This window comes from Cumulibacter manganitolerans, from assembly GCF_009602465.1.
Lineage (GTDB): Bacteria > Actinomycetota > Actinomycetes > Mycobacteriales > Antricoccaceae > Cumulibacter > Cumulibacter manganitolerans.
In genome coordinates, this window is the sequence record NZ_WBKP01000005.1 from 55458 (window position 1) to 109963 (window position 54506).

At 71.3% G+C, this 54506-nt stretch carries 55 protein-coding genes, 4 tRNA genes and 1 other RNA gene (1 of these 60 only partly in view); 20 read left to right on the forward strand and 40 right to left on the reverse strand.

The annotated features are described in order from the left end of the window. Positions 1 to 238: 238 nt before the first annotated feature. Together F8A92_RS03065 and F8A92_RS03070 are read right to left on the reverse strand one after the other, a co-directional pair. Positions 239 to 1201 (reverse strand): hypothetical protein, encoded by a 963-nt coding sequence (locus tag F8A92_RS03065; RefSeq protein ID WP_153503229.1) that lies wholly within the window; start codon positions 1199 to 1201, stop codon positions 239 to 241. Positions 1202 to 1323: 122 nt separating this feature from the next. Beyond that, on the reverse strand, positions 1324 to 2964 hold the full coding sequence (locus F8A92_RS03070) for a helicase HerA-like domain-containing protein (RefSeq protein ID WP_153503231.1): 1641 nt from the start codon (positions 2962 to 2964) through the stop codon (positions 1324 to 1326). A 141-nt stretch (positions 2965 to 3105) separates the two neighbouring features. On the opposite strand from F8A92_RS03070, the gene orn reads away from it, so the two are divergent. The 3 genes from orn (at position 3106) to F8A92_RS03085 (ending at position 4492) form a co-directional block, all read left to right on the forward strand. Then, positions 3106 to 3738 (forward strand): oligoribonuclease, encoded by a 633-nt coding sequence (orn, locus tag F8A92_RS03075; protein ID WP_153503233.1) that lies wholly within the window; start codon positions 3106 to 3108, stop codon positions 3736 to 3738. A 79-nt stretch (positions 3739 to 3817) separates the two neighbouring features. Then, a tRNA-His gene (locus F8A92_RS03080) sits at positions 3818 to 3890 on the forward strand. Between the two features lie 80 nt (positions 3891 to 3970). Next, on the forward strand, positions 3971 to 4492 hold the full coding sequence (locus F8A92_RS03085; RefSeq protein ID WP_153503235.1) for an O-acetyl-ADP-ribose deacetylase: 522 nt from the start codon (positions 3971 to 3973) through the stop codon (positions 4490 to 4492). Between the two features lie 16 nt (positions 4493 to 4508). On the opposite strand, the gene F8A92_RS03090 is transcribed toward F8A92_RS03085, so the two are convergent. From F8A92_RS03090 to F8A92_RS03100, 3 genes are all read right to left on the reverse strand, one after another. Continuing rightward, positions 4509 to 5732, reverse strand: coding sequence for a L,D-transpeptidase (locus F8A92_RS03090; RefSeq protein ID WP_228389151.1), 1224 nt, complete (start codon positions 5730 to 5732; stop codon positions 4509 to 4511). A gap of 206 nt (positions 5733 to 5938) precedes the next feature. Beyond that, positions 5939 to 6553 carry a hypothetical protein gene (locus tag F8A92_RS03095; protein ID WP_228389152.1) on the reverse strand — a complete coding sequence of 205 codons (615 nt, stop codon included), beginning with the start codon at positions 6551 to 6553 and terminating at the stop codon, positions 5939 to 5941. 204 nt (positions 6554 to 6757) lie between these two features. Beyond that, positions 6758 to 6830: transfer RNA gene (locus F8A92_RS03100), tRNA-Lys, on the reverse strand. A 163-nt stretch (positions 6831 to 6993) separates the two neighbouring features. Here F8A92_RS03100 and F8A92_RS03105 point away from each other — a divergent pair. Beyond that, the gene (locus F8A92_RS03105) at positions 6994 to 8526 is read left to right on the forward strand and encodes a carboxyl transferase domain-containing protein (protein ID WP_153503237.1); all 1533 of its coding nucleotides are present in this window, start codon (positions 6994 to 6996) and stop codon (positions 8524 to 8526) included. Between the two features lie 10 nt (positions 8527 to 8536). Here F8A92_RS03105 and F8A92_RS03110 read toward each other — a convergent pair whose 3' ends face one another. The 3 genes from F8A92_RS03110 to F8A92_RS03120 all read right to left on the reverse strand — a co-directional run bounded on the left by F8A92_RS03110 (position 8537) and on the right by F8A92_RS03120 (position 10554). Continuing rightward, a complete protein-coding gene (locus tag F8A92_RS03110; RefSeq protein WP_153503239.1) occupies positions 8537 to 8830 on the reverse strand; it encodes a metal-sensitive transcriptional regulator in 294 nt (97 codons plus the stop codon). A 103-nt stretch (positions 8831 to 8933) separates the two neighbouring features. After that, positions 8934 to 9221 (reverse strand): DUF3618 domain-containing protein, encoded by a 288-nt coding sequence (locus tag F8A92_RS03115; RefSeq protein WP_153503241.1) that lies wholly within the window; start codon positions 9219 to 9221, stop codon positions 8934 to 8936. Between the two features lie 91 nt (positions 9222 to 9312). Further along, positions 9313 to 10554, reverse strand: coding sequence for a Dyp-type peroxidase (locus F8A92_RS03120; protein WP_153503243.1), 1242 nt, complete (start codon positions 10552 to 10554; stop codon positions 9313 to 9315). 146 nt (positions 10555 to 10700) lie between these two features. Here F8A92_RS03120 and bcp point away from each other — a divergent pair, with 146 nt between their 5' ends. Next, positions 10701 to 11177: a thioredoxin-dependent thiol peroxidase gene (gene bcp, locus F8A92_RS03125; RefSeq protein WP_153503245.1), complete on the forward strand. Its 477-nt coding sequence runs from the start codon at positions 10701 to 10703 to the stop codon at positions 11175 to 11177. 56 nt (positions 11178 to 11233) lie between these two features. Here bcp and F8A92_RS03130 read toward each other — a convergent pair. The 3 genes from F8A92_RS03130 to F8A92_RS03140 form a co-directional block, all read right to left on the reverse strand. After that, positions 11234 to 11307: transfer RNA gene (locus F8A92_RS03130), tRNA-Leu, on the reverse strand. Between the two features lie 39 nt (positions 11308 to 11346). Beyond that, on the reverse strand, positions 11347 to 11988 hold the full coding sequence (locus tag F8A92_RS03135; protein ID WP_153503247.1) for a hypothetical protein: 642 nt from the start codon (positions 11986 to 11988) through the stop codon (positions 11347 to 11349). A gap of 58 nt (positions 11989 to 12046) precedes the next feature. Continuing rightward, a complete protein-coding gene (locus tag F8A92_RS03140; RefSeq protein ID WP_153503249.1) occupies positions 12047 to 13462 on the reverse strand; it encodes an MFS transporter in 1416 nt (471 codons plus the stop codon). 125 nt (positions 13463 to 13587) lie between these two features. Here F8A92_RS03140 and F8A92_RS03145 point away from each other — a divergent pair, with 125 nt between their 5' ends. Next, positions 13588 to 13983: a DUF1622 domain-containing protein gene (locus F8A92_RS03145; protein WP_153503251.1), complete on the forward strand. Its 396-nt coding sequence runs from the start codon at positions 13588 to 13590 to the stop codon at positions 13981 to 13983. Between the two features lie 34 nt (positions 13984 to 14017). On the opposite strand, the gene rdgB is transcribed toward F8A92_RS03145, so the two are convergent. The 5 genes from rdgB to F8A92_RS03170 are packed head-to-tail and all read right to left on the reverse strand — an operon-like array spanning position 14018 to position 18228. Next, positions 14018 to 14611: an RdgB/HAM1 family non-canonical purine NTP pyrophosphatase gene (gene rdgB, locus F8A92_RS03150; protein ID WP_153503253.1), complete on the reverse strand. Its 594-nt coding sequence runs from the start codon at positions 14609 to 14611 to the stop codon at positions 14018 to 14020. Further along, the gene (rph, locus tag F8A92_RS03155; RefSeq protein WP_153503255.1) at positions 14608 to 15342 is read right to left on the reverse strand and encodes a ribonuclease PH; all 735 of its coding nucleotides are present in this window, start codon (positions 15340 to 15342) and stop codon (positions 14608 to 14610) included. The genes rdgB and rph overlap by 4 nt, the downstream gene beginning before the upstream one ends. Next, on the reverse strand, positions 15339 to 16763 hold the full coding sequence (locus F8A92_RS03160; RefSeq protein ID WP_228389153.1) for an MFS transporter: 1425 nt from the start codon (positions 16761 to 16763) through the stop codon (positions 15339 to 15341). Before F8A92_RS03160 ends, rph begins: the two co-directional genes overlap by 4 nt. Further along, a complete protein-coding gene (gene murI, locus F8A92_RS03165; RefSeq protein ID WP_153503257.1) occupies positions 16756 to 17565 on the reverse strand; it encodes a glutamate racemase in 810 nt (269 codons plus the stop codon). The genes F8A92_RS03160 and murI overlap by 8 nt, the downstream gene beginning before the upstream one ends. A 3-nt stretch (positions 17566 to 17568) precedes the next feature. Then, complete coding sequence (locus tag F8A92_RS03170) at positions 17569 to 18228, reverse strand: rhomboid family intramembrane serine protease (protein WP_153503260.1); 660 nt, start codon at positions 18226 to 18228, stop codon at positions 17569 to 17571. 51 nt (positions 18229 to 18279) lie between these two features. Here F8A92_RS03170 and F8A92_RS03175 point away from each other — a divergent pair, with 51 nt between their 5' ends. Then, positions 18280 to 18612, forward strand: coding sequence for a hypothetical protein (locus tag F8A92_RS03175; protein ID WP_153503262.1), 333 nt, complete (start codon positions 18280 to 18282; stop codon positions 18610 to 18612). On the opposite strand, the gene F8A92_RS03180 is transcribed toward F8A92_RS03175, so the two are convergent. Both F8A92_RS03180 and clpS read right to left on the reverse strand, forming a co-directional pair. Continuing rightward, positions 18609 to 19193, reverse strand: a complete 585-nt coding sequence (locus tag F8A92_RS03180; RefSeq protein ID WP_153503263.1) for a DUF2017 family protein — start codon at positions 19191 to 19193, stop codon at positions 18609 to 18611. The genes F8A92_RS03175 and F8A92_RS03180 overlap by 4 nt on opposite strands. 3 nt (positions 19194 to 19196) lie before the next feature. Continuing rightward, positions 19197 to 19505, reverse strand: a complete 309-nt coding sequence (clpS, locus tag F8A92_RS03185; RefSeq protein WP_194291336.1) for an ATP-dependent Clp protease adapter ClpS — start codon at positions 19503 to 19505, stop codon at positions 19197 to 19199. 96 nt (positions 19506 to 19601) lie between these two features. Between clpS and F8A92_RS03190 the strand changes: the two genes are divergently transcribed. Both F8A92_RS03190 and F8A92_RS03195 read left to right on the forward strand, forming a co-directional pair. Continuing rightward, positions 19602 to 20915, forward strand: a complete 1314-nt coding sequence (locus tag F8A92_RS03190) for a nicotinate phosphoribosyltransferase (protein WP_153503265.1) — start codon at positions 19602 to 19604, stop codon at positions 20913 to 20915. Further along, positions 20912 to 21496, forward strand: coding sequence for an isochorismatase family protein (locus F8A92_RS03195; protein ID WP_153503268.1), 585 nt, complete (start codon positions 20912 to 20914; stop codon positions 21494 to 21496). The genes F8A92_RS03190 and F8A92_RS03195 overlap by 4 nt, the downstream gene beginning before the upstream one ends. 40 nt (positions 21497 to 21536) lie before the next feature. Here the strand turns inward: F8A92_RS03195 and serB are convergent, their stop codons facing one another. The 4 genes from serB to F8A92_RS03215 form a co-directional block, all read right to left on the reverse strand. Then, positions 21537 to 22439 (reverse strand): phosphoserine phosphatase SerB, encoded by a 903-nt coding sequence (gene serB / locus F8A92_RS03200; RefSeq protein WP_194291337.1) that lies wholly within the window; start codon positions 22437 to 22439, stop codon positions 21537 to 21539. 61 nt (positions 22440 to 22500) lie between these two features. Next, positions 22501 to 24264 (reverse strand): aa3-type cytochrome oxidase subunit I, encoded by a 1764-nt coding sequence (gene ctaD, locus F8A92_RS03205; protein WP_153503270.1) that lies wholly within the window; start codon positions 24262 to 24264, stop codon positions 22501 to 22503. A 172-nt stretch (positions 24265 to 24436) separates the two neighbouring features. Continuing rightward, on the reverse strand, positions 24437 to 25369 hold the full coding sequence (locus tag F8A92_RS03210) for an aminoglycoside phosphotransferase family protein (RefSeq protein WP_153503272.1): 933 nt from the start codon (positions 25367 to 25369) through the stop codon (positions 24437 to 24439). A gap of 44 nt (positions 25370 to 25413) precedes the next feature. After that, complete coding sequence (locus tag F8A92_RS03215) at positions 25414 to 26838, reverse strand: gamma-glutamyltransferase (RefSeq protein ID WP_153503274.1); 1425 nt, start codon at positions 26836 to 26838, stop codon at positions 25414 to 25416. Positions 26839 to 26945: 107 nt separating this feature from the next. Between F8A92_RS03215 and F8A92_RS03220 the strand changes: the two genes are divergently transcribed. After that, complete coding sequence (locus F8A92_RS03220) at positions 26946 to 30386, forward strand: TM0106 family RecB-like putative nuclease (protein ID WP_153503276.1); 3441 nt, start codon at positions 26946 to 26948, stop codon at positions 30384 to 30386. Between the two features lie 16 nt (positions 30387 to 30402). Here F8A92_RS03220 and F8A92_RS03225 read toward each other — a convergent pair whose 3' ends face one another. Both F8A92_RS03225 and F8A92_RS03230 read right to left on the reverse strand, forming a co-directional pair. Continuing rightward, positions 30403 to 30834, reverse strand: coding sequence for a hemerythrin domain-containing protein (locus F8A92_RS03225; protein WP_153503278.1), 432 nt, complete (start codon positions 30832 to 30834; stop codon positions 30403 to 30405). Then, positions 30827 to 31279, reverse strand: coding sequence for a MarR family winged helix-turn-helix transcriptional regulator (locus F8A92_RS03230; RefSeq protein ID WP_323368422.1), 453 nt, complete (start codon positions 31277 to 31279; stop codon positions 30827 to 30829). The genes F8A92_RS03225 and F8A92_RS03230 overlap by 8 nt, the downstream gene beginning before the upstream one ends. A gap of 76 nt (positions 31280 to 31355) precedes the next feature. Between F8A92_RS03230 and F8A92_RS03235 the strand changes: the two genes are divergently transcribed. Beyond that, positions 31356 to 32000 (forward strand): maleylpyruvate isomerase family mycothiol-dependent enzyme, encoded by a 645-nt coding sequence (locus F8A92_RS03235; protein WP_153503280.1) that lies wholly within the window; start codon positions 31356 to 31358, stop codon positions 31998 to 32000. A 51-nt stretch (positions 32001 to 32051) separates the two neighbouring features. Here the strand turns inward: F8A92_RS03235 and F8A92_RS03240 are convergent, their stop codons facing one another. Both F8A92_RS03240 and F8A92_RS03245 read right to left on the reverse strand, forming a co-directional pair. Further along, a complete protein-coding gene (locus F8A92_RS03240) occupies positions 32052 to 33014 on the reverse strand; it encodes an MBL fold metallo-hydrolase (RefSeq protein WP_153503282.1) in 963 nt (320 codons plus the stop codon). Positions 33015 to 33039: 25 nt separating this feature from the next. Then, entirely contained in the window at positions 33040 to 34503 is a 1464-nt protein-coding gene (locus F8A92_RS03245) for an NAD-dependent succinate-semialdehyde dehydrogenase (protein WP_228389154.1), read from the reverse strand. Between the two features lie 110 nt (positions 34504 to 34613). Here F8A92_RS03245 and F8A92_RS03250 point away from each other — a divergent pair, with 110 nt between their 5' ends. Genes F8A92_RS03250 through F8A92_RS03265 form a run of 4 tightly spaced genes read left to right on the forward strand, consistent with a single transcriptional unit; the run spans position 34614 to position 38439 of the window. Next, complete coding sequence (locus F8A92_RS03250; protein WP_153503284.1) at positions 34614 to 36269, forward strand: flavin-containing monooxygenase; 1656 nt, start codon at positions 34614 to 34616, stop codon at positions 36267 to 36269. Positions 36270 to 36293: 24 nt separating this feature from the next. Next, a complete protein-coding gene (locus tag F8A92_RS03255) occupies positions 36294 to 37526 on the forward strand; it encodes an MFS transporter (RefSeq protein ID WP_153503286.1) in 1233 nt (410 codons plus the stop codon). A gap of 44 nt (positions 37527 to 37570) precedes the next feature. Beyond that, on the forward strand, positions 37571 to 38080 hold the full coding sequence (locus F8A92_RS03260; protein WP_153503288.1) for a pyridoxamine 5'-phosphate oxidase family protein: 510 nt from the start codon (positions 37571 to 37573) through the stop codon (positions 38078 to 38080). Between the two features lie 5 nt (positions 38081 to 38085). Continuing rightward, positions 38086 to 38439 (forward strand): VOC family protein, encoded by a 354-nt coding sequence (locus F8A92_RS03265; protein WP_153503290.1) that lies wholly within the window; start codon positions 38086 to 38088, stop codon positions 38437 to 38439. 91 nt (positions 38440 to 38530) lie between these two features. On the opposite strand, the gene F8A92_RS03270 is transcribed toward F8A92_RS03265, so the two are convergent. From F8A92_RS03270 to F8A92_RS03280, 3 genes are read right to left on the reverse strand one after another with little or no spacing between them, the layout of a single operon-like run. Then, positions 38531 to 40789, reverse strand: a complete 2259-nt coding sequence (locus tag F8A92_RS03270; protein ID WP_153503292.1) for a heavy metal translocating P-type ATPase — start codon at positions 40787 to 40789, stop codon at positions 38531 to 38533. Positions 40790 to 40832: 43 nt separating this feature from the next. After that, entirely contained in the window at positions 40833 to 41756 is a 924-nt protein-coding gene (locus F8A92_RS03275; RefSeq protein ID WP_153503294.1) for a heavy-metal-associated domain-containing protein, read from the reverse strand. Beyond that, complete coding sequence (locus F8A92_RS03280; RefSeq protein ID WP_153503296.1) at positions 41756 to 41965, reverse strand: heavy-metal-associated domain-containing protein; 210 nt, start codon at positions 41963 to 41965, stop codon at positions 41756 to 41758. Before F8A92_RS03280 ends, F8A92_RS03275 begins: the two co-directional genes overlap by 1 nt. 120 nt (positions 41966 to 42085) lie before the next feature. Between F8A92_RS03280 and phaZ the strand changes: the two genes are divergently transcribed. From phaZ to F8A92_RS03290, 3 genes are all read left to right on the forward strand, one after another. Next, positions 42086 to 42889, forward strand: coding sequence for a poly(3-hydroxyalkanoate) depolymerase (gene phaZ / locus F8A92_RS03285; RefSeq protein WP_153503298.1), 804 nt, complete (start codon positions 42086 to 42088; stop codon positions 42887 to 42889). Between the two features lie 137 nt (positions 42890 to 43026). Further along, positions 43027 to 43194, forward strand: a complete 168-nt coding sequence (locus F8A92_RS18535) for a hypothetical protein (RefSeq protein WP_194291339.1) — start codon at positions 43027 to 43029, stop codon at positions 43192 to 43194. A 104-nt stretch (positions 43195 to 43298) separates the two neighbouring features. After that, positions 43299 to 43703 (forward strand): hypothetical protein, encoded by a 405-nt coding sequence (locus tag F8A92_RS03290; protein ID WP_153503300.1) that lies wholly within the window; start codon positions 43299 to 43301, stop codon positions 43701 to 43703. Positions 43704 to 43792: 89 nt separating this feature from the next. Here the strand turns inward: F8A92_RS03290 and F8A92_RS03295 are convergent. The 6 genes from F8A92_RS03295 to F8A92_RS03320 all read right to left on the reverse strand — a co-directional run bounded on the left by F8A92_RS03295 (position 43793) and on the right by F8A92_RS03320 (position 48654). After that, positions 43793 to 43868: transfer RNA gene (locus F8A92_RS03295), tRNA-Ala, on the reverse strand. 18 nt (positions 43869 to 43886) lie between these two features. Further along, complete coding sequence (locus F8A92_RS03300) at positions 43887 to 45110, reverse strand: hypothetical protein (protein WP_153503301.1); 1224 nt, start codon at positions 45108 to 45110, stop codon at positions 43887 to 43889. Further along, complete coding sequence (locus F8A92_RS03305) at positions 45107 to 45736, reverse strand: SCO family protein (protein ID WP_153503303.1); 630 nt, start codon at positions 45734 to 45736, stop codon at positions 45107 to 45109. Before F8A92_RS03305 ends, F8A92_RS03300 begins: the two co-directional genes overlap by 4 nt. Before the next feature lie 35 nt (positions 45737 to 45771). Continuing rightward, entirely contained in the window at positions 45772 to 46317 is a 546-nt protein-coding gene (locus F8A92_RS03310) for a copper chaperone PCu(A)C (RefSeq protein WP_153503305.1), read from the reverse strand. Then, the gene (locus F8A92_RS03315; protein WP_194291340.1) at positions 46307 to 47977 is read right to left on the reverse strand and encodes a copper resistance CopC/CopD family protein; all 1671 of its coding nucleotides are present in this window, start codon (positions 47975 to 47977) and stop codon (positions 46307 to 46309) included. The genes F8A92_RS03310 and F8A92_RS03315 overlap by 11 nt, the downstream gene beginning before the upstream one ends. Continuing rightward, positions 47974 to 48654: a hypothetical protein gene (locus F8A92_RS03320; RefSeq protein WP_153503308.1), complete on the reverse strand. Its 681-nt coding sequence runs from the start codon at positions 48652 to 48654 to the stop codon at positions 47974 to 47976. The genes F8A92_RS03315 and F8A92_RS03320 overlap by 4 nt, the downstream gene beginning before the upstream one ends. A 74-nt stretch (positions 48655 to 48728) precedes the next feature. Between F8A92_RS03320 and F8A92_RS03325 the strand changes: the two genes are divergently transcribed. Both F8A92_RS03325 and F8A92_RS03330 read left to right on the forward strand, forming a co-directional pair. After that, positions 48729 to 49280 (forward strand): sigma-70 family RNA polymerase sigma factor, encoded by a 552-nt coding sequence (locus F8A92_RS03325; RefSeq protein ID WP_153503310.1) that lies wholly within the window; start codon positions 48729 to 48731, stop codon positions 49278 to 49280. Between the two features lie 215 nt (positions 49281 to 49495). Next, the gene (locus F8A92_RS03330; protein ID WP_153503312.1) at positions 49496 to 50146 is read left to right on the forward strand and encodes a hypothetical protein; all 651 of its coding nucleotides are present in this window, start codon (positions 49496 to 49498) and stop codon (positions 50144 to 50146) included. Between the two features lie 54 nt (positions 50147 to 50200). Here F8A92_RS03330 and F8A92_RS03335 read toward each other — a convergent pair whose 3' ends face one another. From F8A92_RS03335 to pdhA, 5 genes are all read right to left on the reverse strand, one after another. After that, complete coding sequence (locus F8A92_RS03335; protein WP_153503314.1) at positions 50201 to 50599, reverse strand: MmcQ/YjbR family DNA-binding protein; 399 nt, start codon at positions 50597 to 50599, stop codon at positions 50201 to 50203. 114 nt (positions 50600 to 50713) lie between these two features. Beyond that, positions 50714 to 51084, reverse strand: a transfer-messenger RNA (tmRNA) gene (gene ssrA / locus F8A92_RS03340). A gap of 116 nt (positions 51085 to 51200) precedes the next feature. Further along, positions 51201 to 52457, reverse strand: a complete 1257-nt coding sequence (locus F8A92_RS03345; protein ID WP_153503316.1) for a dihydrolipoamide acetyltransferase family protein — start codon at positions 52455 to 52457, stop codon at positions 51201 to 51203. Then, positions 52457 to 53455: an alpha-ketoacid dehydrogenase subunit beta gene (locus F8A92_RS03350; protein WP_153503318.1), complete on the reverse strand. Its 999-nt coding sequence runs from the start codon at positions 53453 to 53455 to the stop codon at positions 52457 to 52459. The genes F8A92_RS03345 and F8A92_RS03350 overlap by 1 nt, the downstream gene beginning before the upstream one ends. Next, positions 53452 to 54506, reverse strand: partial view of a pyruvate dehydrogenase (acetyl-transferring) E1 component subunit alpha gene (gene pdhA, locus F8A92_RS03355; protein WP_153503320.1) — the 3' portion only. Its footprint extends 25 nt past the window's final position; the window shows 1055 of its 1080 coding nt (coding positions 26–1080); the start codon falls outside the window, past its right edge; the stop codon is at positions 53452 to 53454. Before pdhA ends, F8A92_RS03350 begins: the two co-directional genes overlap by 4 nt.

Here is a 54506-nt window from a genome sequence, read left to right on the forward strand (position 1 = left end):
CCCACGGTCGTCGAGCGAGGGCGAGGAACGAGCCCGACGTCGAGACGCCGCAAGCCGACAGCCGACAGCCGACAGCCGGCCGCACCATGCCGCCGCGCCCGGCAGCTCACCACGTCTCGACGTCGCTACGCCTACCGGCTCCGCTCGCTCGACGACCGTGCAGCACCGCCGCACCACTCGGGACCGTGATAGCCCTCGGTCAGGCGGGGCCGCTACTTGCCGTTCGGAACACCGTCGCCTACTTGCCGTTCGGCAGACCGCCGACCATCTCGCGCAGCGCCTGCCGCTGCAGCGCCGTACGCCGCGCCGCGGGGCTCAGCCCCGGGCTCGGCTGTGCCGGCTCGACCAGCGCGCTCGGATCGGGCAGCACGACCGCGGCGACCTGGATCTTCAGGTGGGTAGCCGTGCTCACCGACACCCAGAGGGCGTCGACGGCGTCCAGCGGCACCGTGGCGGACGCCGTCGCGGCGAACGCGATCGGCTGCCCGTTGGCGGTCGCCTCCTTGGGCAGCACGGTGTAGGAGCAGACGGTGACGTCACCGGGCAGGTCGGCGCTCGCGTGCACCGACACGGCGCCGCTGTAGTCGGCGGCGCCGACGGTGAACCCGCAGCAGGCCGCGGCCGGTTGCGCGAACTTCTCGCTGTTGATCAGCGGCCGCAGGCTCACCGGCACCCGGGTGCCGGGCGCGACGCGCCCACTGTCGTCGAAGGATCCCACCGGGAACGCCGCGCGCTGGTCGGCGCTCATCGCGGCGCTGTCGAAGACGGTCGCCGAGGCCGGCGGGATGGGGACGAGCAGGTTCGACATGGCGGAGGTGTGCACCTGGACCGGGATCGCCTGGCCCAGCCCGAGGTCTGCGCCCAGCAGCAGGGCACCACCGGCCGCGCCGATGGCGCCCGCCGGCAGATTGCGGACGTCGGGCAACTGGGGGCGGTCGGCGCTGGGAACGGGGCCGCCGAGCTGCAGCTGCGGGGAGATCAGGTCGACCTCGCCACCGGCCGGACCCGACTTGGATCGCGTGTTCTCGATGCGCAGGCTCGGCGCGCTTCCGTCGCTCTGCAGCGCGGTCTGCGCGTCACCGGCGGTGTTCTTCGCGCCGGTGCGCATCGTGTCGCCGGCCTTCGCCTCCGCGGTCCCGCTCAGCGCCGGCAGCGCCACGGCCCCCGCACCCAGGCCGACGGCGGTCGCGAGACGCCGCACGGCTCGACGGCGGTCTATCGGCTGATCGTCGACAGGCTCGTCACGGGGGGCAGTCACGACCGTGCTCTCCAATGCTGGTCCGCGGTCCAAACGGCCAGTCTAGGACCGCCCCAGCCGGGTCGCTACCGGCGACGGCGAGCCGTGCCGAAGATGTTACGTGCCACGGCCGCCGCCGCGGTCCGCATGAACTGCTTGACGGCACCGTTGTCGAGGAACTGCTCGAGCGCGGTCTTCTCGGGCTTCGTCGAGCGCCGGCGCGCCGGCGGCGAGGCTCCCTCGTCCGCGCGGCGCGGGCGCTCCTGGTCGCCGCGGCGCGGGGCTTCCTCGGCCGCTCCTTGGGTGCGCGTGGCCAGCCGCTCGTACGCCGAGTCCCGGTCCACCTCCGCGCCGTACTCGGCCATCAGCGGCGAGGCGGCCACCAGCTGCGCGAAAAGGTCGGGCGCGCACGGCGACATCGATGAGCGGGGCGCGGGAAGGCGGGTCCACGCCACCGGGGTGGGTGCGCCCCGCTCGCTCATCACGGTCACCACTGCCTCCCCGATGCCGAGCTGGGTGAGCGCCTGCTCGAGGTCGTAGTCGGCGGTCCGGGGGTAGGTCTTCACGGTCTTGGCCAGGGCCGCGGCGTCGTCGGGCGTGAAGGCCCGCAGGGCGTGCTGCACGCGGTTGCCGAGCTGCGCCAGCACGTCGTCCGGCACGTCGGTGGGCTGCTGGGTCACGAAGAACACGCCGACACCCTTGCTGCGGATGAGCCGTACCGTCTGGGTGACCTGCTGCAGGAACGCCTTGGAGGCGCCGGTGAACAGCAGGTGCGCCTCGTCGAAGAAGAAGACGAGCTTGGGCTTGTCGGCGTCCCCGATCTCGGGCAGGTCGTGGTAGAGGTCGGCCAGCAACCACATCAGGAACGTCGAGAACAGCTCGGGGCGGTCCTGCACCTTCACGAGCTCGACGAGGTTGACGACGCCCTGCGTGCCGCGGGTCTGCAGCAGGTCGTGCGTGTCGAACTCGGGCTCGCCGAAGAACGCGCCCGCGCCACTGGTCTCCAGCGCGGAGATCTCGCGCAGGATCACCCCGGCGGTGGCCTTGGACACGCCGCCGATCCCCTCGAGCTGGCTCTTTCCCTCGGCGCTGGTCAGATAGGCGATCACCGATCGCAGGTCCTTCAGGTCCAGCAGCGGCAGCCCGTTGGCATCGGCCCAGGCGAACATCAGCTGCAGCGAGGACTCCTGCGTGTCGTTGAGCCCCAGCACCTTCGACAGCAGCAGCGGCCCGAAGCTGGTCACCGTGGCGCGCAGCGGCGTCCCCTGCGTCTTGTCGCCGCCCAGGGAGAAGAACTCGACCGGGTAGCCGGTGGACGTCCACTGGTCGCGCACTTGTGCGCTGCGCGCCGCGATCTTGTCGTTGACCGTGCCGGGCTGCGCCATGCCCGACAGGTCGGACTTGATGTCGGCGGCGAACACCGGGACGCCGGCGTCGCTGAGCTGCTCGGCGATCAGCTGCAGGGTGCGGGTCTTGCCGGTGCCGGTCGCGCCGGCGATCAGCCCATGCCGGTTCATCATGGACAGCGGGATGCGCACCTGCGCGTCGCCGTACACCTCGCCGTCGAGGACGACCGCGCCGAGCCGCAACGCCGCCCCGTCGGTCGCGTAGCCGGCGGCGATCGTGCCGGCCTCGGCCGCCTTCGGTCCGGCGGCCGGCTGCTGACCCGGTGCGGGCTGCGGGTCCGGTGCGGCGCTCTTCTCGGACGGCGGAACTGGCTCGCTCATGCGGATCCCCTCGGCTCAAGGACGGCACCGCCGTACGGCGCCGCGCCAACGCCTGCCACCCTATCGGCCCCCTGGCGTGCGCGGCCCGTGCTCGGCGTCCCTCCCGGGGCGGGCCGGAGCGCTCCCCCTAGGCTGAGCAGCATGACCGACTCCACCAATCCCGACCTGCTGGTGTGGATCGATTGCGAGATGACCGGCCTCCGGCTGGACACCGACGCCCTCATCGAGGTCGCCGCGATCGTCACCGACGGCGAGCTGAACGTGCTCGATGAGGGCATCGACATCGTCATCCACGCGCCCGAGGAGAAGCTCGCGGACATGGTCCCGGTGGTCGTCGCGATGCACGAGGCGAGCGGCCTCACCGACGAGGTACGCCGGTCGGCCGTCACGCTCGAGCAGGCCGAGCAGCAGGTCCTCGACTACCTCGGGCGGCACATCACGACGCCGGGCACCGTGCCGCTCTGCGGCAACTCGATCGCGGTCGATCGCGGGTTCATCGCGCGGGACATGCCGCGCGTCGATGCGCTGCTGCACTACCGGATGATCGATGTCTCGTCGATCAAGGAGCTCACCCGCCGGTGGTACCCGCGGGTCTACTTCAACAAGCCGGACAAGGGCCTCGCCCACCGCGCGCTCGCCGACATCCTCGAGTCGGTCACCGAGCTGCGGTACTACCGCGCCGCGGTGTTCGTCCCCGAGCCGGGACCGGGCAGCGACGACGCGAAGGCCATCGCGGCGTCGGTCGAGCACGCCGCCATCCCGCCGCGGGACTGAGTCAGGCGCCGACACCGACCCGCGGTCGCGGACACCGACGCGGTCCGTTATGCTTGGTCGTCGCCGTTGGCGGCGGATGGTGGGTATAGCTCAGCTGGTAGAGCGCTGCGTTGTGGTCGCAGATGTCGCGGGTTCGAGTCCCGTTACTCACCCAGATGCATCGCCCCGGACCGTTCGGTCCGGGGCGATGCTCTTTTCGAGGAGATCGCCTTCACGGGCCTAGCCTGGACACATGACCGCACGCATCGACGCCGTCCGCGGCGACATCACCCAGTCCGACTGCGACGCGATCGTCAACGCCGCCAATTCCGGTCTGATGGGCGGGGGCGGGGTCGACGGCGCCATTCACCGCGCGGCCGGCCCCGAGCTGCTGCAGCATTGCCGGGACCTGAAGGCGCACTATCCCTGCGGCTTCCCGGTCGGGGCGGCCGCCGCGATTCCGGGATGTGCCCTGAAGGCACGCTGGGTCATCCAGACCGTCGGCCCGAACCGGCATCGCGGGGAGACCGACCCGGCCGACCTCGCGGCCTGCTTCGCCAACTCGTTGGACGAGGCGGTCCGCGTCGGCGCCCGCAGCGTCGCCTTCCCGGCGATCAGCGCGGGGGTCTTTGGGTGGGACGGCGACGAGGTCGCCCGGATCGCGGTGGACGCGGTGCGGCGTTCGCCCGTCCTCGGCCGGCTCGACCTCGTGCAGTTCGTGCTGTTCTCCGACGAGCTGCTGGCGAAGTTCCAGCGGGCGCTCTCGACCCGGTAGCAGCCGCCTCACGCGGCTACTTGAGCGCGCTGCCCTGCTGCCAGGTCGCCCAGTCGATGGTCCAGTCGTAGATGTCGCCGTCCGCCTGGGTCAGCGGCACCGGCGTTCCGGTGATCTCGACCGGGTCGCCGATCTGCGACCACTGCAGGAACCACTTCGCGTCGTCCGGGCTCGCGTTCAGGCACCCGTGGCTGACGTTGCGTACCCCCTGGTCGGCGAGCGACCACGGCGCGGCATGCACGAACTCCCCGTTGTTCGAGATGCGGGTGGCCCACGCGACCTCGGTCTGATAGCCGCCGGCGTCGAGGGCGAGGCCGTAGGTCGTCGAGTCCATCGTCATCTTCTGCTGCTTGTCGATGACGACGTGGATGCCGCTGTGCGTGTAGCGGCCGACCTCCTCCTTGCCTGCCGCGACGGGGATCGACTTGACCAGCTGCCCGTTCTCGAAGCAGTACAGCTGGTGCTCCGCGGTGTTGCAGCGGGAGACGTGCGCCGCGCCGACCTTGAACTTGATCGAGCGGTCGGTCTTGCCCCAAGCACCCTTTCCGGCGTCCACGCCGAAGATCTTGACGTCGACCTGCACCGTGCTGCCCGCCTGCCAGTAGCCCTGCGGACGCCAGTGCACCTCCTTGTCGCCGAACCAGCACCACGAGCCGGTCTGCGCCGGCGTGGCGGTGACCTTCAGGTGCTCCTCGATCGCCTTGCGATCGCTGACCGCGTGGTCGAAGTACACCCGGATGGGCATCGCCACGCCGACGGTGGTGCCGTCCAGGGGTCCGATGCCGGGGTAGATCCGTGCCGTGGGCGCGACCGTGCTGAACTTCGAGGTCACCTGCGTGGCCGAGTTGTCCGCGTTCGTGGCGGTCGCGAGCACCGTGTACTTGGCGTCGTAGGCCAGCGGCTCGCTCGCCGTCCACGTCGCGGTCGCCGGGTCGATCTTGCCCTCGATCTTCGCGCCGTCCGCGGTGGAGACGGTGACGACGTCCAGCGTGCCGCCGGCCGCCGTCACGGTCAGCGGCACGGTCGGCGGCTGGTCCGCCGCGCCGTCGGGAACCGACACCGAGATGGTGGCGTCGGGCAGCTTGGGCTTGGTGGGCGTGGGCGAGGTCGACGCGCTCGGCCTGCCGGAGCCGCCGGCCGCGCCGGTGGTGCAGGCCGCCAGCGCGACGGCCGATCCCAGGCCCAATCCGGCGAGCAGCGATCTACGGGTCATCGGGCGCGCGGTCCACGGCGTGCTCATCTGGTGCTTTCGACTCGCTCTCGATACGGCTTCACGGTGCCACTCCACTGTCGCACCGAGAGCGTCAAGGTGCGGTACGCCGGGCCGTGGGGCGCACACATCGAGGCTCAGCCGTAACAACGGCGAAAGCGGGCTTCGGCGGCCGAAGCGGGGAATGTTTCCCGCTCTGACCGCCGAAGCCCGCTTCCGGGTGATCCGGCGAGCGCCTACCGCAGGATTCCGTCGCCCACCTTGTGGCCCCACCACTTGCCGAGGCCCCAGGTGTCGCCGGCCAGCGTCAGCGCGAGGACGATGAGGCCGGCCGCCTCGATCCAGTGCGAGTCGACGAGCGGGTTCGTGAAGCCTTCACCGGCGCGCCCGATCGGGAACTCGGCCAGGTACATCATCGCCAGCAGGACGGTGCCCGAGATCGCCGCGATCTTCATGCCCACGCCGAGCAGGACGGCGACACCGATGCCGAGCAGGCCGGCCATGAACAGCCAGTCGGCGATCGAGCCGGCAAAGCCGCCGAAGAAGCCGCCGAAGGGGCCGTTGACGACGGTCGGGTTCTTGGTCAGGAAGCCGGTCGTCGGCGACCCGCCGTCCAGCCAGCCGGCGCCCGACGGCGTCGCGTAGCCGAGCCCGAACAGCTTGTCGATGAAGGGCCACAGGAACGTGGCGCCGAGGATGAGTCGCAGGGCCGCCAAGCCCTTGCGCGCGGCGGGGCTGCGGACGACGTCCACCTGGTAGGTGACGGGTGCGGCGGCGGTGACGATGGGGTGATCGGTGTGTGTGACCGTTGGCGAACCGCTGTTACGTGCGGCGTGCCGAATGCCAGCCATGGTGACCCCTCCTTGGGGGCGGTGGCCGGCACCGGTTGCGCCGGCCCTCACCTCGATATTCCCACCACAACTAACACCCACCAAACAATTCGGCCATCTCATTATGTGAGATACGAGACAGTGAGGTGGACGCGAAAGCGGGGTCCGTCGGCCGCGGCGGGAAAACTTCCCCGCTCTAACCGTCGAACCCCGCTTATCGTGCGGTGCGCCGCCAGGGACTCGAACCCCGAACCCGCTGATTAAGAGTCAGCTGCTCTGCCAGTTGAGCTAGCGGCGCGCGCTCATTCTCATGAGCAACAGCGACAAACGATACCAGGCACCCCATACCTGCGAAAGCGCGGGTGGCGGCCGAGGAGTGTGACGCCTGTTGCATCGTGCGGCGTGCGCGCCCGCCGCCGGGGGCGGTGCTCGGCCGCGTCGGCATGAGACAGGATGGAGGCATGACCGCGCCGGAACAGAGCCTGCCCCGTCCCCCTCGCCTGAGCGCCCGCGAGCTCATCGAGCTCACGCTGGACGACGGGTCGTTCGTCTCCTGGGACGTCCCGCTGCGCTATCCGCAGGACGCCGCGCCGGGGGCGTCGGAGGAGTACGTCGAGCAGCTCATCGCGGCCGCCGCCAAGGCCGGCACCGACGAGTCGGTCATCACCGGCGAGGGGCTGCTGTCGGGACGCCGGATCGCGATCATCGCCAGCGAATTCCGGTTCCTGGCCGGCTCGATCGGCAAGAACGCCGCCGACCGGATCGTCGCCGCGGTAAACCGGGCAACCGCGCAGGGCCTGCCGCTGGTCGCCGCGCCCAGCTCGGGCGGCACCCGGATGCAGGAGGGCACCCCGGCGTTCCTGCAGATGATCGACATCTCGAAGGCGGTCACGGCGCACAAGGCCGCCGGGCTGTCCTACCTCGTGTACCTGCGCAACCCCACGACCGGCGGAGTCATGGCGTCGTGGGGATCGCTGGGCCAGGTCACCGCGGCTGAGCCGAAGGCGATGCTGGGCTTCCTCGGGCCGCGGGTGTTCGAGGCCATCTACGACAAGAAGTTCCCGGACGGCGTGCAGGTCGCCGAGAACCTCTACAAGCGCGGCATCATCGACGCGGTGGCGACACCGGAGCAGATCGGCCGGCTGCTCGACAAGGTCCTGCGCATCACCTCGCCGGCCGACGGCCCGGTGGAGGTGCCGCGCCCCGAGCTCACCACCCAGGACGCCGCGGACCTGCCCGACACCGACGTCTGGGCCAGCGTGCTCGCCTCGCGGCGCCTGGAGCGGCCGGGAGTGCGCGACCTGCTGCGCATCGCGGCCGCGGACGTCGTGCCCCTCAACGGCACGGGGCAGGGCGAGCGCGACCCCGGCCTGCTGCTCGCGCTCGCCCGGTTCGGCTCGTACGCGTGCATCGTCCTCGGCCAGGACCGGCGGATGCAGACCCAAAACCACCAGCTCGGCCCCGAGGGCCTGCGCGTCGCGCGACGTGGGATGAACCTGGCGACCGAGCTCGGGCTGCCGCTGGTCACCGTCATCGACACTCCCGGCGCGGCCCTGTCGGCCGAGGCCGAGAACGGTGGCCTGGCCGGGGAGATCGCCCGGTGCCTCGCGGACCTGTCGACGGTGCGGACGCCGACCGTCGCGATCATGCTCGGGCAGGGCACCGGCGGGGCGGCGCTTGCGCTGCTGCCCAGCGATCGGGTCATCGCCGCCCAGAACTCGTGGCTGTCGCCGCTGCCGCCGGAGGGGGCGAGCGCGATCATCCATCGAACGGTCGACCGCGCCGACGAGATGGCCCGCTCGCAGCGGATCTCCTGCAAGCAGATGCTCGCCGCCGGCGCGATCCACACCGTCGTGCTGGAGAACCCGGACGCCGCCGACGAGCCGGTCGCGTTCTGCAACCGGCTCTCGCAAGCCCTGCAGGCGGAGCTGTCGAGCCTGACGCGACGTCCGCTGCAGGCGCTGCTCACCGCCCGCGGTGTGCCCTGGGCCTAGTCGAACGGCCCTACGACTTGACCAGTCGCGCGATGGCCGCGCTCGCCTCGGCGATCTTGTCGTCCGCCGTGGCTCCGCCCTCGGCGACGGCATGCCGCACGCAGTGGCCGAGGTGCTCGTCGAGCAGGTTCAGCGCGACAGACTGGAGCGCCTTCGTGGCGGCCGACACCTGGGTGAGGACGTCGATGCAGTAGGTGTCCTCTTCGACCATGCGGGCGATCCCACGCACCTGCCCCTCGATGCGGCGCAGCCGCTTGAGCACGGCGTCCTTGTCGTCGCTGTAGCCGGGTGTCGTGTGCTCCATGCGCTCGATGGTACCCGGGAGGGGTATGCCGGGCCAGCCCTCGCCGCAGACACGACGACCGCGCATCGGCGGGGCCGGTGCGCGGTCGTGGATGGCGGCGGGGCTACTCGTCGAGCAGGTTGTAGCGGTACAGCAGCTCGAGGTTGCGCTCACGCTTGTTCTTCTTGGCCAGGGAGATGCGACGTCCCACCAGGTAGACGACGAGCGCGCCGGCGCCGGCGATGACGGCCTTGCCCTTGGGGCTCTCGAAGAAGTTCTGGACCTGCGACTTGCCGTTGTCGATGAGCCGCTTCGGGTGCGCGCGCTCGACGATCTGGTCGAGGGTGCCTGCTAGTGCGTCGCGGGTGCGATCGATGTCGCGCTGGATCTCGGCGGGCGTGCGCTCGGCCACGGGGTTCTCCTCCGACTCGTGAACAGGTCTGCCGCGATGCTATCGCTCACGGCCTCGCGATGTGCGCTCAACGAGCACCGCGCGCAGCGCCTCAGCCGGACTCGATCATCGACTGGCCGACGTAGCCGCCCTGGGCGGGGCCGGGGAACGCGAAGAAGAAGCCGCCGCCGTTGGTGATCACGAACTGCTCGAGCGGCTCGCCCTTCAGCCGGGCCTGCGCCTCGAGGAAGGCCGACATGGTCCGCTGGTAGCTCAGGAACAACAGGCCCTGATCGAGCGTGCCGCTCGCGTCGATGCCGCGGCTGTAGCTCATCGAGCGGCGTAGCATGAGCCGGGCCTTGCCGTCGCGCGGGTTGGCCAGGCGGATGTGGGAGGTGAGCGGCACCTTCGCCCCGGCGGGGTCCTTCGGGTAGACGGGGACGTCGGTCTCCTTGGTCCCGTCCAGCGGTGCCCCGGACACCTTCGCGCGCCCGAACACCTTCTCCTGGTGATCGAGCGTCTCGGCGTCCCACGCCTCGACCTGCATGCGCAGGGTGCGCGCGACGAGGTAGCTGCCGCCGGCGCACCACGTCGGCTCGCCGTCATCGGCTCCGGCGCTCCAGACGACGTCCGCCATGAGGTCGTCGACGGTCGGGTCGGGGTTGGCGGTGCCGTCCTTGAACCCCATGAGGTTGCGGGTCGACGTACGGTCGGGCGCCTTGGTGGTGTCCGGCCGGAGGAACACGTCGAGCAGCCAGCGGATCCGCGCGCCGGAGCCGGTGGCCCGCACGAGGCGGCGGACGGCGTGCGTCACGACGTCCCGGTGCGGGCCCTGCAGGATCAGCAGCAGGTCGCCGTGGGTGCGTTGCGGGTCGAGCTCGTCACGGGCGAGGCCGTCCGGCATCGTGACGAGGCCGGCCGGTTTGACCGAGGCGAGGCCGAACCTGTCGTCGAACAGCGACGCCCCGGCGGCCACGGTTCCGCTGACGAGGAGGTCCTCGTGGCCGGTGAGAATCCCGTTGTCCTCGGGCGTGGCCAGCTTGTCGGACGGCGTCGGCGACGTCGTCGCGGTCAGGTCGCGGATGGTGCCGGAGATCGTCTGCAGGACGCCGGTGAGGCCGTCGCGGCCGGACGCCGTGACGTCCAGCGCGACGGCGGCCGCGTACTCGGCCGGCCCCGGAAGGATGCCCATCTGGTGGGCGCCGAAGAAGCTCTGAGGCTGCTGGCCCGCGCCGTTCCCCGCGGCTGCCGGCCGGTCGTCGCGGTCGCAGCCGGCCAGGGCGACGCCGGCGGCCGCGGTCCCGGTTGCTGCCGCGGCCAGGAACCCGCGCCTGCTCAGACTCACCCGTGCCACTACCTCTCCTCGGCTCCGAGAAGGATAGTCCGCGATGACCGCGCCCTGGTTCCCGAACGCACGGACCTCGGCGCCAACGAGGACGCCGGTCGGACGGCGGCCGCGGTTAGCATCGACGCGATGGCATCCCCGCACGAGGAGGAACGATGAGCGAGAAGGTCATTCTCGAAGCCGGCGACACCGCTCCCGGGTTCACCCTGGCCGACGACACGGGCCAGCAGGTGTCCTTGTCGGATTTCACCGGCTCACAGGTCATCCTGTACTTCTACCCCGCCGCGATGACGCCCGGCTGCACGAAGCAGGCCTGCGACTTCACGTCGTCCTACGACGAGCTCAAGGGGGCCGGGTTCCGGGTCATCGGCATCTCACCGGACAAGCCGGAGAAGCTGGCCAAGTTCCGCGAGAAGGAGCAGCTGACCATCACGTTGCTCAGCGATCCGGACAAGGCGGTCGCGACCGCGTACGGCGCGTTCGGCGAGAAGAAGATGTACGGCAAGACGACGGAGGGCATCATCCGCTCGACGTTCGTCATCGATGCCTACGGCAAGATCGCCCAGGCGCAGTACAACGTCAAGGCGACCGGGCACGTCGAACGGCTGGTCAAGAGCCTCGAGCTCGCCTAGCAACCGCCCGGCCGATCGCTCGCCGTGGACGGCCGCCCCTCTGCCGGAGCGCCTCGTAGGGCCGGAGAGACTCGAACTCTCACTGGCACGGACCTAAACCGTGTGCCTCTGCCAATTGGGCTACGGCCCCACCGCCGCACCGACGCGGCTGGTCAATCGTACGCGGCGGCTAGTACTTCCTCGCCAGGACGCCGATCGAACCGATCAGCACGGGAATGAACGACAGCCCGAAGACCCAGACGCCCAGCGCCATCTCATGGGTCGCGCCGAGCGCGAGGTATCCGACGATGGTGCCCAGAGTGGCCAGGATGCCCAGGATCGCGCTGATCAGCGCGAGGACGCCGAGCCCGCGACCCGGGTCGCGAGCCGTCAGCGTCCCGATGGCGGCGACGAGCGATCCGACGCAGGCGACGAGCGCGACGACGAACGCGACGAGCATGAGCGCGCCGTAGAACCGGCCGTTGTCCATGTTGATCGTCATCTGGTCCAGACCGTTCCACGGATCGCCGTCCGCGAAGCCGTAGCCGCCGCCCGGCGTATCGACCGGCACGAGCTCGTAGTTCCAGGGCAGGAAGACGCCCACCACGCACGCGATCGTCCCCAGGAGCATGAGCACCGGACCCGCCGGCCGCGTGCGGCGACGGGCCGCTGCTGCTGGGCTCCACCCGGGTGGCCGGCCGCCCGGCCCCCACGGGGCAGGCTGCTGGGCCGGCCCCCACGGAGCCGGCTGGTTGGTGGGATTCCACGTCGGCGGCCGCGGCGCGGAGGTCGGGGGGCCGGCGAGATCGGGGCTCTGGTGCGGATCGGTCATGGGTCGCCTTTCGGTACGGATCACGAACTGCTCGACCGAGCCCGGCGTCCGACCCGGCCTAGGCGGGCCCCGACAGGGGCGATCGCCTGCGGTCCAGGGAGCGATCGAGGGCAACGGCCACCGCTACGACCACGCCGACGCCCGTCAGGATCCATCCGACCAGATGCAATCCGGCATCGGTCGGCCGGGCGCCGAACGCAAGAGCGATGATCCCCGAGCCGATGATGGCGCCGAGGTACTGGGCCGTGCGCGACAGGCCCGAAGCCATGCCGATCTGGTCGGCCGGCGCCTGCACGTAGATGGCCATCTGGTTGGCCAGCATCGACAGGCCCGCGGACGGCGCGTGGGCCAGGCACATCAACGCGAAGAGCCAGACCGCCGAACGCGAGTCCACGCCGACCATGAGCAACGAACCGGCGATCATGCCCGCCGCCCCGATGACCAGCGGGGTGCGGACGGCCGTGAACCGCGAGCCGATCGTCGACAGGAACGCCCCGACACCGAAGATCAGCAGCATGAGCAGCCCGACCTGTATCGGCGACAGGCCGCGTGCCTCCTCGAACCACTGCGACAGGCCGAACATGGCGCCGTACAGCACCACGAAGCTGGCGACGATCCGCCCGTAGGTGATCAGCAGGGCGCGGTTCCCGGCGAGCATCCGGACGTCGACGAACGGATGCTCGCGGCGGCGTTCGTAGTACACGAGGGCGATGATGACCACCACGGCGACGCCGAGGATCCACCACCGCGGGCTGCGCAGCTGCATCAGGAAGAACAGCAGCGCGACGATCGTCACCCCGAACAACGCGATGCCGCCGGCGTCGAGGTCGGCGCGCTCCCCCGGCGCACGCGGGTCGTCCGGCGGGGCGAAACGAAGCACCAGCACGAGGCACAGCAGCGCGAGCGGAAGGTTGACGATGAAGATCCACTGCCAGCCGACGGTCTGCACCAGCAGCCCGGCGAGCAGCGGGCCGATCGTCAGAGTGGTCAGCGACGCGGTGGAGAGCCAGCCGAGCACCCGGTTCGGCGGGGGCAGCCCGAGCGAGTCGGCGCGGCGGCGGACCATCGCCATGGCCGCCGGGTAGACCGCGCCCGTGCCGGAGCCGATGAGCGCGCGCAGGGCGACCAGCCCCCACAGGGTGTGCACGAAGATCCCCGCGACACCCGCCACCGCAACGATGACGCTGCCGGTGACGAACACCTTCCGGGGTCCGATCCGATCGGCGATCCGGCCGGCCACAGGCTGGCTGATCGCGCTCGTCAGGTACAGCACCGAGATCAGCCATACGGTCTGGTCCGCGCCCGCATGCAGCCGCTCTCCGATGGTGGCGAGCGCGGTGGCGACCATCGTCGAGTTGATCGGGTTCAACGCCGCACCGATGCACAGCGGCGCGACGAAGCGCCAGCCGAAGGCGGTCCGCTCCCCGGCCCGCTCCTCGACGGCGCCGGGCCGGCTCGATCGCTGCGACTGCATCGTCCCAGTTGATCAGACGCTCCGTTAGCTGTGCAAAGCACCTGCCCGACGCGACGATTCGAGAAGCCTGCCGCTGGGTACCGGACCGGTGGGCATCGGACGGCCCACCGACCGAAGGAGGATGTATGACGTTCCAGGAAGCCATGGAGGTCGTCGGCAAGACCGTCGACGCGGCGGGTGTGGTCGCGATCGTGCTCGGCGTGCTCGCCGCCACCCTCATCGCGGCGGCGGCCTTGCTGCGCCGGTCGGACACGGACGTCTATCACCGTTACCGGAGGCTGCTGGGCCGCTCGATCCTGCTCGGCCTGGAGCTGCTCGTCGCGGCCGACATCATCCGCACCGTGGCCGTCACTCCGACCTTCCGCTCGGTGGGCGTCCTGGCCGTGATCGTCATCATCCGGACGTTCCTGAGCTTCTCGCTGGAACTGGAGATCACCGGGCGGTGGCCCTGGCAGAAGGAGCCGGACGATCGGGACGGGGCCGCGGTCAGCCGCTCGACCACCGGCGCGTCTGCCGCCTGACGCCCGGTGCCGAGGCGGCGCGGGCGACGGTCGGCTACAGGTACGGCGCGATGCGCCGGGCGAGCTCCCGCATCGCCTGGCCGCGGTGGCTGATCGCGTCCTTCTCCGCCGGCGGCAGCTCGGCCGCCGTGACGCTCTTCCCGTCCGGCTGGAACAGCGGGTCGTACCCGAACCCGCCGGAGCCGGACGGCTCGCGACGCAGCCGGCCGGTCATCTCGCCGTGCGCGACGACCTCGCGTCCGTCGGTGCCGACGTACGCCGCCGCGCACGTGAAGTGCGCGGTGAGCCGCTCGTCGGGAACGTCCTGCAGCTGGGCCAGCAGCAGGGCGTTGTTCGCCGCGTCGTCGCCGTGCCGGCCGCACCACCGGGCCGAGAAGATGCCGGGCATGCCGTTCAGCGCGTCCACGCAGATGCCGGAGTCGTCGGCGATCGCCGCGATCCCGGTGTGCCGCACCGCTTCACGCGCCTTCAGCAGCGCGTTGTCCGCGAACGTCGCACCGTCCTCGGGGACCTCGTCGTACGCCGGGACGTCGTCCAGGCCGACGACCTCGACGTCCGCGCCCGCCATGATGCGCCGTAGCTCGGCGAGCTTCTTGGCGTTGCGGGAGGCCAGCAGGATCCGGCTCATGCGTCGAGGGCGGCGCGCTGCATGCGGGTGAGGTCGGCGCAGCCGGCCAGGGCCAGATCGAGCAGCGCGTCGAGCTCGGCGCGGGAGAACGGGGCGCCCTCGGCCGTGCCCTGCACCTCCACCAGCGCGCCGTCCCCGGTCGCGACGACGTTCATGTCGGTCTCGGCGCGCACGTCCTCCTCGTAGTGCAGGTCCAGCCGCGGCTCGCCGTCGATGATGCCGACCGAGACGGCCGCGACCGATCCGGTCAGGGCATCGGCCTTCGCCAGGGAACCGCGGCCGCGCAACCACTCGATCGCGTCGGCGAGCGCCACGTACGCGCCGGTGATCGCCGCGGTCCGGGTCCCGCCGTCCGCCTGCAGGACGTCGCAGTCGATGTCGATGGTGTTCTCGCCCAGCGCCGCGAGGTCGACACAGGCCCGCAGCGAGCGACCGATCAGCCGCGAGATCTCGTGCGTGCGGCCACCGATGCGCCCCTTGACCGACTCCCGCGCGGAGCGGTCGTGGGTCGCGCGCGGCAGCATCGCGTACTCGGCCGTCACCCAGCCGAGCCCGGAGCCCTTGCGCCACCGGGGCACGCCCTCGGTCACGCTCGCCGCGACCAGCACCCGGGTGCGGCCGAACTCGACCAGCACGGAGCCCTCGGCGTGGTCGAGCCAGTTCCGGGTCATCCGGACCTCGCGGAGCTGCTGCGCGGTGCGGCCGTCGCTGCGTACCTGGGTGTCTGTCATATCTGCCAATCCGGGTCGGGGTCGTCTGCCTGGGGGCTCGAGGGTACCGGGGTCTGCCGCCGGCCCCGCTCGCGCTCCCGCGCCTGCCGGGCGCGGTACCGGGCCCAGTCGCGGCGGATCGCCGAGCGCAGCGGCGGCACGATGACGTCCTCCTGGGCGAGCAGGCGGCGGGTGCGGTGCCGGTTGCGCAGGATCATCACGATGCCGAGTGCCCACATCACGTACTGGAAGGCGAACGCCCACTTGAACGCGGTGAGCGAGTAGCTCCCGCGGGCGGTGGACAACGCGTCGAGCACCAGGCCCATCGCGAACATCGTCGTCAGGGCGGCGGCGAACCCGCCGACGTTCACGATGCCGGTGGCGGTGCCGAGCCTGCTCGACGGGTTGAACGTCCGCGCGAAGTCGAACCCGACCATCGATCCCGGTCCCCCGAGCGAGATCAGCACCATGAGGACCGCGAGCACCCAGGGCGGGGCGGTACCCGGCCACGCGATCACGACGGTCCAGCCGGCGGCCGCGGCGACCGCGCAGGCCAGCACGATGGTCGACCGGCGCAGCGGGTGCCGGGCCACGAACCGCCCCATGAGCGGTGCGGCGAGGATCGCCACGAGCACGCTGATCGTGAGCATCGCGGAGGCCGTTCCGTGGCTGTAGCCGAGCCCGACCGTCATGAACGGGAAGCCCCACAGCATCGCGAACGTGGTCACGCTGAACGGGGTGACGAAGTGGCTCCAGAAGCCGAGCCGGGTGCCCGGGTGCCGCCAGGCGCTGGCGATCTGCCGCCCGACGTCGCTGGGACGCATCTCCTGCAGCTTGTGCGGCGCGCTCGGGCCCCCGCGGAAGAACGCGAAGGCGAGCACCCAGGCGAGGACGGCGGTCGCCGCGACGACGAGGAACGACGTCGTCCACGACGTGCTGCCGACGAGCAACGCGAACGGGATGGCGGAGATCAGCTGGCCGACCTGGCCCAGCAGGCCGGTGAGCTGGGTGATGTGCGGGACCATCCGGGGCGGGAAGACGTCGGCGACCTTGCGAAGCACGCAGGCGAAGATGAACGCGTCGCCGCCGCCGATGAGAATGCGCGCTATCAGCGCCGGGCTGACGGAGGTCGCCACCGACAGCAGCGCCTGGCCCACGGCCATCGTCAGGGTTCCGATGACGACCAGCCGCCGCGGTCCGTACCGGTCGACGAGGACGCCGACGGGGATCTGCATGCCGGCGTACACCAGCAGCTGCACGACCGCGAACATCGAGATGTCGGACGCCGAGGCGTGGAAGCGCTCGGCCGCGGGGATCGCGGCGACACCGAAGGAGGTGCGGTTGAAGACGGCCACGATGTAGGCGAACACGCCGGCGGCGTACAGCGTCCAGATCGCGCGCGTCGGGCGACCCACGGGCTCGGCGTGGCTCCGGCTAGGCACGCGCCGCTCCGACGCTGTCGATGAGCGGCCCGAGGAACCGCCGCGCGAGCTCCAGGAACTGGTCGGGATCGCCGGTGGCGAGGAAGCGCCGGTCGCCCTCGCCGTCCCGGTCGGCGTACAGGTCCTGGGCGAGCAGCACCCGGTACAGGTCCTTCGCGGTCTCCTCGGCCGAGTTGACCAGCGTCACCTGCTCCCCCATCACCACGCTGAGCGCGCCGGTGAGCATCGGGTAGTGCGTGCAGCCGAGCACCAGGGTGTCGATGCCGTCGTCCTGCAGGGGCTGCAGGTAGGCCTGGGCGAGACCCATGATCTGCCGGCCCTTGGTGATGCCGCGCTCGACGAAATCGACGAACCGCGGGCAGGCCGCGCTGCTCAGCCGCACCTGCGGCGCGGCGGCGAACGCGTCGTCGTAGGCCCGGCTCGCGATGGTCGCCGCGGTGCCGATGACGCCGATCCGCTGGTTCCGGGTTGCGGCGAGCGCGCGGCGGACGGCCGGCTGGATCACCTCCACCACGGGGACGTCGTACCGCTCGCGGGCATCGCGCAGGCTCGCGGCACTGGCGGTGTTGCACGCGATGACGAGCGCCTTCACGCCGTCGGCGACAAGGCGGTCGAGACACTCCAGGGCGTACTCGCGAATCTGCGCGATCGGGCGCGAGCCGTAGGGCACGTGCGCGGTGTCGCCGAGGTAGGTGATGGACTCCGAGGGCAGCTGATCGATGATCGCCCGGGCCACCGTGAGGCCGCCGGCGCCGGAGTCGAACACCCCGATCGGCGCGTTGCGGTCAGCGGGGGTGGGCACGAATTACAGGGTAGGGCGTGACCCAGCCAACGAGACCTCCGCGTCGGCCGGCTTCCTGCGCGCGCCCCGCGACAGCAGCCACGCCATGAGCAGACCCGCGAGGGCGCCGCCGAGGTGGCCCTGCCAGGAGATGCCGGCGCGACCGGGCAGCACGCCGAACAGGACGCTCCCGTACAACGCCAGGACGACGACGCTGATCACGATCTGCCGCGCGTTGCGGGTGAAGATGCCGCGGGCGAGCAGGTACGTCAGCAACCCGAACACCCATCCGCTGGCCCCGACGACGACCTGGGTGCCCGGCCCGAACGTCAGCGCCCACGCGAAGAGCCCGGAGATCAGGATGATCCCGATGCTGGCCAGCACGAACCGCTTCAGGCCGCCGAGGAGGGTGAGCCAGCCGAGGACGAAGAACGGGACGGCGTTGGACCACAGGTGCGCGAAGCCGTGGTGCAGGAACGGCGCGACCAGGATGCCGGGAAGCCCGTCGGCCTCCTGCGCGTGGATCCCCCACAGGTCGAGGTCGGCAGGTACGGCGGCGTCGATGGCCTCCAGCACCACCATCACCAGCAGCAGCCCGGCGACGATGATCGCCGCGGGCAGGGGGCGCGACAGCCGCTCGTCGAGCGAGCGCCGGGCGGGAAGGATGGGCGTTGCACTGCTCATGGTCTCCATGATGCCTGAGCAGCGTGATCCGGCGGCTACGATCGGAGCACCATGCCCATGCTGCTGACAGTCGTGACCTCGGTCCTGGCCCTCGCCGGGATCGTGCTCGGTGCACTGACCGTGCGCACCTGGAATCCCGACAACGACCCCGACCAGATGCGGGACGTCGTGCAGCAGGGCGTCGTCGCGTTCTTGCGCCTCGGCCTGCTGCTCCTGCTGGTGACGACCGCGGCCGTCGCGGTCGTCGGGTCGCTGGCGGCTCACCGTGGGAACGCCAGCATCCCGCGCGGGGTGTGGGTCAGCGCGGTGACCGCCTGGCTGCTGGCGATCGGGTTCGTCGCCACGTACCTACGCCAACGGGCGCGGCGCGGCGGCGCCGCCTAGATCGCGTCGTCGACCTCGACGACGGCCTCCAGCAGCTCCTCCTGCACGCCGCCGGTCCAGAAGTAGATGGCCAGCGCCTGATCCTGCTCGTTCTCGATGGACGCCGGGTACGGCGTGTCCTCGGCGATCTCCAGCCGAGCACCGAGGCTGAGCCGGACGTCGTTGAGTGCCCGCAGCAGCGTCGTCGCGTCGTCCAGGCCGAGGTCGGTCTGCTCCGCGACCAGCCGTTCGGCGACCTCCGCGTCCGCCATCTTGCCGGTGCGCAGCTCCTGCTCGGTGAGCCTGCGGAACTCGATCGCGCTCTCGCCCGCTCCGGGCACCTCGTCGCGGCGTCCGGACGGCAGCAGCCGCGCGATCGCCGGGTCGTCCGGCGGGGGCAACGGCCGGCTGCGCTGCTCGAGCGAGGCGAGCAGCGACTCGGCGTCGTCGCCGGACTCGCCGAAGGTACCGGCCTGACCGGTCTCTGCGGTTCGTTCGTGCAGGATCGCGCGCACCTGCCCGAAGAACCCGGTCAGGATCTCGCGTTCGATCTCCTCGAAGCTCATCGCGATCCGGGAGCCCTGCACCGTGAAGTAGCGCACCGGCTAGTCCTGCTGGAAGGTGGCCCACAGGCCCATCGCGTGCAGCCGGGCGGTGTCGTGCTCCATCGACTCCTTGCTGCCGGTCGACACGACCGCTCTGCCTTCGTGGTGCACGTCGAGCATCAGCTTCGTCGCCTTCTGGTCGTCGTATCCGAACAGCTTCTTGAAGACGTAGGTCACGTAGCTCATCAGGTTCACCGGGTCGTTCCAGACGATCGTCACCCACTGCTTCTCGGGCTCGCGTACCTCGTCGGCATCCTGCTGCTGCAGCTGCTCGGGCAGCGATCTGGCCGTCATCCGTGGCGCGTCCATGCCTTCATGGTCCCAGACATCCGGGTGGCGTGGGTACTTGTCGCGCGAGGCGGCCGACGGCCGCGTGCGCAGCACCACGGCCCCTAGGATCGGGGCATGACCTCCACGTCCGCCGCAAACAGCAGCGCGCTGCTGACCGACCACTACGAGCTCACGATGATCGCCGCCGCGCTGAAGGACGGCACAGCCGGCCGGCCGTGCGTGTTCGAGGCGTTCGCCCGTCGGCTGCCCGAGGGCCGGCGGTACGGCGTCGTCGGCGGCACCGGGCGGCTGATCGACGCGATCGAGCGGTTCCGCTTCGACGACGACCAGCTGCGGTTCCTGGCGGACGCGAAGGTGGTCGACGCGCAAACCCTGCGGTGGCTCGAGGGCTACCGGTTCAGCGGCGACATCGTCGGCTACCGGGAGGGTGAGATCTACTTCCCGGAGTCCCCGATCCTTACCGTCCGGTCGTCGTTCGCCGAGGGCGTGATCCTCGAGACGCTCATTCTGTCGATCCTCAACCACGACTCGGCCATCGCGGGCGCCGGGGCCCGGATGATCTCCGCGGCCGGCGACCGGCCCTGCATCGAGATGGGCTCGCGGCGCACCCACGAGGAGGCCGCGGTGGCCGCGGCCCGCGCCGCCTACCTGGTCGGCTTCGCCTCGACCTCCAACCTCGAGGCGGGACGGCGGTTCGGTGTGCGCACTGCAGGGACCGCCGCGCACGCGTGGACACTGCTGCACGAGCGCGAGGTCGACGCGTTCTCTGGGCAGGTCGCGGCGCTCGGCGCCGGCACCTCGCTGCTGGTGGACACCTACGACGTCATGGACGGAATCCGCAACGCGGTCGCCGCCGCTGGTCCGCAGCTCGGCGCGATCCGCCTGGACTCCGGCGATCTCGGCTCGCTCGCCCACGAGGCCCGCGAGCTGCTGGACTCCCTCGGCGCCCGCGCCACCAAGATCATCGTCACGAGCGACCTGGACGAGTACGCGATCGCCGCGCTGCGCGCGGCACCCGTGGACGGCTACGGCGTCGGCACGTCGCTGGTGACCGGCTCGGGGGCGCCGACCGCCGGCATGGTCTACAAGATCGTGGAACGCGACGGCGTACCGGTCGCCAAGACGGCGTCCGGCAAGGTCTCGGTCGGCGGCGCGAAGACGTCCGTGCGCCGCCTCGACGCCAAGGGCAAGATCACCGAGGAACGGGCCGCGGTCAACGGGCGGCCGGCGCACGACGACAACGACGTCGTGCTGCAGGTGGACTTCGTCCGCAACGGCGAGTTCGTCGACCGCGCCGACCTGGAGCAGTCACGCGCCTACCACCGGCAGGCGATGCGGTCGCTGCCGCGCGAGGCGTTGAAGCTGCTGCGCGGCGACGCTGCGATCGATGTGGACGTCTACGACGCGAACGAGGGAGAGAGCTCATGAACGACACCACCGGACGCACGCTGATCGTCGTCGACGTGCAGAACGACTTCTGCGAGGGCGGCTCGCTGGCCGTCGCCGGCGGCGGCAAGGTCGCACGCGACGTGTCGCTGCTGGTGAAGAGCTCGCAGTACGCCCACGTGGTGGCGACCCGTGACGCGCACGTCGACCCGGGCGCGCACTTCAGCGAGCAGCCGGACCACGTGAGCACCTGGCCGGTGCACTGCGTCGTCGGGACGCGCGGCGCGGCGTTCCACCCGGATCTCACCACCGGCCCGCTCGAGGCGATCTTCGACAAGGGCGCGTACACCGCCGCGTACTCGGGGTTCGAAGGCGTCAGCGACGACGGCGTGACGCTCGCGGACTGGCTTCGGGCGCACGACGTGATCCGAGTGGACGTCGCAGGCATCGCCACCGACCACTGCGTCCGCGCGACGGCGCTCGACGCGGCGCGTGAGGGGTTCGCGACGCGGGTGCTGCTCGACTACACGGCGGGCGTCGCGCACGACACGACCGCGGCCGCGCTCGGCGAGCTCCGCGCCGCGGGCGTGGAGGTCTACGAGGACGCCCCCGCCTGCGACTGACCGCACGCCCCCGGCCGGCCCCGCGACGGCGGCCGGCGGGTCACTCGACCTCGACGAACGCCGCGCGGGGGATGCCCAGCAGCAGCAGGACACCCTCCAGGGTCGGCAGGTTGAGGGTGGCCGGCGCCTCGAGCTGGACGACGGGCTTGGCGTTGAACGCGATGCCCACGCCCGCGGCGGCGAGCATGTCCAGATCGTTCGCGCCGTCCCCCACCGCGACGGTCTGCGCGCGGTCCAGGCCGTTGGCCTCGGCGAGCCGCCGCAGGTGCGCCGCCTTCGCGGCGCGGTCGACCACGTCGCCGACCACCCGCCCGGTCAGCCGGCCCTCGGTGACCTCCAGCAGGTTGGCCGCCGCGAAGTCCAGGCCGATCTCGTCGGCGAGCGGGTCGAGGATCTGGCTGAACCCGCCGGAGACGGCCCCGACGACGGCGCCGTCCGACTGCAGGGTTGCGATGAGGGTGCGCGCGCCCGGGCTGAGCCGCAGACTACGGCGCACGTCGTCGATGACCTCCGCGGGCAGCCCGGCGAGCGTCGCGACCCGCGCGTACAGGCTCTCGCGGAAGTCCAGCTCGCCGCGCATCGCCCGCTCGGTGACGGCCGCGACCTGCTCGCCCTTGCCGGCGTACGCCGCGAGCGAGTCGATCACCTCGCCGGCGACGAGCGTGGAGTCGACGTCCATCAGCAGCAGCCCGTGCCGGGGACGGGCGTCCGCGATCGCGTCCTCGGCGCACAGGTCGACGCCCGCCTCGCGGGTCCGGTCGCCGACCACCCGGCGTACGGCGCTCGCGTCCAGGCCGGCGATCCGCAGCTCGAGCGCCGCCGGCTGCTCGTCGAGCACCTTCAGCCCCTCGATGCGGCCACCGGCGTCGTCGATCGCGCGCTCGAGGTCACGCAGCAGATCCGTGTCGAGCTCGGCGCCCAGCAGGACGACGAAGCAACCCATCCTCAGCTCCTTGGAAACGACTCATGGCCGCCCGGGCGGGCGGCCATGAGAACGGTTGCGACTAGGCGTGCTCGGGATTGTGCGGGTCACGCTTCGAGGTCGAGCGCGGCACGTCGTCGCGGTCCAACGGGGCGCTGTCGTCGCGATCGAGCACCGCGGTGCTGCCGCCGTCGCGGTGCCGCGCCGCTACCGCTGCGGCCGCGTGCTCACGCCCGCGCTTGCCGGCGTGCGCCTCCAGCTCGAGCCGCTCGAGCATGTGCGGGTAGTGCAGCTCGAACGCCGGACGCTCGGAGCGGATGCGCGGCAGCGACAGGAAGTTGTGCCGCGGCGGCGGCGACGTGGTCGCCCACTCGAGCGAGTTGCCGAAGCCCCACGGGTCGTCCGCGGTGGTGACCTCTCCGTACTTGTAGGAGTGGTAGAGGTTCCACATGAACGGCAGCACCGACGCGCCGAGCACGAAGGCGAACACCGTCGAGAACTGGTTCAGGCCGGCGAAGCCGTCGCTGAGCAGGTAGTCGCCGTAGCGGCGTGCCATGCCCTCGTTGCCGAGGTAGTGCTGCACGAGGAAGGTGCCGTGGAAGCCGACGAAGGTCAGCCAGAAGTGCCACTTGCCGAGCCGCTCGTTCATGAACCGGCCGGTGAACTTCGGGAACCAGAAGTAGGTGCCGCCGTACGCCGCGAAGGCCACGGTGCCGAAGAGCACGTAGTGGAAGTGCGCGACGACGAAGTAGGTGTCCGAGACGTGGAAGTCGATCGGCGGGGCGGCCAGCAGCACGCCGGTGAGTCCGCCGAAGAGGAACGTCACGACGAACCCGACTGCGAACAGCATGGGTGTCTCGAATGTGATCGCTCCTCGCCACATCGTCAGCACCCACGTGAAGAACTTCAGGCCCGTGGGCACCGCGATCAAGAAGGTCATGAAGGAGAAGAACGGCAGCGCCACCGCGCCCGTCGCGTACATGTGGTGCGCCCACACGGCGATGGACAGGACGGCGATGGAGACCGTCGCGAAGACCAGTCCCTTGTAGCCGAACACCGGCTTGCGGCTGAACACCGGGATGATCTCGGTGACGACGCCGAAGAACGGCAGCGCGATGATGTACACCTCGGGGTGGCCGAAGAACCAGAACAGGTGCTGCCAGAGGATGGCGCCGCCGTTCTCCGGTTCGAACACCACCGCCCCGAGCTGTCGATCGGCCAGCAGGACCAGGAACGCCGAGGTCAGGATCGGGAACGCGACGAGGATCAGCAGCGAGGTGATCAGCGAGTTCCAGGTGAAGATCGACATCCGGAACATCGTCATACCGGGCGCGCGCATGCACACGATCGTGGTGATGAAGTTGACCGCGCCGAGGATCGTGCCGAGGCCGGAGATGCCCAGGCCGATCAGCCACAGATCCGCGCCGACACCGGGCGAGTTCGCGGCGTTCGACAGCGGCGTGTAGGCGAACCAGCCGAAGTCGGCGCCGCCGCTCGGGGTCAGGAAGCCGGAGAGGTTGGTGATCGACCCGAACAGGAACAGCCAGAACGACAGCGCGTTCAGCCGGGGGAACGCGACGTCGGGGGCGCCGATCTGCAGCGGAACGACCAGGTTGGCGAACGCGAAGAACAGCGGGGTCGCGAACATCAGCAGCATGATCGCGCCGTGGTTGGTGAACAGCTGGTTGTACTGCTCCGGCGACAGGAACTGGTAGCCCGGGTACGCCAGCTCCGCACGCATCAGCATGGCCATCAGGCCGCCGATCATGAAGAAGCCGAACGAGGCGGCGAAGTACATCTTGCCGATGGTCTTGTGGTCGGTCGTCCGCAGGACGTTCGAGAACATCGACCCCGGCTTCGCCACGTGTGGCGGTGCTGGGGTCGTCGTCGCAACGACCGGACGTTCGGGCGCGAGGGTCACTGTCATCCTCCGGATAGGTGGTCTCCCGGCGTACGGCGCCCGCTCCCCGATGTGCAGGGCGCGTGAGGGCGCACGTATGTGTCGAGAATAGTGCCTGTCACCGGCGTTCGGAACGCGGGTAGCCGTTTTGAGACGACCGCGCGTCGCCGGTGTGCGGCCCGCGCCGGGCCCGGTCGGAGCGCAGCGTGGTGAGGGCCCGCTCGCCGCAGCCGTGCAGCGGATGCTCGGCCTCGAGCAGCAGCATGAACGACGCGTAGACCGCGGCGCAGCCGCGCGCCCGCCGACGCAGCTGCGGGCCGGCTCCGTACGAGTCCAGGAAGTGTCGCAGGCCACTCGGGGTGAAGTGCAGCCAGCCGACGCCGACGTCGCAGGCGGGATCGCCCGCGCCGAGGTCGCCGAAGTCGATCAGCGCGCTGAGCCGGGTGCCGTCCACGAGCGTGTTGAAGGGGTGCGGGTCACCGTGCAGCCACCGCGGAGCGCCGCGGTACGCCGGCGCCTCGAGCGCGTCGTCGAGCGCCTGCCCCAACGGCGCGGCCGGCGTGCCCAGGCGCGCGAAGCGCTCCCGCGCGTACGGCGCCCGTTCGGCGAGCGGACCGCCCCGCACCGGGTTCACCGGCGCGTCGGCGGGCGCGGCCCGGTGCAGCTCGCGCAGCGCCTTCGCGAGCCGGTCGGCGTAGCCGTCGCGCTCGACCGGCGGCAGGCCCGACGCGGGCGAGCCGGGCAGCCAGCGGGTGACCGCCCACGGGTACGGGTAGCGATCGTCCGGCCGGCCGGCGAACAGCGGCTGCGGAACCGGCAGGCTGATCCGGCTCGCCAGCAGCGGCAGCCAGCGGTTCTCCTTCTCGATCAGCCCCGCGCCCTCGCGTCGCCGCGGGAGCCGCAAGGCGAGGTCCGCACCGAGCCGCCAGATCTCGTTGTCCCAGCCCTCGGCGGCGAATCGCGCGGGCAGCCCGGCGTACCGCGGCGCCTGCGCGAGCAGCCCCCGCACGATCTCAGCCGTGATCTGCACGTCGGCGGGTGGGCTGCTCACCGGTCGAGCCTACGGCCGCGCACCGGCTGGGCCGCTGCGGCGGGTCAGGTGAGGGTGACCGCGACGCCGCCGCGGCGCGGGTCGGCCCCGGCCCCGGTGCGGGAGATGGCGGAGACGCCCCCGAAATAGGGATGGCGCATCTCCGAGACGACCAGCCGCTCCCCCGCCGCGCGGAGCTCGGCGATGACCTCGTGGGCGAACCCCGGCTCGATACGCACCAGGTCGTCGACGGGGTTGAGCCGGGGCGCGCTGATCGCCTCCTGCACCGGGCGGCCGCCGGCGAGCACGCCCAGCAGGACCTGGGCGAGCGAGCTGCGGATCCGGCTGCCGCCCGCCGCGCCGGCGGCGAGCACGGGGCCGTCGTCGTCGGTGATGATCAGCGGCGACATCATCGAGCCCATCCGCGACCCGGGCAGCGCGCCCGGCCGGATCAGCTCTCCCTCGCCGAGCATCGAGTTGGGGTGCAGACCGTATTCGGGCACCCAGACCCCGGCCCCGAGCCCGAGGCTGGTGGTGATGACGCAGACGTTGCCGTCGGTGTCGCAGGCCACCAGGTTCGTCGTCTCGGTGCGCAGCGCACCGGCGCGGAGGGCACCGACGAGCGCCGTCGCCGCCCGGGGCGTGCTCCACGCCTCCCCGGCGCTGCCGGAGGCCTCGAGGCGTTCGAGGGTGCCGAGCAGGTCGTCGAGATCGTCACCGCGGGCGTGCACCCGGCCGCCCCGGACCTCGCTGACCCGCGGGACCGTGTCGAGCACCCGGTAGGCGGCGAGGTCTTCGGGATCGATGGCGCCGTCCCGGCCGAATGCGTGCAGCATCGCGTGCGCGACGTCGCCGGAGTAGAACGCGTCCGGGCCGTCGACGCGCAGTCTCTCCAGCGCCTTCCAGAGGTTCGGGATGCGCAGCGTGTCGCCGGCGGTCACGATCGCGCCGTCCGGCCGACGATGCACCCGGTCGCCGAAGCCCATCCCCATGCACGGCCAGATCGAGTCCAGGGTCAGCTTGTGCTCTCGGGTCAGGACCACCCCGTGCCGGGCCGCCTCGATGGCCGGGCGGCACACGGCGTCCCACGACAGCGATCCCCAGCGCTCGTGAAGGTGCGCCGCGCCGCGCGGCACTCCGGGTACGGCCGCGGACGCCGCACCGATCGCGTACGGCAGCAGCTGGCCGCCGAACCTGATCGTCACCGGGACCGTCGGGCCGGGTGGACGGCCCGACAGCCCGGGAATGGCGACGAAGAAGTCCACGCAGGCGACCTCGCCGGACGCAGCGTCGTACACGGTCGCGAAGCCGCCCCCGCCCAGGCCGGTGTAGACGGTCTCGGCGACGCAGCTCGTCAGCATCATCGCCACCGCGACGTCGACCGCGTTGCCGCCGGCCTCGAGGACGTCGATCCCGGTGGCCGCCGTCGCGGGATGCCCGGCAGCGACGCCCGGGGCCAGGCGCGCGCGGGTCGGCGAGTCGGCATGCATCACTCCAGTATCACCGGTCGCCGTCGGCGGTCCTGACCGCAGCGGGTGTCGCGCGAGTTGTCGGAGGCCTGCGGCATGCTGGGCGGCGACCGATCCCAGGAGGAGACATGGCGCTGATCCGAGCCGGTGGAGTCGTGCTCAGCCCGAGCGACCTGACCCACTCGGCCGAGTGCGAGTTCGGCTGGCTGCGCGGCATCGACGTGCAGCTGCGCCGCGCCTCGCGCGTCGAGCAGGCCGATCCGCTGCTGCGCCGGATCGCCGCTCTCGGCGACGCCCACGAGGCCCGCGAGCTCGATCGCCTGCGGGAGGCCCACACCGTGGTGCAGATCGAGCGTCCCGCGCCGTACACCCCCGAGTCGCTGCAGCACGCTGCCGACCGCACGCGGCAGGCGCTGCTCGACGGCGCGGAGGTCGTCGCGCAGGGCGTGCTGTACGACGGTGCCTTCGGCGGCATGGCCGACTTCCTGGTGAAGGACGACGACGGCCGGTACCAGGTGTGGGACGCGAAGCTCGCGCGGCGGGCTCGGGTGTCGGCCGTGCTGCAGATCGCGGCGTACGCCGATCAGCTCGACCGGATGGGCGTCCCGCGGGCCGACGACGGCTACCTGCTGCTGGGTGATCGCACCCGCCACGGGCAGCGGCTGGACGACGTGATTCCGGTCTTCCACCGCCGTCGCGACTATCTGGCCCGGTTGATCGACGCGCACCTGGCGCAGCCGGACGCCGCCCGGTGGGGAGACGACCGCTACCGCATCTGCGGCGGTTGCCCGGTCTGCGAGAGCGAGGTCGAGGCGGCCGACGACCTGCTGCGGGTCGCCGGTCTCACCCGGCGGCAACGGGACCGGCTGCGGGCCGGCGGCATCCGCACGATGACGGACCTCGCGCGCTCGAGCCGCACCGTCGCGGACCTCACCGAGCGCACGTGGCAGCGCCTGCGGGCTCAGGCGGCGATGCAGTCCGGAGCGGTGGACGGAGAGGTCGCCTACGAGATCATCGACGCCGCGTACCTCGATCAGCTGCCGCCGCCGGACCCCGGCGACATCTTCTTCGACTTCGAGGGCGACCCGCTGTGGACCGACGCCGACGGTCTCGCGTCCGGCCTCGAGTACCTGTTCGGTCTGGTCACCCTCGACGAGCCGGACGGCGCTTTCACCCCGTTCTGGGCGCACGATCGGGTCGAGGAGCGTCAGGCGCTGGTCGAGTTCTTCGACTTCGTCGCCAAGGGTCGCGCCGAGCATCCGGGCTTGCACATCTACCACTACGCGCCGTACGAGCCGACGGCGCTCAAGCGGCTGACCGCGCGGCACATGTACGGCGAGGACCAGCTCGACGACCTGTTGCGCGCGGGCGTGTTCGTCGACCTGTACGCCGCCGTCCGCCAGTCGGTGCGGGTGTCCGCGCCGTCCTACAGCATCAAGAAGCTCGAGCCGCTGTACATGGGCACGCGGCTGCGCACCGAGGACGGCGTGACGACCGCCGCCGACTCCGTGCTGCAGTACCACGAGTTCACCGCCGCCCGCGCGCGTGGTGACGAGCCGGAGGCGAGCCGGCTGCTGGGCGAGATCGGCGACTACAACGAGTACGACTGCGTCTCGACCTGGAAGCTGCGCGACTGGCTGCTCGCCCATCGCTCCGGTGCGCCCATTGCGGCGGCCGACGACTCCCCCGGCGAGCGCGAGCCGTCGCGGCTGGACGAGCTGCAGGGCCTCGCCGAGCGGCTGCTCGCTCCCCTTCCACCCGACCGCGCCGACCGTGATGCGGAGCAGCGCGGCATCGCGCTGCTCGCGGCGGCCCTCGGCTACTTCCGGCGCGAGGACAAGCCGATGTGGTGGGCGTACTTCGACCGCGGGATCTCCCCCGTCGACGAGTGGCTCGACCCGCGCGGCACGATCGTGCCCGAGAGCGTCGAGCCCGTGGACGACTGGGCGAAGGCGACGCGACGGTCGAGCACCTTCACGCGGCGGCTGCGGCTGACCGGGCCGCTGGATCCGGGCACCGCTCTGGGCGAGGGCACGAAGGTGGCCCTCGTCTACGAGGACATCCCACCGGTGCTCACGTGCGATCCCGGCGCCCATCGCGCGATCGCGAAGGAGGCGAAGATCGTCTCGCTCGAGCCGCTCGCCGACGGTCGATGGGCCGTCACCCTGGACGAGCGGACGCGCAAGGGCCAGGAGCCGTATCCCCACCTGCCCATGGCCGCGTTCCAGTTCGACCTGATTCCGGCGGCGCCGCTGGAGGCCGCGATCCGGGCCCTCGCGGAGCGCGCCCTGGCTACCGGGTCGCTGCCGCGCTGTCCCGTCGGCGACGTCCTCGCGCGCCGCCCTCCCCGGCTGCGCTCCGGAGTGCTCGCTGCCGGCGGGGCGGGCCGGTCGCCCTCGACCGATGACCTGGTCGCGACCGTGCGCGGCCTCGATGACTCCTACATCGCCGTGCAGGGTCCTCCCGGCGCCGGCAAGACCTACCTCGGCTCGCGCGTGGTGGCCCAGCTCGCGACGAGCGGGTGGCGGGTAGGCGTGGTCGCCCAGTCCCACGACGCCGTCGAGCACTTCCTGGACAAGGTCGTCGAGGCGGGCGTCGACGCGGCCCGGGTCGCCAAGAAGCCCAAGGACGCCGCGGCCGTGCACCGTTGGACGCCGTTGAAGGACCCGAAGGACATCCCTGGCTTCCTCGACGCCGGCGCCGGTGGCGTGGTGGGCGGTACGGCGTGGAACCTCGCCGGCCTCCCGGAGGACAGCCTCGACCTGCTGGTGATCGACGAGGCGGGCCAGTTCTCGCTGGCCCACACCGTTGCCGCCTCCGGAGCGGCCCGGCGGCTGCTGCTGCTCGGCGATCCACAGCAGTTGCCCCAGGTCAGCCAGGGCAGCCACCCGGAGCCGATCAACGAGTCCGCGCTCGGCTGGCTCGCCGAGGGACACGACACGCTACCCGCGGAGCGCGGGTTCTTCCTGGGCCGGTCCTGGCGGATGCACAGCGCGTTGACCGAGCCGGTTTCCGCGCTCGCCTACGAGAGCCGGCTGCGGTCGCAGGTGGACACGACGGACGTCCGCGAGCTCACCGGCCTCGACCCGGGACTGCACGCGGTCGAGGTGCAGCATGCCGGGAACAGCGTCGTGTCGGTCGAGGAGGCCGAGGTGGTCGTCGGCCTGGTGCGGCGGGTGCTGGGGTCGACCTGGCGCGGGTCGCCGCAGGACCCGCCGCGGCCCATGACCGCAGGCGACGTCATCGTGGTGGCGCCCTACAACGCGCAGGTGGCGGCGATCCGGCGCGCGTTGGACGACGCCGGTTACCGGGCCGCCCAGGTCGGCACGGTCGACAAGTTCCAGGGCCGCGAAGCACCGGTCACCATCGTGTCGCTGGCTGCGTCGAGCGCCGACGACGTGCCGCGCGGGCTGGAGTTCCTGCTCGACCGGCGGCGGCTCAACGTGGCGATCTCTCGAGCCCAATGGGCGTCGTTCCTGGTGCACAGCCCGGCGCTCGGCGACACGTTTCCCACCAGCGTCCCGGCGTTGACGCAGCTCGGCGCCTTCCTGCGGCTGGTGAACCGGTAGCGGCCCCGTCGTCGCCCTACGCAGGATTCGGCGTGTTCTCCAGGATCCGTTCCCACTGCGGTCCGTCGAGCGAGACGACCGCCGCCGGGAACAGCCCGTTCTCCTCGTGGTCGATGTGGCGCCGCAGCGCCTTCTCGAAGTCTTCGTACTCGTCGTGGGCGCCCTCGGCGATCCGGGTGAGCTGCTCGTCGAGCTGCTCGTGCTCGGCGCACAGCGAGTCGATGGTCGCGGTGTACACCTCGTCGGTGCGCAGCTCGCGGAACAGCCCGACCTCCTCGGCCTCCGTGTGCGGGAACAGCACCACGTCCAGTGCCTTGGCCGCGTCGAGGACGCCATCACCGGACTCGATCGCCCGCTTCAGGTCGCCGCAGAGGTTGACGATCCGGTAGTGCTCCTCCGAGAACCGGCCGATCAACGGCACGGACCTACAGCCGCAGTACTCACACATGACCCGACCGTACGCCCGCCGGCTCCATGGCCGCCCACAGGTCCTCCAGCGAGCGCCGCAGCTCGAGCATGCGTCGCTCTCCGAGCACCTGGGCCCAGTCGGCGTCGATCCGCTGCTCCTCGGTCCGCGCGACGGGGATCGCCCGCTGTCCGCGTTCGGTGAGCTTGATCAGCCGGGCGCGACCGTCACTCGGATCGGGGGTCCGTTCGACGATGCCCGCCGCCTCGAGCCGGTCGACCAGCGAGACCGCCGTCTGCTTCGCGATGCGGGCGCGATCGGCGAGCACCAGCAGCCGCGTCCCGTCGGGATCGAGCCCGGCGAGCAACCGGCCCTGCGCCCGGGTGAGCCCGCTGAAGCCGGCATCCTCGACCGCGTCGAAGATGCGGTCCTCGGTCGCGCGGTACAGCACGAACATCAACAGGCTCGTCGGCCACTCGCGCTCCACATTTCCTCCCCGTTCGCCACTTTCCCGCTTCCCAAAGTAGTCCTATCATCGTACTAATTGGGGGAAGGGGAAGGCCATGAACGACAACGAGGTGTGGGCGGCGGTCGACGATCGCCGGGCCGCGCTGGCGGACGTGCTGGCGGGGGCGTCCCCGGAGCAGTGGCGCCATCCGTCGCTGTGCGAGGGATGGACCGTGCGCGACGTCGCCGCCCATCTGACGATGCCGTTGCTGTCCACCGGGGAGCTGCTCCGGCTCGCGATGCGCTACCCGGGGAGCACCAACCGGCTGATCCGCGACGGTTCCATCGCCTTGGCCGCGCGCTACAGCACCGACGAGATCGTCGCGCGACTGCGCAGGCTGGTCGGCTACCACAAGCCGTTTCCGGGGTTGACCTGCCGCGAGGCGCTGATCGACGTCGTGGGGCACACCCTGGACATCGCCATCCCGCTCGGGCTCCCGGTGCAGCTGCCGCCGGAGCAGGTGGCCGAGGCGGCACGCCACGTCTGGTCGTACGGCGGCAGCAGGAAGAGCAAGGTCTTCAAGAAGCTGCCGTACGGCGGGCTTCGCCTGTCCGCCACGGACACCGCGTGGTCGGTCGGCGAGGGCGCCTCGGTGGAGGGCAGCATGACGGACCTGTTCCTGGTGCTGACCGGCCGTCCCGCGGGGCTTCCCGGGCTGCGGGGAGCGGGCACCGCGCAGCTGGCCGCGCACGCCGGGTGACGCCGAGGGCCGTACGCCGCCGCGACTTTCGCGTCGGCGTACGGCCCGGTGTCAGGCGAGGCAGGTCAGCGGCTTCCCGCCGTTGTACTGCACCATGTCGCCGATGGCGGCGAGCGTATCGATCTCGGCGCCGCGTTCGCCGCCGTCGAGCTCGGCGTACGCGCGGTGCAGGTTGCCGACGATGCGCTCGGAGTCGCCGAGGCCCGCGAACCTGCCGAGGTCGGTCTGCCGAGCGAGCTCCAGCGGAGGGACCCCGTCGGCGTGTCCCCGCACCGCCAGGTCGTTGACGAAGTGCAGGTAGTCGAGCACGTCGTCCACCACGGACATCGTGCACACGTCGCCGTGCCCCGGCACCACCACCTCGGCGTCGAACTGCTTGAGGCTCTGCACCACCTCGATCGCGCCGACGACGGAGCCCATCAGCAGGAACGGAGTGCCGCCGTTGAACAGCAGGTCGCCGCTGAAGAGCACCCGCCGTTCGGGGATCCACACGATCGAGTCGTTCGTGGTGTGCGCCGGGGAGCCCAGATGGCGAACCTCGCACCTGAGGTCGTCGACGTACAGATCCACGCCGTCGCGGAAGGTGAGGAACGGTGGAGCCGGCTCGATGTCGCCCCAATCGGGCCCTCCGTCGGGGTTGACGAAGATACCGGCGTTCTGCAGCCGCTTGATGCCCTCCTCGCCGTCCTCGACGATCAGCCGGCGGGCCTCCTCGTGCGCGACGATCGTGGCGCCGTCGAGCATGAAGTTGCCGTTGGTGTGGTCGCCGTGGTGATGGGTGTTGACCAGCGTGGTCACCGGGACGTTGGCGGTCCGGGCAATCGCCTCCTGGAAGGCGCTGGTGCGGGCGACCGTCGACGTGGTGTCGACCGCGATGGTGTGCTTCCTTCCCGCGAGGAACCCCATGTTGTTGATCCACCAGGAGCCGTCCGGCTGGATGTAGGCGAAGACGCCGTCGGAGACCTCCTCGACCCGCGCCGGGCCGAGTGGTGCGTGTGCATGTCCAGAGCTCATGACGCCTCCTGGGCGGTGGTGCCGGCTAGCTGATCGAGATGCCGACCAGCTTGGTGTCGAGGTACTCCAGGATGCCCTCCTGCGCGCCCTCGCGTCCGAGGCCGGACTCCTTCACCCCGCCGAACGGCGCGGCCGCGGACGTCGGGTTGATGTCGTTGATGCCCACCATGCCGAACCGGAGCCCCTCGGCCACGCGCAGCGCGCGACCGATGTCGCGGGTGTAGATGTACGACGCCAGGCCGTAGTCGGTGTCGTTCGCCATCTCGATGACCTCCTCCTCGTCGTCGAACACGATGATCGGCGCGATCGGACCGAACGTCTCCTCGCGGTAGATGTCCATGTCGGGAGTGACGTCGGCGAGCACGGTTGGCTCGAAGAAGTAGCCCTCGGCGTACTCGTCGCCGGCGACCCGCTTCCCGCCGGTCGCCAGGGACGCGCCCTTGTTGACGGCGTCGCGCACCTGGCGCTCCATCCGGTCGTGTGCATCCTTGTCGATCAGCGGTCCGATGCTGCTGCCCTCCGCCAGGCCGTGCCCGACCTTCATCTTCTCCAGGCGAGCGGTCAGCACCTCCAGGAACTTGTCCTTGATCGACGAGTGCACGAAGATCCGGTTCGGGCTGATGCACGCCTGGCCGGTGTTGAGCACCTTCACCATCGCGGCGCCGGTCGCCGCGTGCTTGGGGTCGGCGTCCCCGAACACGATGAACGGCGCGTGCCCCCCGAGCTCCAGCGAGACCCGCTTCATCTGGTCGGCCGCGCCGCGCGCCAGCAGCTTGCCGACCGCCGTCGAGCCGGTGAACGTCAGTTTGCGCACGGCCTTGTTCGAGACGAACTCGTCGCCGACCGGGACCGGGTCCAGGCACGGCACGAGGTTGATGACGCCGGCCGGCACCCCGGCCTCCTCGAGGATCTTGAACACCTCGATCGCGCAGATCGGGGTCTGCTCGGCGGGCTTCAGGACGACGGTGCACCCGGCCGCGAGCGCCGGCGCCACCTTGCGGGTGATCATCGAGATCGGGTAGTTCCACGGCGTCACCGCGCCGACGACGCCGACCGGTCCGTGCATCACGAGGAACCGCTGGTCGGCCCGCGCCGACGGGATGGTCTGCCCGTACACGCGCTTTCCCTCCTCCGCGAACCACAGCAGGAAGTCGGCCGCGTACTTGACCTCGATGGACGCCGCCCGCAGCGGCTTGCCCTGCTCGGTCGACATCAGCCGGGCGAGCTCGTCCTGGCGCTCCATCATCAGCGCGTACGCCTTGTACAGCACCTCCGAGCGCTGGTACGCCGTCAGCTTCGACCATGCGGGCAGCGCGCGGCTCGCGGCGTCGACGGCCGCGCGGACGTCCTCCCGTCCGGCGTCCGACACGCGGCCGATGAGCCGGCCGGTCGCCGGGTCGGTGACGTCGAAGGTCTTCCCGGAGTCGGCGTCCCGCCACTGTCCGTCGATGTAGATGCCTTGGACCGTGCCGTAGTCGAGGTCGCCCACGGGGACTCCTTTGGGTCGGCGCGCGCTCGCGCGAAGAAAATCGTTTCGACCAAGATAGCCACCCGGCGCGACCCCTCGAAGTTGACACTGCCGTCACGTACGGTGGAGTGATGACGACCACTCATGCCCAACAACGCAGCGCCCGGCCGGAATCGGCCGATCTCGACCACGAGGTGATCATCGTCGGCGCCGGGGTCTGCGGCATCTACCAGCTGTACCGCATGCGGGAGCTCGGCATCGACGCGACGATCCTCGAGGCCGCGCCGGAGGTCGGGGGCACCTGGTACTGGAACCGCTACCCCGGCGCCCGGTTCGACTCCGAGTCCGTCACCTACAGCTACTCGTTCTCCGACGAGCTGCTGCAGGAGTGGGACTGGAAGGAGCGCTTCTCGGGCCAGCCCGAGAACCTGCGCTACCTGCAGTACGTCGTCGACAAGTTCGACCTGCGCCGCGACATCCAGCTCGGCGTCAACGTCGACGGCATGACCTGGCGCGAGGACTCGCACAGCTGGGCGGTCCGCACCTCCGACGGCCGTGAGCTGACCAGCCGGTTCGTCGTACTGGGCATCGGCCTGCTGTCGGTGCCCACGCCGCCGAGCTACCCGGGGCTGGACACCTTCGCCGGAAAGTCCTCGCACACCTTCGATTTCTCGCTGCGTCCCGAGGACTGGGAGGGCAAGCGCGTCGGCGTCATCGGCGCGGGCGCCACGTCGATCCAGCTGGTCCCGGAGATCGCCAAGACCGCGGGCGAGCTGCACGTGTTCATCCGGCGACCCAACTGGATCGCCCCGCTGAACAACAGCGAGATCAGCCCGGAGGAGATGGCCGAGCTCAAGTCCCGGTACACCGAGATCTTCGAGGCGTGCGCCAAGACGCCGGGTGGTTTCGTGCACGACCCTGACCGCCGGCCCTTCTTCGAGGTTCCCCGCGAGGAGCGCCTCGCCCTCTGGGAGCGGCTCTACACCGAGCCGGGCTTCGGAATCTGGCTGGCGAACTTCCGTGACACCTTCATGAACGAGGAGGCAAACGCCGAGCTCTCGGAGTTCATGGCCGACAAGATCCGCGGCCGTATCGACGACCCGGAGGTCGCGGACTTCCTGGTGCCAAAGGACCACGGCTTCGGCGTCCAGCGCGTCCCGATGGAGACCAACTACCTGGAGGCGTTCAACCGCGACACCGTGCACCTGGTGAACCTGCAGAAGACCCCGATCCAGCGCATCACCCCCACCGGCATCGAGACGACGGACGGGGAGATCGAGCTCGACGTGATCATCTACGCGACCGGCTTCGATGCGGTGACCGGCGCGTACGAGCGCATGGACATCCGCGGCGTCGACGGACTGCAGCTCAAGGACGCGTGGGCCGACGGCCCGGTCACCTACTTCGGTCTCGAGGTTCCCGGCTTTCCCAACATGCTGATGCCGACCGGCCCGCAGAGCGCGTCCGCATCGACGAACTTCCCCCGCGGCATCGAGTACGGCGTCGACTGGGCGACCGACCTGATGAAGCACATGTGGGACAAGGGACTCACTCGCGAGGAACCGACGCGTGAGGCCGCCGAGGCGTGGGACGCGCACGTGAAGGAGCTGTACGGGTTCATGCTGATGCGCAAGGCGCAGGGCTGGTTCACCGGCTACAACTCCAACGTCGCCGGGCACGAGAAGGGCACCATCCGCTACGTCGTCTACAACGGGGGCGCGCCGAAGTTCCGTCGGCTGACCACCGAGGAGGCGGACGCCGGCTACCCCGGCCTGACGTTCGGCTAGCCACCGCTGCGGCAGGATCGAGGCGTGCAGCCGCTGACCGTTCATCGAACCGCCGTCGTCTACCGACGGCGGTTCGCCGTGCTCGCCGCGGTGATGGCCGTGAACTTCTCGATGCAGCTGCTCTGGATCGGCTACGCGCCGATCACCACGCAGGCGGCGGCGTACTACGGCGCGAGCGAGCTGCAGATCGGCCTGCTGTCGCTGGTCTTCATGGCGGCGTTCGTGCCGCTCGCGATCCCGGCGTCCTGGCTGCTGGACACTCGTGGGTTCCGCTTCGCCGTCGGCATCGGCTCGGTCGCGACGGCCGTGGCTGCGCTGGCCAGAGGTGCCGTCGGCGGCTCGTACGCCGGCGTCCTCGCGAGCACGATCGTGATCGCCTGCTGCCAGCCGCTGCTGCTGAACGCATGGTCGCTGGTGGCCGGAAACTGGTTCCCGGAGCGTCGGCGCGCCTCGGCGATCGGCCAGATCACGCTCGCCAACCTGCTCGGCACGGCTGCGGGCATGGTGGCGACGCCGCTGCTGGTCGAGTCGATGTCGATCGCGGCGGTGCAGCTCTGCTACGGGGCCGTCGCTGCGCTCAGCGCCGCGCTGTTCCTGACGGTCGCGCGCGAGCACCCGCCGACCCCGCCGGAGCCCGGCGAGATGCGAGTGCGCACGCAGATGCTGGCCGGGCTGCGGACCGCGATCACCACGCGCGGGATGGGGCTGCTGCTGGTCGCGGTGTTCGTCGGCATGGGGGTGTTCAACGGCATCGCCACGTGGATCGAGCAGATCGTGGCGCCGCGCGGGATGGACGCCGAGCAGGCCGGCCTGGTGGGCGCGGCCATGCTCGGGGGTGGTCTCGTGGGCGCCGTGCTGCTGTCCTGGTTGTCCGACCGGCTCCGCCGCCGGGTGGCGTTCCTCGTGGCCGGGCTGATCGGGGCCGCCGTCTCGCTCACCGGCTTCGCGTTCTCCTCGCTGCCCTGGCAGTTCTTCGTCTGCGCCGGGGCCCTCGGCTTCTTCCTCGCTGGTCTGCTTCCCCTGGTGATGCAGTACGCCGCGGAGGAGACCTATCCGGTCCCGGAGGCGACGTCCAACGGGCTGCTGCAGCTCGCCGGCCAGTGCGGGCTCGTGCTGGCGCTGCTGATGTCCGCGCTGCGCACCGCTGCCGGCTCCTACGTCGTCAGCCTGTCGTCCTTCGCGATCGCGCTGCTGCTGCTCGGCGGCCTGGTCGCCCGGCTGCGCGACCCGCGCATCCTGCGCGCGGCGACGGACTGACCGAGCCGTCGCGATTGTCGGTGCGTTGTCGTAGCGTCACCGGCATGACCGGTATCCCGACCTCCACCCGCCCGACGTTCCCTGACGGCTACGGGCTCCCGGCGTCCACCGACGGCCTGCTGTCGTGGTCGGACGTCGAGCCGCGGCTGGTCGCCGCGCAGCACTACTGGCTGGCCAGCGTCCGCCCCGACGGCCGCCCGCACTCGGTTCCCCGCTGGGGAGTGTGGGTCGACGGGCGCTTCTACTACGACGGCGCACCGACGACGCGGCACACCCGCAACGTCGAGCACAACCCGGCGATCACCCTCACCCTCGAGAGCGGCACCCAGGTCGTCATCGTGGAGGGCGAGTCGCACGCGACCCGCGCGGACGCCGAGGATCTCGGCGCGCGGCTCGCCGAGGCGTTCACGAAGTACCACGACGCGGGCTACGCACCGGGTCCCGGCTCGTGGGCCGGCGCGGACGGCGGCGGCCTGCGGGTCATCGCACCACACCGCGCGCTCGCCTGGTTCAGCTTCCCCGCCGACTGCACGCGCTTCACCTTCGCGCGGTAGCGCCCATGAAGGTCACCAGGGTCATCGCGGATCTGCACGTCGACGACATCGCGTCCGCCCGGGAGTTCTACGCCGGATTCCTCGGTCTGCGCCTCGAGGAGTTCAACCTCGGCTGGGTCGCCCGCCTCACCTCACCGGAGACCGGCGCGCACCTGCAGCTGGTGACCGAGGACGCGACCGCGCCCGCGGTGCCGGCCGTCTCGGTGATGGTCGACGACGTCGACGAGGCGTACGCCGAGGCGCTCCGCCGCGGCTACGAGATCCTGCACCCACTGCAGGACGAGGAATGGGGCGTCCGCCGGTTCTACCTCCGCGCGCCCGACGGCACCGTCCTGAACGTCGTCCGCGAGCGCCAGTAGCACCTCCCCCGTTGTGTTGTGACGACTTCGGGCGTCGTCGCCCGAAGTCGCCACAACACAACGGTCCGCCGCGGCGAGGTCGGTGACCCCGCTACCGGACGACGCTGCGGAACCGGCGCAGCCGGAGGCTGTTGGCGACGACGAAGACGCTCGAGAAGGCCATCGCCGCGCCGGCGAGCATCGGGTTGAGCAGGCCGAGCGCTGCGATCGGGATCGCCGCGACGTTGTACGCGAACGCCCAGAACAGGTTCGACTTGATCGTCCCGAGGGTCTTGCGCGAGAGCCGGATGGCGTCGACCGCGCTGCGCAGATCGCCTCTGACGAGTGCGATGTCGGACGCCTCGATCGCGACGTCGGTACCGGTGCCCATCGCCAGGCCGAGGTCGGCCTGGACCAGCGCGGGCGCGTCGTTCACGCCGTCGCCGACCATGGCGACCGTCTTGCCGGCCTTCTGCAGACCCGCGACGACGTCCACCTTGTCCTTCGGCAGCACCTCGGCGATGACCTCGTCGATCCCGACCTCCGCGGCGATCCGCTCGGCCACCGCCCGGTTGTCACCGGTCAGCAGCACCGGGGTCAGGCCGAGCTGTCGCAGCCGGGCGACGGCCTCGGCGCTGGTCGGCTTCACGGTGTCGGCGACCACGAGCACGCCGCGCGCCCGGCCGTCCCACCCGGCGACGACGACCGTCTTGCCCGCCTGCTCCGCGTCGACCTTGGCGGCGGCGACATCGCTCGACAGGCGCTGCGACCAGTCCTCCAGAAGCGACTCCCGGCCGACCACGACGGCGGCGCCGTCGACCACGCCCTGCACGCCCTTGCCCTCGACGTTGGCGAACTCCACCGGCGTCGGGAGGGAGCCGACCTCGGCCGCCGCTCCTGCCGCGATCGCCTGGCCGATGGGGTGCTCCGACGCGTTCTCCAGCGCACCGGCGTACCGCAGCAGCTCGGCGCGGTCCGTCCCCGGCTCGGTGACCACGTCGACAAGCGTCATCTTGCCCGTCGTCACGGTGCCGGTCTTGTCGAGCACGACCGTGTCGACCTTGCGGGTCGACTCGAGCACCTCGGGCCCCTTGATCAGAATGCCCATCTGCGCACCGCGTCCGGTCCCGACCAGCAGCGCGGTCGGCGTGGCGAGGCCCAGTGCGCACGGGCAGGCGATCACGAGGACCGCGACCGCGGCGGTGAACGCGGCGGATGCCGGGAAGCCGGCACCGAGCCAGCCACCGAGCACGACGACGGCGATAGCGATCACGACGGGCACGAAGACGCCGGAGATCCGGTCGGCGAGCCGCTGGACCTCGGCCTTGCCGGCCTGCGCGTCCTCGACGAGCCGCGCCATCTGGGCGAGCTGGGTGTCGGCGCCGACCCGGGTCGCGCGCACCACCAGACGGCCGCCGGCGTTGACGGTGGCGCCGGTGACCGCGTCCCCCTCGCCCACCTCGACCGGGACCGACTCGCCGGTGAGCATCGAGGCGTCGACCGCCGAGGAGCCGGAGACCACGACGCCGTCGGTGGCGATCTTCTCGCCGGGCCGGACGACGAACTCGTCGCCCACCCGCAGCTCGTCGATCGGGACCTTGACCTCGGCGCCGGCGCGCAGCACCGACACCTCGCGGGCGCCGAGCTCGAGGAGCGCCCGGAGCGCGGCCCCGGCCTGCCGCTTGGACCGCTTCTCGAAGTACCGCCCGGCGAGGATGAACATCGTCACCCCGGCGGCCGCCTCGAGGTAGATGTTCGCGGCGCCGTCCGACGGCGCCAGCGAGAACTCGAAGGGATGCACCATGCCGGGGGTACCCGCGGTCCCCAGGAAGAGCGCGTACAGCGACCAGAGGAAGGCCGCCCCCACACCCATCGAGATCAGGGTGTCCATGGTGGCGGTGCCGTGCCTGAGGTTGGCCCATGCGGCCTTGTGGAACGGCCAGGCGGCCCAGACCACGACCGGGGCGGCGAGCACCAAGGAGGCCCACTGCCAGTAGGTGAACTGCAGTGCCGGGACCATCGACATGGCGATCACCGGCACGGTGAGCAGGACGGCGCCGATCAGCCGCCGGCGCAATGCGGTCAGCTCCGGATCCGCCTGCGGGTCCTCGGCACCGGCCCCGGGGTCCGACGGGGGCGCCGGCAGTGCCGCGGTGTATCCCGTCTTCTCCACCTCGGCGACGAGCAGCGCCGCGTCATACCCGTCGGGCACGGTGACGCGGGCCTTCTCGGTCGCGTAGTTCACCGTCGCGGTCACACCGTCGAGCTTGTTCAGCTTCCGCTCGATCCGGTTGGCGCAGGAGGCGCAGGTCATCCCGCCGATCTCGAGCTCGACACTTCTTCCATCGACCGGTGGTGCCGAGGCACTCATCGCATCCTTCTCTCAGCTGGTGGGTCGTCACGGACCGTGCCGGTCAGTGACCTCCGTCGGAATCGTCGTGGGCCTGGGCGCCGTGCTCGGCATCGAGCACGAATTGCGCGGTGTGCACCTGTCCGTCGACCTGGAAGTCCAGGTACAGCAGGTACCGCCCGGCGGTGGGCGGCTCCGCCGTGAATGCGATCTGCGGGCCGGCGGTCTGTCCTGGTGCCGGCTCGGCTCCCTGCGCGTGCGTGTGCAGGTAGGCCAGGTCGCCCGCGCGCAGCACGACCAGGTGGCCGTAGGCCCCCAGGTACGGCTGGAGCGTCGTCACCGGCTGGCCGTCACGCGTGACGCTCAGGGCCAGGTCGCCGGGCTGCCCGGCGGTGAGGTCACCCGTCAGCGTGACAGCGAAGCCGGCCACCTCCGCCGTACGGGTGGGAGCGGGCGGCGCCGCGGTGACGCTGCCCGAGACGTCGACGGTGCGGGTCAGGGTGATGGCGGTGGCGTCCTTGCCGGTGGGCGTGAAGTCGGCGAACACCCGGTAGCTGCCGGCGGCGGTCCAGGTCCACGGCATCGACCACGTGCCGGTGCTCGCGTCGAGCACCGGGTGCACGTGACGGAACTGCGTGCCGTCGGTGCGCACCACGATCAGGTGCAGCTCCTTCTCGTGCGCCGTCGCGAATGTCGTGAGCGGAGCGCCTGCGGTGTCGAGGATCTGGAAGCTCAGCAGGCCGTCGGTGCCGGTGGTCGCGGGCGCGTCGATGGGCGAGAGCGCGAATCCATCGGCCGCGAGCGACAGCCCGGGCGGCTGCTGGTCGGCGCCGGCGGCGTGCTCGGCACCGTGCCCGCTGTCCGCTGCGTGCCGCGTCCAGGAGGCCACCGCGCTGTCGGGGACGACCGCTCCGGCGATTCCGTACGCGGCGGCGAACGCCACCGCCAATCCCCCCGCGTACGCCGCGAGGCGGCCACCGGCGTTCATCAGACGCGCACCGCGGAGTAGCCGGCCTCCTCGACCGCGGCCAGCACCTCGGCGTCCTCGATCTGGCGGTCGGACGTCACCACCAGCTTGCCGGTCTCGGCGCTCACCTGGATGTCCTGGACGCCGGGGATCTCGCCGACCTCTTCGCGCACCGACATCTCGCAGTGCCCGCAGGTCATGCCGGTCACCTGATACTCGCTCGCTGCCATCGGATATCCTCCTTCGACGGGATACCCCTAGTAGGTATCCGCTTGCACCAAACTTATACCCCCCTAGGGTACCCCGCAAGGCAGATCGCCTTGTCAGCGACCGCGAGCGAGGCGGGCACCATGACCGAGAGCACCCAGAACCTGCAGGTAGGAGACCGCTCGATCCGGGTCGCGGTCCGCGAGGGCAGCGCCGACCGGCCGCCGCTGGTCCTGTGCAACGGCATCGGGGCGCGGCTCGCGCTGCTGCAGCCGTTCGTCGACGCACTCGATTCCGAGATCGGCGTGATCCGGTTCGACGTCCCGGGTGTCGGCAGGTCATCGGCCCCCGGCATGCCGTACACGTTCGCCTCGGTCGCTCGGCTGCTCGGCGAGGTGCTCGACGAGCTGGGAGTAGACCAGGTCGACGTGCTCGGCTTCTCCTGGGGCGGCGGGCTCGCGCAGCAGTTCGCCCTGCAGAACCCGCGCCGCTGCCGTCGCCTGGTGCTGGTGAGCACGACGACCGGATCGCTGATGGTGCCCGCGTCGCCCCCAGCGCTGCTCGAGATGGCGGCCGCGTTGCGCGACCGAGAGCCCGGCTACGCGTCCCGCATCGCGGCAACCCTGTACGGGGGACGGCTGCGCGATGAGCCGCGCCTTGCCCGCCGCTACGTCTTCGGCCACTTCCCGCGCGCCAACGACGCCGGCTACCTGATGCAGGTGCTCGCGGCGGCATGCTGGACGAGCCTGCCCGCGCTGCCGCTGATCCGCCAGAAGACACTGATCCTGGCCGGGGACGACGACCCGATCATCCCGGTCGTGAACGCCCGGATCATGCATGCGCTGCTGCCCAACGCCGAGCTCGATGTGTTCGCGGACGGCCACCTGGGGCTGATCACCGGCGCTCGCGAGCTGGCCCCGCGCGTGGCGGAGTTCCTGGACGACTAGCGCTCCACGGGCCGGGCGCGGTCCTCGGCCCAAAGTCCCTGTCGTCGTCCCGACGCCCAGCGCAGACTGGTGTCCAGACGTTCGATCATCGCACCGCGGGCGCCACGCCTCGGGCTGCAGCGGAGGAGGGACGGGCCATGACCGTGATCTGGTTCATCGTCTGGTTGATCGCGAACAACGTGGGCACCCACGAGCCGTTGCTGTTCGACCCGGTGAACGTATGGACCGCGACGCTCATCGCCGCCATCGCGCTCGACCTCGGCGCCGCTCACGCGCGCCCGACGTCGCGGCGCCGCGGCGGTTGAGCGGGAGCGCCTCGGCCCTCGGCGTCCGGGACCATCGAGGGATCCCGGTGCGGTCCCCAGCCGCGCACTCCTCGCGGCGATTGTCGTCCACCGCGTATCTGCTCATGATCACGTTCCGGGTGTGGCTCATCGAGGTGCCGGTGGCTGCGCTGAACGCGTTCGTGCTGATGGACCGGGTGTACGCGCCACGGCTCGGCGCGCTGGCCGCGCACCAGATCGCGATGGCGACCCGGATCGGCTGGATCCTGGTGCTTGCCGGCGTCATCGTGCACTTCGCCGACACGTACGCCGCGCGCAGCCTGTTGCTCGCGGGCGCGTTCTGGACGGCCCTGTGGCTGGCGTTCGAGTGGGCCGGCAGCCTGCTGATCGGGCGTCCCGTCCACGAGATCCTGGTCGGCTGGCACGTCGAGCGCGGCTACTTCTGGCCGTATGTGCTCGTCGCGTATCTGCTGGCTCCGCTGCTGGTCGGATCGATCGTGCGGGCGATCGGGCGGCGCTCGTCAAGGTGACCGGTGGACCTGCTGCGGATCCTGACCGACGTCCTGGCGCCGCGAGCAAAAGGGCCCCCGCCGCTCTCGCGGCAGAGGCCCTTGCATTCTGGTGGAGCTAAGGGGACTCGAACCCCTGACCCCCTGCATGCCATGCAGGTGCGCTACCAGCTGCGCCATAGCCCCGTACTGCGAGAGATGACTCTACACCTGTTGCTCGGGCGCCGCACGGCGGGGTGGCGCACGTCGCGTCCCGCGTACCGCCAGCCCCGAGGTGATCTCCGCCAGCTCCTCGTCGCTGGCGATGTCGACGGACCGGACGTCGCGCGTCTCCTGCGGCGTACGCCGCACCGAACGCGCCACCATGCCGATCAGCAGCCCGAGGCCGAGGCCGACCACGCACGCCACGATCAGGCGCACCAGCCACTCCGGACCGGTGTGCTCGAGCTGGGAGCGGGTGATCGCCGGAAGGTCCGAGGTGCCCTGCAGCGCCGCGAGGGCGCCCGCTCCCCCGATCAGGTAGCGCGCTGCGGCGGATCCTCTGCGCAGCGCGGCGACGCCGAGCGCGCAGAGCCCCGCGACCGCGAGCGCCGGTACGGCGGCGGAGGCCAGTACGAAGCCGAGGCTGCCCTGGTAGGCGTCCTCGGGCAAGGGAGTGAGCGCGGCCTGCCCGATCGCCGCCGCGCCCAGCACGCAAGCGGCCACCACGAGCGGCGCGTCACCCGCACCGCGCGAACCGTTGGTTAAGGCGGAGCGGCGACCCGCCACACCGGCGACCACGCCGGCCAGCCCGAATCCCGCGGTCGCCAGCCACCAGGGTGCGGGGCTCGCGGGCACCCAGTACAGCTGCCCGGTGATCGTCGACTCCGGACGGTCGCCCTGGGTCGCGTAGATGTGCCAGTCGCGGATCACGTGGTGCTCGGTACCGGGATCGTCGCTCACCGCCGCCGGCGGCTCGGGGAGCATCCAGTGGATCCGGTGGTCGTGCCATCGGTAGACGCCGGTGTCGGAGACCTTCTTCCAGACGGGCGCACCCTCGCCGCGGTCGTCCGCCAGCCGAGCGGGCACGTCGCCGCCCATGCGGCTGGCGTTCAGGTAGGCCGCCTGGCTCTCCGTGTTGACCCACACGCCGTCCACGCTGGCCTTCAGATAGGGATCGCGGTCGCCGGGCTCCTTGTGCTGGTAGCCGTAGACGATCACCGGCGTGCGGGACGTCGATCGCACCTCGATGCGGTCCGCGGCGTCGGTGAGCCGGAACGTGACACCGTCGAGCGCCGGGCTGACGCTGGTGATCTCGCCGCGGTAGCTCGACGGCTCGCGTCCGCCGCCGAAGTGTGCGGCCGCGACGTCCGCGCCGCCGATCACCAGGCAGACGAGGGCGAGCGCCATCACCACCACGTCGGCGAACCGGCGCAGCAGCAGGGTCACTTCACGCCGATCGGCAGGTCGTGCCCGATGTCGTCGGCGTTGGTGTTCGCCAGCCACGCCACGTGCGCCTCGTTCGATGTGCCGTAGTAGATCGCCATCGTCGAGTGCGTCTTGCCGCCGTCCTCGGCGACCGGGACGCCGGTGGTGCTCTGCGCGGCCTCGACCGACGCGACGTCGCCGGTCAGCCCGACGTACTTCACCGGCAGCGCCCCGTCGAACTTCGACAGGTACGAGGCCAGCACCGGCGGCGTGTCGGTCACCGGATCGGTGCTGACGAAGACCACCTGCAGCTTCGAGCGGATGTCCTTCGGCGCCGCGTCGATCGCCGCGGAGAGCTGGCCCATGATGAGCGGGCACACGTCCGGGCAGTGCGTGTAGCCGAAGTAGAGGATGGTGGGGACGCCGGTCGTCCGGGCCTTGAAGTCGTACGGCTGACCGGTCTGGTCGGTGAGCGTGAAGCTCGGCCGCTGCCATTCGGGGTTCAGCTCGACGCCGCGGTACGCCGAGTCGTTGGCGACCTGCGAGACGCTCGCGACACCACCGCCCTGATCCGATGCGGCGCAGCCGGTCAGCGCGAGGGATGCGCCCACGAGGAGCGCGGCGGTCGAACGAAGTCGGCGGAGCATGATGTCCATTCTCTCGTGTTTCCGTGGTGGCTTGGTCACGTCGACGGCGCCCGCTCGGTGAGACCGACCACCGGCGCCTTCACGGTGATCGTTCCGGCGTGCTCGAGCACCAGCTTCAGGTTCACCGTCGAGCCCGGGACGATCGTCCCAGTGACGCCGTCGAGCATGAGGTGCCCGGACCCCGGCTGCAGGGTGACCACGTCGCCGGGCTCGAGCACCACCGTGGGGCTCGGCACCATCGACCCGGAGTCCATCGGCCCCTCGTCCGACATCGGCTTCTTGCCGACGTCGTGCAGCATCGCCGACTTCGCGACCGGGCTCGACACCGCGACCACGGTGTCGGCCGTGTCTCCGATGTTGCGGATGGTGAAGTAGGCCGCGGCGGTGTCCGTCGCGGGCTCCCGTACGTAGGCGCCGTACACCGCGATGCCGCCCTGCGTCACCGCGTCGGAGGGCAGCCGCGGGCTCCGGTCGCCGCCGCGCAGCCCCATCACGAGGGCGGTCGCGCCCAGCACCACCGCGAGCAGCGCGATCACCAGCCGCCACGGCAGCCGTCCAGGATCGACCTGATCAACCGACATCGATGCTCCCCTCCGCGCTCACCACGCCGAAGCCGGCCTCGGTGAACGTCACCGAGACCGTCCAGCCGCCGGACGCCGGCAGCTCGACACCGCTCGCGATGAAGTGTCCGGTGCCCACATTGCGGGCGGTGACGTCGAGCGGGCCGATCTGCGCCGCCGCGTTCTGCACGGTCACCGTGACCGCGTCGAGGTCGGCGAGCGCGTTGCTCCGGTCGAAGACGTACAGGTGCAGCGTGTTGGGTCCCTTGCGCGCCGGATCGAGGCTCGCTTGCGCCACATAGCCGTTGTCGAAGGAGATCTGCGCATCCCGGGCGACCGCATAGGTGTCCCGGGCCGGCGGCGTGGCGACGAGCACGGCCGCGACCGCGATCGCCGCCAGGCCGGCCACGGCCTCCGCGACCAGCGGACGCCGCAGCCGCGACAACGCCTGCCGCGCGTCATCGTCCGGCAGCGGGGACGACCGGCTCCGCAGCAACCGCCGGGTGAGCACGGCCGCGCCGAGCGCGACCGCGAGCAGGGTCGTCTTGGCCACCAGCAGCCGGCCGTACGCCGTCCCGAACAGCGCTCCCCAGGAGCCAACCCGGACCCACGCCTCGGCCACGCCGGTCACGACGATGACGCTCACCAGGGCGGCCGCGACCGGGGAGAAGCGCAGCGCTACCGCGCGCTGCTCGTTGGCGCTCAGGCCGGCCGCGCCGAGCACGGCCAGCAGCAGGACCGCGAGGCCGCCGATCCACGCCGCGGCCGCCGACAGGTGCACCGTGCCGCCGAGGACGGCCAGCCACGGGAGGCCGTCGGAGACCGCGTGCCCACTCGCCGCGTACGTCGCCGCGGTAGCGACCACGGTCCCCGCCGCTGCCCAGGCCACCGGCCTGCGGTCGCGGTCGGCGTCGTACCACTCCCACAGCAGCACCCCCAGGACGCCGAGCAGCACGAGGCGCACGGCGCTCATGCGACCCACCTCCGTCTCGAGCGTCGCCGACATCAGCGTGGGATCGAGAACCGAGCCGACGCCTCGACCGGCGGCGTACGGGCCTTGCAGCAGACCACCGAGCACCGTCGCGCCCAGCGCCCCGTCGAACCCGATCCACGCCCACCGACGCAACCGCGCGACTGCCCGCATCGCCGGATCGAGCAGCGCCAGCAGCACGGCTCCGGCGAGCAGCGCGAGCCCGCTGTAGCCGATCCACCGCACGAGCGGGTACAGCACGCCGATCACCGGGTCGTCGCCCGCGCCGTCCAGCCGCGTGCCGTTGGAGTCGATCTGCGGAGGCGTCGCGTTGCCGACGGCGAAGGAGATCGCGCCGGCCACCGGATGCGAGTCGTCCGACAGCACGCGATAGGTCGCGACGTAGCCGCCGTCACCGAGCGCCGACGGCAGCGACACCTGCACGGCGCTGCCGTCGACCGACACGTTGCCGGTGTCGACGCGCTCCCCGGCGGCGTCCAGCACCCGCAGGTATCCGGCGGACAGGCTCACCGACTCCGAGAACTCGATGCGTACCGACGTCGGCGCGGTGGCCAGCACGTCGCCGTTGCCCGGCGTCGAGGTGACGAGGGAGGCGTGCGCCCAGGCGGCGGTTCCGGTGCCGAGGACGGCGACGACGGCGAGCAGCACGGCCAGGACCGTCCGCCGCACCCGGCAGATCAGCTGGGTCACCGCGGCATCAACCCACCCAGCCGTGCAGATGCGGACGGCTCGGCGGCCGGCACCGGCCGCCAACCGCGACGCCGCCGCATCAGCCACGCCACCACCGCCACCAGGAGCAGCCCGAGAGCGACCAGCGCGTGCGAGAGCACCCGCTGCACCGAGACCGCCCCGTCGGCCAGGTCGCGCACCGAGGCATAGCCGAGGACGGCCACCAGGCCGCCGATCGTCGGCAGCAGGGCGAACGCGGCGTGCGGGCGCAGCGCGGCCGTAGCGAGCCCGAGGCCGATCGCGATGTTCCACGCGCCGGACTCCGCGGCGGCGTGCAGGCCCTCGTCGTGCGAGCTGCCGAGCAGCAGCAGGACGCCGACGACGAGCTGTGCGATGGCCACCGCCATCAGTGCGGCGCGCGCCAGCGACAGGCCGAAGGACGGCCGCGGGACGCTGCCGAGAATCGCCGAGAGGATCCGCTCGGTCAGGTCAGGGACGTCGTCCGCGGCGCGCATCCGCAGCGGACGCAGCAGGCTCGGCACGTCGCGGGCCCACGCGGCACACTGCGCGCAGCGCGCCAGGTGCAGGGACGTCTCGACCGGCGCCGGCTCGCCGTCGAGCTGCGCCGACAGCGCCTCGCGGCACGTCGCGCAGGTCACGTCGAGCCCCGCACTACCCTGGTCGTCAGCTGTCCGCACCGTCGCCTGCTTTCTCCCTCGGAGGGGGTAGTCGACCTGCCGGCACCGAAAGTTCCCGACCCGAAGCGAGCCCGATGAACAACGCGCCTACCTCGGCCGAGGTCACGCGGTGGGCGATCCGGGCCGGCAAGGGCGACATGACGGCGATGGCGTTGTTCGTGCGCGCCACCCAGGGCGAGGTGTGGCGGGTGTGCGCGCACCTCGGCAACCGATGGGCCGCCGAGGACCTGACGCAGGAGGTCTACCTGCGGGCCCACCGGTCGCTGCCGAGGTTCCGGGGTGACTCCTCCGCGCGAACCTGGCTGCTGACCATCGCCCGGCGCGTGTGCGCCGACCACGTGCGCGAGCAGCAGCGCCGCCCCAAGACCGCTCCGCTGGACGAGGCCGCCGAACCCGTCGACGAGGGCGGCGACCCCGCGTCGTACGCCGCGCTGCGCGGCCTGCTGGAGACCATCGACCCCGACCGCAAGGAAGCTTTCGTGCTGACCCAGTTGCTTGGGCTCGGCTACGCCGAGGCCGCGGACGTGTGCGGGTGCCCGGTGGGAACGATCCGGTCGCGGGTCGCCCGAGCCCGCGACGACCTGGCGAGCGCCGTCCGCGCCGCGGAGGACGTCGCCGCCGGCTGAGGCCGATACCGCCGGCTGAGGCCGATACCGCCGCTGTGCTGGGGATATGGCCGCCTGCGCAGCCCCCGCAAAACCCCGGGAAAAATCTTCGGATCCTTGAGGAACCTGGCGGCACGGGTGAGCATCAACTAGAGGCACAACCTGATCGTGCCGATGCGGCACCCCCCTGATCATCCACTCAGACACTCAAGTGCCTTTTCCACAAGGAGACCATCATGGAGTACTTCGACACTGACGGCAACGGCGTTGCCGACTCGGTCGGCTACGACACCAACGGGGACGGTGTCCTCGACACCTTCGAGGTCGACACCGACGGCGACCAGTGGGCCGACACCACCGTCACCGACTTCAACAACGACGGCTACGCGGACGGCTACGCCGCCGACCCCTCGGCGCCCGGCGGTGACTACTACGCCGGCGGAGAGACCACCGCGGCCGGTGGCCACACCTACGACTCGGACGGCGACGGCGTCGCCGACCAGGTCGGCTACGACACCAACGGCGACGGCGTCGACGACACCTACAACATCGACACCAACGGCGACCAGTGGACCGACACGACCGTGACCGACTTCGATCACGACGGCTACGCGGACGCCGGTTCGTCGCAGCCCTACGCCAACCAGTACGACACCGGTGGCTCGGCCGGCGGCTCGACGTCCTCCGGCTCGTCGGGGTCGGCCGCGGCGTCGTCCGGCCCGCACTACTACGACTCGGACGGTGACGGCGTCGCCGACCAGATCGGCTACGACACCGACGGGAACGGCGTCGACGACGTGTACGAGGTCGACACGGACGGCGACCAGTACACCGACACCACCGTCACCGACTTCGACGAGGACGGCTGGTCGGACCAGCAGGTCTAGCCACATCGCACGTCAAGAGGGGCCAGGCAGCTGCCTGGCCCCTCTTCGCGTGTGTCAGCGAGCCTCGTCGAGGGCACGTACGAGACGCGTCGACGCGGTGTTGCGGTACGACGACTCGACGAGCTCGCCGACCTCGTCCCAGTCGGGCTCGGCGGTACGGAAGTCCAGCCCCAGCCAGCCGGCCGGCCCGTAGTAGCCGGGCACGAAGAAGCGCTCGTCCTGCAGCAGCGCCTCATGCTCGAGCTGGTCCGGCAGGAACAGCACCGACTGGGCGTACCGATCGCTCGCGTGGTCACCCTTCACGACGCCGCCGAAGACGGCGAACACCTTCTTGGTGTGGAACACGGGGTGTCCGTGCGAGGTCTTCTCGGTCGCCTCCGGCAGCGCGAGGCACACCTCGCGCAGCCGCGCGAGATACGGATCGTCGTCGGTGAAGCGCGGCGGATGTGCCATACCGGCCACGGTAGCCGACGGCCGGACGAGCTCCGGCCAGAAACGAGTTCTGCGGGGCAGTAGGACACGCTATCGGGTGATTAGCGTGTCCTACTGCCCCGCAGAACTGGGGAACGGTGGAGGTGGCGGGAATCGAACCCGCGTCCTATGGCGGTTTGACAGGGCTTCTCCGGGCGCAGTGCACGTGGTCGCTACTCGGCCCCAGGATTCATGTGCACAAGATCCTGTGACGGGCCCAGCCACTGTGAGATGTCCCGCGCGACCCCGTGGCCGGGTCGGTTGGTGATCCTCCTAGTCGATGCCAGGGTCCGGGCCGGAGGCCTCCCGGTCTGACAGACTCGCCTACTGCTTAGGCAGCGAGGGCGAAGTCGCGCTGATTAGATTCGGCGCTTATTGGTTTACGACGCATGGTTAACGAGATCATCGTCGCCTTCCTCGGCCCGCTTCACCTGTCGCGACGTCCACAGTCGAGACCATTCACCCCCGTGATGGGGATGACGCCGGTGAAAGCGTCATTGTCATCCCTATGTAGTTGTCGGCCGTTCAGTGTACGTCGAAGGAACGGTCCCCCGCGAGCGGATATTCCCGCGGCGATGTCGGCCTAGAGATCGAGCAGCAGCCGGGCCGGCGCCTCGACGCAGTCGGCGACGTACCGCAGGAACCCGCCGGCCACCGCCCCGTCGCACACCCGGTGGTCGAACGCGAGCGTCAGCTGGGCGACCTTGCGGACGGCGAGCGTCCCGTCGAGGACCCACGGACGGTCGATGATCCGGCCGATCCCGAGGATGGCCACCTCGGGGTGGTTGATGATCGCGGCTGAGCCGTCGACCCCGAACACGCCGTAGTTGTTCACCGTGAAGGTGCCCCCGCGCAACGCCTCCGGCGGCAACCGGCCGTCGCGGGCCTGCTCGGTCCGCCGGGACAGCGCCTCGTCCAGCTCGGCCAGCGACATCGCGCCGGCGCCCTGCACGACCGGTACGACGAGTCCTCGTTCGGTCTGCGCGGCGAAACCGAGGTTGATCGCGTCGTACTGCGAGATGACGCCGTCGGCGACGCACGCGTTCAGCTCGGGGAACCGCCGCAGACCCGCGATCGCGAAGCGCGACAGCAGTGCGAGCACACTCAGCGGGTGCTCGGTCGAGCGCAACGCCGCGAGGGCCTCGAGGAACGCGGTCGCATCGACGTCCACCCAGACGGTCGCCTCCGGGATCTCGCGCCGCGAGCGGGAGAGCTTGTCGGCGGCGAACCCGCGGGCGCCCGCGAGCGGGATCCGCCGCACGCCGCGGGTCTCGGCACGGTCGGCGGCCGGCGCGCCCGCCGGCTCGGCGGCCGGCTCGTCCGCCGGCGCTAACGCCGCGTGCCGCGCGGCGATCGCCCGCTCGACATCGACGCGGCAGATCACCTCGCCGTCCTGCGGCACAACGTCCTCCAGCGCGATGCCGGCATCACGGGCGAGCCGCCGTACGACCGGCGAGATGACCCCGCGGGTGGCGGTTCCCGGCCTCTTGGCGCTCGATGCACGACGGCGCCGCCGCGCCGGCTCGTCGGGGACGCCGAAGCCGACCAGCACCCTCCCGCCGTCGGTGTCCTCCTTGCTGCTGGCGGCGACCGCGTCCTCGCCGGCGACCGGCTCCACCTGGATCAGCAGCTGACCGACCGTCGCGGTCTCGCCCTCCGGGACGGCGATCCGGGTGACCACGCCCGCGTACGGGATCGGGATCTCCACCACGGCCTTGGCGGTCTCCACCTCGACGACCGGCTGGTCGATCACGACCTCGTCCCCCACTGCGACCAGCCAGCGCAGCACCCGCGCCTCGGTCAGCCCCTCGCCGAGGTCGGGCAGCGTGAGCTCGGCCATCAGTAGGCCACCTCCTGGACGGCGCGATCGTGCCACTGCAGACGGTCGACGGCGTCGAGGATCCGGTCGACGTTCGGCAGGTGGTGCTCCTCGAGCCGCGGCGGCGGGTACGGGACGTCCCAGCCGGTCACCCGCAGGACCGGGGCCTGCAGGTGATGGAAGCACTGCTCGGACAGCCGGGCCGCGACCTCCGCGCCGTAGCCGCCGAACCGCGCCGCCTCGTGGACCACCACCGCGCGACCGGTCTTGCGGACGGAGTGGGCGGCGGTCGCGTCGTCGAACGGCGACAGCGACCGCAGGTCGACCACCTCGATCGACACTCCGTCTGTCGCGGCCGCCTCGGCGGCGTCCAGCGCCGTGGCGACGGTTCCGCCGTACGCGACGAGCGTGACGTCGGAACCCGCCCGCCGCACGACGGCGGCGTCGAACGGGGCGACCGGCCGGTCGCCGACCTCCCCCGTCGTCCAGTACCGCCGCTTCGGCTCGAGGAAGACCACCGGATCGTCGCACGCGATCGCCTGCCGCAGCAGGTGGTAGCCGTCGTCCGCGTCGGACGGCGAGACCACCGTCAGCCCGGGAGTGTGCGCGTAGTACGCCTCGGACGAGTCGCTGTGGTGCTCCACTCCTCCGATCCCACCCCCGTAAGGGATGCGGATCACCATCGGCAGAGCGACCGCGCCACGCGTGCGGTTGCGCAGCTTCGCGGCGTGGCTGGCGATCTGCTCGAAGGCCGGGTAGGCGAAGGCGTCGAACTGCATCTCGACGACCGGGCGCAGGCCGTTCATCGCCATCCCGATCGCGGTGCCCACGATGCCGGCCTCGGCGAGCGGTGAGTCGAAGACGCGGCGCTCTCCGAACCGCGCGGCGAGCCCGTCGGTGACCCGGAAGACCCCACCCAAGGTCCCGACGTCCTCCCCGAACACCAGCACGGAGTCGTCGGCCTCGAGCGCGTCGGCGAGGGCGTGGTTGATCGCCCCGGCCAGGCTGATCCCCGTCATGACTGCTTCGACTCCTCCAGCACCATCGCTCGCTGCGCGCGCAGGGCCGCGCGGGGCGTGCCGTAGACGTGATCGAACATGGCCGCGGGGTCGATCGGACGATCGGCGTTCAGTGCCGAGCGAGTCTGGGCGGCGAGCTGCTCGGCGGCCTCGGCGAGCTCGCGCTCGGCGGTGTCGTCGAGCAGGCCGCGGTCGCTCAGGTAGATCCGCAGCCGGTCGATCGGGTCCCGGCGACGCCACGCGTCGACCTCGGACTGCTCGCGGTAGCGGCTGGCGTCGTCCGCGTTGGTGTGCGCCTCCATGCGGTAGGTGATCGCCTCCACCAGCGTCGGCCCCTCTCCCGCGGCTGCCCGGTCGCGGGCGAGCTCCAGGGCGGCGTACACCGCGGCGGCGTCGTTGCCGTCGACGATCATCGACGGGACGCCGCAGCCGATTCCCTTGTATGCCAGGGAAGCGGCAGCGGTCTGCTTGGCCAGCGGGACACTGATCGCATACCCGTTGTTCTGGATCAAGAACACCACGGGCGCCTTCCAGACACCCGCGAAGTTGAGCGCCTCGTGGGCGTCGCCCTCGCTGGTGGCGCCGTCGCCGGTGAGCACCAGGCACACCGAGTCCTCGCCGCGGAGCCGGGCGGCGTGGCCGACCCCGACCGCGTGCAGCCCGTTGGTGGCCAGCGGCGTGCACTGTGGCGCCGTACGCCGCTCGATAGGGTCGTAGCCGCAGTGCCAGTCACCGGCCAGCAGCGTGAGCACCTCGAGCGGCGGGAGGCCCCGGCTGACGAGCGCGACGCTGTCGCGGTAGGTGGGGAACAGCCAGTCCTCCGCCCGCAGCACCCGCGCGGCCGCCACCTGGCACGCCTCCTGCCCGCGCGACGACGGATACACCGCCAGGCGTCCCTGCTTGGTCAGCGCGGTCGCCTGCTGGTCGAACCGACGTCCGATCACCATCGCCTCGAAGAGACCGACGAGCACCTGCTCGTCCGGCAGCTTGAGCTGGTCGCTGTCCGCAGCGTGGCCGTCGGCGTCGATCAGGGTGATCGGGCGCCCGGTCG

Coding starts and splice junctions, on each gene's coding strand:
- F8A92_RS03330 (WP_153503312.1), top strand. CDS start 49,496: ATGGAGTACTTCGACACTGACGGCAACGGCGTTGCCGACTCGGTCGGC.
- rph (WP_153503255.1), bottom strand. CDS start 15,342: ATGACAGACACCCAGGTACGCAGCGACGGCCGCACCGCGCAGCAGCTC.
- F8A92_RS03085 (WP_153503235.1), top strand. CDS start 3,971: ATGACCGCACGCATCGACGCCGTCCGCGGCGACATCACCCAGTCCGAC.
- rdgB (WP_153503253.1), bottom strand. CDS start 14,611: ATGAGCCGGATCCTGCTGGCCTCCCGCAACGCCAAGAAGCTCGCCGAG.
- F8A92_RS03145 (WP_153503251.1), top strand. CDS start 13,588: ATGACGTTCCAGGAAGCCATGGAGGTCGTCGGCAAGACCGTCGACGCG.
- phaZ (WP_153503298.1), top strand. CDS start 42,086: ATGACCGAGAGCACCCAGAACCTGCAGGTAGGAGACCGCTCGATCCGG.
- F8A92_RS03190 (WP_153503265.1), top strand. CDS start 19,602: ATGACCTCCACGTCCGCCGCAAACAGCAGCGCGCTGCTGACCGACCAC.
- F8A92_RS03345 (WP_153503316.1), bottom strand. CDS start 52,457: ATGGCCGAGCTCACGCTGCCCGACCTCGGCGAGGGGCTGACCGAGGCG.
- serB (WP_194291337.1), bottom strand. CDS start 22,439: ATGGGTTGCTTCGTCGTCCTGCTGGGCGCCGAGCTCGACACGGATCTG.
- clpS (WP_194291336.1), bottom strand. CDS start 19,505: ATGGACGCGCCACGGATGACGGCCAGATCGCTGCCCGAGCAGCTGCAG.
- F8A92_RS03070 (WP_153503231.1), bottom strand. CDS start 2,964: ATGAGCGAGCCAGTTCCGCCGTCCGAGAAGAGCGCCGCACCGGACCCG.
- F8A92_RS03235 (WP_153503280.1), top strand. CDS start 31,356: ATGAACGACAACGAGGTGTGGGCGGCGGTCGACGATCGCCGGGCCGCG.
- F8A92_RS03290 (WP_153503300.1), top strand. CDS start 43,299: ATGATCACGTTCCGGGTGTGGCTCATCGAGGTGCCGGTGGCTGCGCTG.
- F8A92_RS18535 (WP_194291339.1), top strand. CDS start 43,027: ATGACCGTGATCTGGTTCATCGTCTGGTTGATCGCGAACAACGTGGGC.
- F8A92_RS03105 (WP_153503237.1), top strand. CDS start 6,994: ATGACCGCGCCGGAACAGAGCCTGCCCCGTCCCCCTCGCCTGAGCGCC.
- F8A92_RS03135 (WP_153503247.1), bottom strand. CDS start 11,988: ATGACCGATCCGCACCAGAGCCCCGATCTCGCCGGCCCCCCGACCTCC.
- F8A92_RS03350 (WP_153503318.1), bottom strand. CDS start 53,455: ATGACGGGGATCAGCCTGGCCGGGGCGATCAACCACGCCCTCGCCGAC.
- bcp (WP_153503245.1), top strand. CDS start 10,701: ATGAGCGAGAAGGTCATTCTCGAAGCCGGCGACACCGCTCCCGGGTTC.
- F8A92_RS03090 (WP_228389151.1), bottom strand. CDS start 5,732: ATGAGCACGCCGTGGACCGCGCGCCCGATGACCCGTAGATCGCTGCTC.
- F8A92_RS03175 (WP_153503262.1), top strand. CDS start 18,280: ATGCCCATGCTGCTGACAGTCGTGACCTCGGTCCTGGCCCTCGCCGGG.
- F8A92_RS03280 (WP_153503296.1), bottom strand. CDS start 41,965: ATGGCAGCGAGCGAGTATCAGGTGACCGGCATGACCTGCGGGCACTGC.
- F8A92_RS03260 (WP_153503288.1), top strand. CDS start 37,571: ATGACCGGTATCCCGACCTCCACCCGCCCGACGTTCCCTGACGGCTAC.
- F8A92_RS03270 (WP_153503292.1), bottom strand. CDS start 40,789: ATGAGTGCCTCGGCACCACCGGTCGATGGAAGAAGTGTCGAGCTCGAG.
- F8A92_RS03240 (WP_153503282.1), bottom strand. CDS start 33,014: ATGAGCTCTGGACATGCACACGCACCACTCGGCCCGGCGCGGGTCGAG.
- F8A92_RS03275 (WP_153503294.1), bottom strand. CDS start 41,756: ATGAACGCCGGTGGCCGCCTCGCGGCGTACGCGGGGGGATTGGCGGTG.
- F8A92_RS03220 (WP_153503276.1), top strand. CDS start 26,946: ATGGCGCTGATCCGAGCCGGTGGAGTCGTGCTCAGCCCGAGCGACCTG.
- F8A92_RS03250 (WP_153503284.1), top strand. CDS start 34,614: ATGACGACCACTCATGCCCAACAACGCAGCGCCCGGCCGGAATCGGCC.
- F8A92_RS03095 (WP_228389152.1), bottom strand. CDS start 6,553: ATGGCTGGCATTCGGCACGCCGCACGTAACAGCGGTTCGCCAACGGTC.
- F8A92_RS03140 (WP_153503249.1), bottom strand. CDS start 13,462: ATGCAGTCGCAGCGATCGAGCCGGCCCGGCGCCGTCGAGGAGCGGGCC.
- F8A92_RS03195 (WP_153503268.1), top strand. CDS start 20,912: ATGAACGACACCACCGGACGCACGCTGATCGTCGTCGACGTGCAGAAC.
- F8A92_RS03225 (WP_153503278.1), bottom strand. CDS start 30,834: ATGTGTGAGTACTGCGGCTGTAGGTCCGTGCCGTTGATCGGCCGGTTC.
- F8A92_RS03170 (WP_153503260.1), bottom strand. CDS start 18,228: ATGAGCAGTGCAACGCCCATCCTTCCCGCCCGGCGCTCGCTCGACGAG.
- F8A92_RS03335 (WP_153503314.1), bottom strand. CDS start 50,599: ATGGCACATCCGCCGCGCTTCACCGACGACGATCCGTATCTCGCGCGG.
- F8A92_RS03215 (WP_153503274.1), bottom strand. CDS start 26,838: ATGCATGCCGACTCGCCGACCCGCGCGCGCCTGGCCCCGGGCGTCGCT.
- F8A92_RS03305 (WP_153503303.1), bottom strand. CDS start 45,736: ATGCTCCGCCGACTTCGTTCGACCGCCGCGCTCCTCGTGGGCGCATCC.
- F8A92_RS03310 (WP_153503305.1), bottom strand. CDS start 46,317: ATGTCGGTTGATCAGGTCGATCCTGGACGGCTGCCGTGGCGGCTGGTG.
- orn (WP_153503233.1), top strand. CDS start 3,106: ATGACCGACTCCACCAATCCCGACCTGCTGGTGTGGATCGATTGCGAG.
- ctaD (WP_153503270.1), bottom strand. CDS start 24,264: ATGTTCTCGAACGTCCTGCGGACGACCGACCACAAGACCATCGGCAAG.
- F8A92_RS03325 (WP_153503310.1), top strand. CDS start 48,729: ATGAACAACGCGCCTACCTCGGCCGAGGTCACGCGGTGGGCGATCCGG.
- F8A92_RS03110 (WP_153503239.1), bottom strand. CDS start 8,830: ATGGAGCACACGACACCCGGCTACAGCGACGACAAGGACGCCGTGCTC.
- F8A92_RS03265 (WP_153503290.1), top strand. CDS start 38,086: ATGAAGGTCACCAGGGTCATCGCGGATCTGCACGTCGACGACATCGCG.